At 64.1% G+C, this 43290-nt stretch carries 44 protein-coding genes; 13 read left to right on the top strand and 31 right to left on the bottom strand.

Annotated features, from left to right (window positions below):
* The first annotated feature begins 189 nt into the window (after positions 1-189).
* On the top strand, positions 190-2541 hold the full coding sequence (locus AC58EF_RS24760) for a putative bifunctional diguanylate cyclase/phosphodiesterase (RefSeq protein ID WP_497279137.1): 2352 nt from the start codon (positions 190-192) through the stop codon (positions 2539-2541).
* Between the two features lie 15 nt (positions 2542-2556).
* On the opposite strand, the gene AC58EF_RS24755 is transcribed toward AC58EF_RS24760, so the two are convergent.
* From AC58EF_RS24755 to AC58EF_RS24740, 4 genes are all read right to left on the bottom strand, one after another.
* Positions 2557-3405: an RcnB family protein gene (locus AC58EF_RS24755; RefSeq protein WP_497279134.1), complete on the bottom strand. Its 849-nt coding sequence runs from the start codon at positions 3403-3405 to the stop codon at positions 2557-2559.
* A 157-nt stretch (positions 3406-3562) separates the two neighbouring features.
* Positions 3563-4048 (bottom strand): GAF domain-containing protein, encoded by a 486-nt coding sequence (locus tag AC58EF_RS24750; RefSeq protein ID WP_497279133.1) that lies wholly within the window; start codon positions 4046-4048, stop codon positions 3563-3565.
* A gap of 46 nt (positions 4049-4094) precedes the next feature.
* Positions 4095-4499, bottom strand: a complete 405-nt coding sequence (gene arfB, locus AC58EF_RS24745; protein WP_497279131.1) for an alternative ribosome rescue aminoacyl-tRNA hydrolase ArfB — start codon at positions 4497-4499, stop codon at positions 4095-4097.
* Complete coding sequence (locus tag AC58EF_RS24740; RefSeq protein ID WP_497279130.1) at positions 4486-5163, bottom strand: RluA family pseudouridine synthase; 678 nt, start codon at positions 5161-5163, stop codon at positions 4486-4488. The genes arfB and AC58EF_RS24740 overlap by 14 nt, the downstream gene beginning before the upstream one ends.
* Positions 5164-5236: 73 nt before the next feature.
* Here AC58EF_RS24740 and AC58EF_RS24735 point away from each other — a divergent pair, with 73 nt between their 5' ends.
* Positions 5237-6187, top strand: coding sequence for an acyltransferase family protein (locus AC58EF_RS24735; protein WP_497279129.1), 951 nt, complete (start codon positions 5237-5239; stop codon positions 6185-6187).
* A 3-nt stretch (positions 6188-6190) separates the two neighbouring features.
* Here the strand turns inward: AC58EF_RS24735 and AC58EF_RS24730 are convergent, their stop codons facing one another.
* The 4 genes from AC58EF_RS24730 to AC58EF_RS24715 all read right to left on the bottom strand — a co-directional run bounded on the left by AC58EF_RS24730 (position 6191) and on the right by AC58EF_RS24715 (position 9185).
* Positions 6191-7051, bottom strand: coding sequence for a sigma-70 family RNA polymerase sigma factor (locus AC58EF_RS24730; protein WP_497279128.1), 861 nt, complete (start codon positions 7049-7051; stop codon positions 6191-6193).
* Entirely contained in the window at positions 7051-7506 is a 456-nt protein-coding gene (locus AC58EF_RS24725) for a carboxymuconolactone decarboxylase family protein (protein WP_497279127.1), read from the bottom strand. The genes AC58EF_RS24730 and AC58EF_RS24725 overlap by 1 nt, the downstream gene beginning before the upstream one ends.
* Before the next feature lie 241 nt (positions 7507-7747).
* Positions 7748-8347, bottom strand: coding sequence for an NAD(P)H:quinone oxidoreductase (wrbA, locus tag AC58EF_RS24720; RefSeq protein WP_497279125.1), 600 nt, complete (start codon positions 8345-8347; stop codon positions 7748-7750).
* Positions 8348-8465: 118 nt separating this feature from the next.
* Positions 8466-9185, bottom strand: a complete 720-nt coding sequence (locus AC58EF_RS24715; RefSeq protein WP_497279124.1) for a pirin family protein — start codon at positions 9183-9185, stop codon at positions 8466-8468.
* A 107-nt stretch (positions 9186-9292) separates the two neighbouring features.
* Between AC58EF_RS24715 and AC58EF_RS24710 the strand changes: the two genes are divergently transcribed.
* Complete coding sequence (locus AC58EF_RS24710; RefSeq protein ID WP_497279123.1) at positions 9293-10186, top strand: LysR family transcriptional regulator; 894 nt, start codon at positions 9293-9295, stop codon at positions 10184-10186.
* 274 nt (positions 10187-10460) lie between these two features.
* A complete protein-coding gene (ctrA, locus tag AC58EF_RS24705; RefSeq protein WP_179042650.1) occupies positions 10461-11168 on the top strand; it encodes a response regulator transcription factor CtrA in 708 nt (235 codons plus the stop codon).
* 108 nt (positions 11169-11276) lie between these two features.
* Here ctrA and AC58EF_RS24700 read toward each other — a convergent pair whose 3' ends face one another.
* The 6 genes from AC58EF_RS24700 to AC58EF_RS24675 all read right to left on the bottom strand — a co-directional run bounded on the left by AC58EF_RS24700 (position 11277) and on the right by AC58EF_RS24675 (position 17279).
* Positions 11277-14117 carry a TonB-dependent receptor plug domain-containing protein gene (locus AC58EF_RS24700; RefSeq protein ID WP_497279121.1) on the bottom strand — a complete coding sequence of 947 codons (2841 nt, stop codon included), beginning with the start codon at positions 14115-14117 and terminating at the stop codon, positions 11277-11279.
* A gap of 178 nt (positions 14118-14295) precedes the next feature.
* Positions 14296-15066 carry a metallophosphoesterase family protein gene (locus tag AC58EF_RS24695; RefSeq protein WP_497279119.1) on the bottom strand — a complete coding sequence of 257 codons (771 nt, stop codon included), beginning with the start codon at positions 15064-15066 and terminating at the stop codon, positions 14296-14298.
* A 14-nt stretch (positions 15067-15080) separates the two neighbouring features.
* Positions 15081-15635 (bottom strand): dCTP deaminase, encoded by a 555-nt coding sequence (dcd, locus tag AC58EF_RS24690; protein ID WP_497279117.1) that lies wholly within the window; start codon positions 15633-15635, stop codon positions 15081-15083.
* Positions 15636-15641: 6 nt separating this feature from the next.
* The gene (locus AC58EF_RS24685) at positions 15642-16100 is read right to left on the bottom strand and encodes a cytidine deaminase (RefSeq protein ID WP_497279116.1); all 459 of its coding nucleotides are present in this window, start codon (positions 16098-16100) and stop codon (positions 15642-15644) included.
* Positions 16100-16783 carry a GH25 family lysozyme gene (locus tag AC58EF_RS24680; RefSeq protein WP_497279115.1) on the bottom strand — a complete coding sequence of 228 codons (684 nt, stop codon included), beginning with the start codon at positions 16781-16783 and terminating at the stop codon, positions 16100-16102. Before AC58EF_RS24680 ends, AC58EF_RS24685 begins: the two co-directional genes overlap by 1 nt.
* Positions 16784-16796: 13 nt before the next feature.
* Positions 16797-17279: a UPF0262 family protein gene (locus tag AC58EF_RS24675; RefSeq protein ID WP_497279113.1), complete on the bottom strand. Its 483-nt coding sequence runs from the start codon at positions 17277-17279 to the stop codon at positions 16797-16799.
* Between the two features lie 114 nt (positions 17280-17393).
* On the opposite strand from AC58EF_RS24675, the gene AC58EF_RS24670 reads away from it, so the two are divergent.
* A complete protein-coding gene (locus AC58EF_RS24670; protein WP_497279112.1) occupies positions 17394-18878 on the top strand; it encodes a replicative DNA helicase in 1485 nt (494 codons plus the stop codon).
* A 96-nt stretch (positions 18879-18974) separates the two neighbouring features.
* Here the strand turns inward: AC58EF_RS24670 and AC58EF_RS24665 are convergent, their stop codons facing one another.
* The 4 genes from AC58EF_RS24665 to AC58EF_RS24650 form a co-directional block, all read right to left on the bottom strand.
* Positions 18975-20783, bottom strand: coding sequence for a DUF885 domain-containing protein (locus AC58EF_RS24665; RefSeq protein ID WP_497279110.1), 1809 nt, complete (start codon positions 20781-20783; stop codon positions 18975-18977).
* A gap of 89 nt (positions 20784-20872) precedes the next feature.
* Positions 20873-22183 carry a chromate efflux transporter gene (gene chrA, locus AC58EF_RS24660; RefSeq protein WP_497279109.1) on the bottom strand — a complete coding sequence of 437 codons (1311 nt, stop codon included), beginning with the start codon at positions 22181-22183 and terminating at the stop codon, positions 20873-20875.
* A 236-nt stretch (positions 22184-22419) separates the two neighbouring features.
* Positions 22420-23289, bottom strand: coding sequence for a glutathione-dependent disulfide-bond oxidoreductase (gene yghU / locus AC58EF_RS24655; RefSeq protein WP_497279108.1), 870 nt, complete (start codon positions 23287-23289; stop codon positions 22420-22422).
* Between the two features lie 82 nt (positions 23290-23371).
* Positions 23372-23806, bottom strand: coding sequence for a universal stress protein (locus AC58EF_RS24650; RefSeq protein WP_497279107.1), 435 nt, complete (start codon positions 23804-23806; stop codon positions 23372-23374).
* Positions 23807-24184: 378 nt separating this feature from the next.
* Here AC58EF_RS24650 and groES point away from each other — a divergent pair, with 378 nt between their 5' ends.
* Together groES and groL are read left to right on the top strand one after the other, a co-directional pair.
* Entirely contained in the window at positions 24185-24472 is a 288-nt protein-coding gene (gene groES / locus AC58EF_RS24645; RefSeq protein ID WP_497279106.1) for a co-chaperone GroES, read from the top strand.
* A 101-nt stretch (positions 24473-24573) separates the two neighbouring features.
* Positions 24574-26217: a chaperonin GroEL gene (groL, locus tag AC58EF_RS24640; protein WP_497279104.1), complete on the top strand. Its 1644-nt coding sequence runs from the start codon at positions 24574-24576 to the stop codon at positions 26215-26217.
* Positions 26218-26384: 167 nt separating this feature from the next.
* Here the strand turns inward: groL and AC58EF_RS24635 are convergent, their stop codons facing one another.
* On the bottom strand, positions 26385-27065 hold the full coding sequence (locus AC58EF_RS24635) for a GNAT family N-acetyltransferase (RefSeq protein WP_497279135.1): 681 nt from the start codon (positions 27063-27065) through the stop codon (positions 26385-26387).
* 338 nt (positions 27066-27403) lie between these two features.
* Between AC58EF_RS24635 and AC58EF_RS24630 the strand changes: the two genes are divergently transcribed.
* On the top strand, positions 27404-28447 hold the full coding sequence (locus AC58EF_RS24630) for an extracellular catalytic domain type 1 short-chain-length polyhydroxyalkanoate depolymerase (protein ID WP_497279102.1): 1044 nt from the start codon (positions 27404-27406) through the stop codon (positions 28445-28447).
* Between the two features lie 268 nt (positions 28448-28715).
* Here the strand turns inward: AC58EF_RS24630 and AC58EF_RS24625 are convergent, their stop codons facing one another.
* The 7 genes from AC58EF_RS24625 to cyoA are packed head-to-tail and all read right to left on the bottom strand — an operon-like array spanning position 28716 to position 35464.
* Positions 28716-29249 carry a response regulator transcription factor gene (locus tag AC58EF_RS24625; protein ID WP_497279101.1) on the bottom strand — a complete coding sequence of 178 codons (534 nt, stop codon included), beginning with the start codon at positions 29247-29249 and terminating at the stop codon, positions 28716-28718.
* A complete protein-coding gene (locus tag AC58EF_RS24620; RefSeq protein WP_497279100.1) occupies positions 29239-30564 on the bottom strand; it encodes an ATP-binding protein in 1326 nt (441 codons plus the stop codon). Before AC58EF_RS24620 ends, AC58EF_RS24625 begins: the two co-directional genes overlap by 11 nt.
* Entirely contained in the window at positions 30561-31283 is a 723-nt protein-coding gene (locus AC58EF_RS24615; protein ID WP_497279099.1) for an SURF1 family protein, read from the bottom strand. The genes AC58EF_RS24620 and AC58EF_RS24615 overlap by 4 nt, the downstream gene beginning before the upstream one ends.
* Complete coding sequence (cyoD, locus tag AC58EF_RS24610; RefSeq protein ID WP_497279098.1) at positions 31280-31732, bottom strand: cytochrome o ubiquinol oxidase subunit IV; 453 nt, start codon at positions 31730-31732, stop codon at positions 31280-31282. Before cyoD ends, AC58EF_RS24615 begins: the two co-directional genes overlap by 4 nt.
* The gene (gene cyoC, locus AC58EF_RS24605) at positions 31729-32352 is read right to left on the bottom strand and encodes a cytochrome o ubiquinol oxidase subunit III (protein ID WP_497279097.1); all 624 of its coding nucleotides are present in this window, start codon (positions 32350-32352) and stop codon (positions 31729-31731) included. The genes cyoD and cyoC overlap by 4 nt, the downstream gene beginning before the upstream one ends.
* Positions 32353-32357: 5 nt before the next feature.
* Positions 32358-34358, bottom strand: coding sequence for a cytochrome o ubiquinol oxidase subunit I (gene cyoB, locus AC58EF_RS24600; RefSeq protein WP_497279096.1), 2001 nt, complete (start codon positions 34356-34358; stop codon positions 32358-32360).
* A gap of 5 nt (positions 34359-34363) precedes the next feature.
* Positions 34364-35464, bottom strand: coding sequence for a ubiquinol oxidase subunit II (gene cyoA, locus AC58EF_RS24595; protein ID WP_497279094.1), 1101 nt, complete (start codon positions 35462-35464; stop codon positions 34364-34366).
* Positions 35465-35653: 189 nt separating this feature from the next.
* On the opposite strand from cyoA, the gene AC58EF_RS24590 reads away from it, so the two are divergent.
* On the top strand, positions 35654-36985 hold the full coding sequence (locus AC58EF_RS24590) for an MFS transporter (protein ID WP_497279093.1): 1332 nt from the start codon (positions 35654-35656) through the stop codon (positions 36983-36985).
* Between the two features lie 2 nt (positions 36986-36987).
* Here AC58EF_RS24590 and AC58EF_RS24585 read toward each other — a convergent pair whose 3' ends face one another.
* From AC58EF_RS24585 to AC58EF_RS24575, 3 genes are all read right to left on the bottom strand, one after another.
* Entirely contained in the window at positions 36988-37833 is an 846-nt protein-coding gene (locus tag AC58EF_RS24585) for a glycosyltransferase family 2 protein (RefSeq protein ID WP_497279091.1), read from the bottom strand.
* Between the two features lie 4 nt (positions 37834-37837).
* Complete coding sequence (locus AC58EF_RS24580) at positions 37838-39109, bottom strand: ammonium transporter (RefSeq protein WP_497279090.1); 1272 nt, start codon at positions 39107-39109, stop codon at positions 37838-37840.
* Positions 39110-39366: 257 nt separating this feature from the next.
* On the bottom strand, positions 39367-39807 hold the full coding sequence (locus AC58EF_RS24575; protein WP_497279089.1) for a hypothetical protein: 441 nt from the start codon (positions 39805-39807) through the stop codon (positions 39367-39369).
* A gap of 40 nt (positions 39808-39847) precedes the next feature.
* Between AC58EF_RS24575 and AC58EF_RS24570 the strand changes: the two genes are divergently transcribed.
* Together AC58EF_RS24570 and AC58EF_RS24565 are read left to right on the top strand one after the other, a co-directional pair.
* Complete coding sequence (locus AC58EF_RS24570; protein WP_497279087.1) at positions 39848-40606, top strand: hypothetical protein; 759 nt, start codon at positions 39848-39850, stop codon at positions 40604-40606.
* Entirely contained in the window at positions 40593-40721 is a 129-nt protein-coding gene (locus tag AC58EF_RS24565; protein WP_497279086.1) for a hypothetical protein, read from the top strand. Before AC58EF_RS24570 ends, AC58EF_RS24565 begins: the two co-directional genes overlap by 14 nt.
* A gap of 254 nt (positions 40722-40975) precedes the next feature.
* Here the strand turns inward: AC58EF_RS24565 and AC58EF_RS24560 are convergent, their stop codons facing one another.
* Together AC58EF_RS24560 and AC58EF_RS24555 are read right to left on the bottom strand one after the other, a co-directional pair.
* Positions 40976-41728, bottom strand: a complete 753-nt coding sequence (locus AC58EF_RS24560) for a Hint domain-containing protein (protein WP_497279084.1) — start codon at positions 41726-41728, stop codon at positions 40976-40978.
* Positions 41729-41997: 269 nt separating this feature from the next.
* Positions 41998-42198 carry a hypothetical protein gene (locus tag AC58EF_RS24555; RefSeq protein ID WP_497279083.1) on the bottom strand — a complete coding sequence of 67 codons (201 nt, stop codon included), beginning with the start codon at positions 42196-42198 and terminating at the stop codon, positions 41998-42000.
* 105 nt (positions 42199-42303) lie between these two features.
* Between AC58EF_RS24555 and AC58EF_RS24550 the strand changes: the two genes are divergently transcribed.
* Entirely contained in the window at positions 42304-42720 is a 417-nt protein-coding gene (locus tag AC58EF_RS24550; protein WP_497279082.1) for a hypothetical protein, read from the top strand.
* A gap of 79 nt (positions 42721-42799) precedes the next feature.
* The gene (locus tag AC58EF_RS24545) at positions 42800-43243 is read left to right on the top strand and encodes a hypothetical protein (RefSeq protein WP_497279081.1); all 444 of its coding nucleotides are present in this window, start codon (positions 42800-42802) and stop codon (positions 43241-43243) included.
* Positions 43244-43290: the final 47 nt, after the last annotated feature.

Here is a 43290-nt window from a genome sequence, read left to right as displayed (position 1 = left end):
CCGAACCCTACCAGAAGATCGACGGTGGCCACCCTCTCAGGGAAACCTTCCTACACCACCCCGTGGGACACGACCTGGGATCGGGGGTCGCGGTCTTTGCTTTCCTTTCGGGACAACCTGCTTTCCTCGCCGCTTTTCGATCCGCTTTCGCCGGCCTTGTTTCGTTGGATAGCCGACGATCGCGGCCATATGCTGGCATGGCGCGCCGAATCCGGTCGCGCGCCCTTGCGATTCGCCGGACAGCCTTGTGGCCTGTCCTGGCTGGCCGCCTTCGACCGGGCGGATTTGCGCATCCTGCTTGCGGCGGCGGCGCAGCATCGGCCCGATCCCCTGACGATGCGCCTGCGCTGCGCCGACGGCGGCCAGCGCTGGTGCCGCCTTCGCCTGCGTCGAACCAGCGCGGCCGATGGCCGCGTCTTTTTCTTCGGAACGGTTGAGGACGTCCAGGATTGTCATGACTCCGAAGCGCAGGCGCTGGAAGCCGCGCTGGCGGAAAGTCGCGAACATTATCGCTGGTCGGTCGATCTCAGCCCGCAGGTGCCCTGGACGGCCGCGCCGGACGGCAGCATCGAGGAGGTCGGGCCACGCTTCGAGGATCTGACCGGCATGTCCATGGAGCAGGCGCGCGGCACGGGCTGGATTGCTGCGCTGCATGAGGAGGATATCGAGCGGGTAGCCGCTCTATGGCGCGAGCGGCTCGCCACCGGAGAACCCGTCGATGTCGACTATCGCATCCGGTTGCGTAGCGGCGAATTTCGCTGGATGCGGGCGCGTGCGGCGGCTCGGCGCGATCCGCAGGGCAAAATCGTCCGCTGGTATGGGACGCTGGAGGATGTCCATGCGCGCCGCCTGGCGCAGCGCGACCTCGCCGACAGCGAGGAGCGGTTCCGTCTCGCGGTTCAGTCGGCGCGGCTGGGCATCTGGGATTTCGATGCCGCCACGGGCACGCGCAACTGGTCGCCCGAACTGCGCGCGATGCTGGGCGTGCCGAACGATGCGCCTGCAACCAGTGTCCTGGCGCTGTCCCTGGTGCATCCAGATGACCGCGACGAACTGCGCGCCATGCTGGACGCCGTCGCTGCCGGCACGGTGCCGCCGCATTTCGAGGCGACGCTGCGCATCCACCGCGCGGATGACGGCGTGCTGCGCTGGATCAAGAGCACCGGCTGGAGCACAAGATATGAGGCGGGCCGGCCGCAGCGGATCATCGTCACCTTCCTCGACGTCACCGAAGAACATGATGCCGAAGAGCGTATCCGTTGGGCGGCGACGCATGATCCGATGACATTATTGCCCAACCGGACGCTCTGGCAGGCGCGGCTGGAGGAGATGGCGGCCGATGCGACGGAACGCGGCAGCGGCTTCGGCATGTTGCTGCTCGACATTGACGATCTGAAGCGGACCAATGATTCGCTGGGCCATGATGCCGGCGACGCTCTGCTTCGCGCCTTCGCCGCGCGGCTGGCGACGGTGGCGCCGGCCGACGCGGTGATCGGGCGGCTGGGCGGCGACGAGTTCGGCCTGATCGCGCCATCGCTTGGCGAGGGGCCGGCGCTCGAACGTTGGGGCAATAAACTGTCCGAGCAGTTGCGCAAGCCGCATCTGCATGAAGGCCGCTCGCTCGACTGCGGCGTCAGCATGGGGGCGGCCCTGTTCGGACGGGACGGCGATGCGGCGGACGAACTGCTCAAGGCCGCCGATCTTGCGCTCTATGCGTCCAAAGCAGCGGGTCGGGGGCGGCTGACATTGTTCCATTCCAACCTGCGGGCCGAGGCGCAGCAGCGCGGATCAATGATCCGCATGGCCCGGCAGGTAATCGCCGACGATCTGGTCATGCCCTATTATCAGCCCAAGGTGGACCTGCGCAGTCGCACCGTGCTGGGTTATGAAGCCCTGCTGCGCTGGCGCCATCCTCGCCTCGGCGTGCAACTGCCCGGCAGCATCGCGGCGGCGTTCGACCATGGCGAGATCGCGGTGGCGCTGACCCAGAAGATGCTCGACGCCGTCCTGCGCGACGTGCGGCAATGGCTGGAGGACGGTCATGATCCGGGGCGGGTCGCGATCAACGCTTCGGCCGCCGACTTCACCCAGGCAGGCTTTGCCGAATCGGTTCTGGAACAGCTTGTCCGGTTCGCCATTCCCACCGCGCATATCGAGATAGAGGTGACGGAAACGGTGTTTCTGGGTCGTGGCGCGGATCAGGTGGAAAGCGCCTTGCGCCAGTTCGCGCGCGCGGGGGTCCGGGTGGCGCTGGACGATTTCGGCACGGGCTATGCGTCGCTCAGCCATCTGAAATATTATCCGGTGGACGTGCTGAAGATCGACCGGAGCTTCGTCAGCAATATCGTGCAGGATGAAGGCGATGCCGCCATCGTCGACGCCATCGTCCGGCTGGGCGGCAGCTTCGGCATGGAAGTGGTCGCCGAAGGGGTGGAAACGGAAGAACAGGCGCAACTGCTGCTCCGCCGGGGCTGCATCGTTGGCCAGGGCTTTCATCTCGGCCGGCCGCAGCCCATCGGCGCCATCGCCCCGAAACGCTGAAGGCCGGCCGCTCCGTCATTTGCAGCGGCAGGCGCGGCGCAGCTTTCGCGCGGGTTTTCGGTAAGCGACCTTCTCGGTGACATAGGTGGTGGTCGTCGTCGTCGTGGTGACGGCGGGCTGGACCGTCACCGTGGTCACGGTCGGCGCAGGATAATAATAGCCGCCCGATATATAGCCGCCGGCCGGGCCGGGCATCGGGCCATGGCCCCAGTGCGCGGCGCCATAGGGCGGCGCGTCATAGTCGACGCCCGCGCCGCGCACATCGCCCTCGAACCGGCCTTCATAGGTGCCGCTGACCTGGCGGCCGTCTTCGGTGGTCCAGGTGCCGGTCCAGCGGCCGTCATATGCGTTGCTGCCATATTCCCCCCCGCTGGTCACGACATCGTCGTCATAGCCATAGCCGTCATCATAGCCCGCGCCCGGCCGGCGGGGCGGCGGCGCATCGCGTGGCGCGTCCTCATAACCGCCTTCATAACGGCCCCAGTCGACATCGCTGCGATGATCATAGACCCGGCCATAGCGGTCGGTCATGACCGCATCATCATAATAGCGCGACCAGCCATAGCCATAGGCGGGAGCGGGCAGGCCATAGGCGCCATAATTGGCGATATAATAGCTTGGGCTGATCCAGTAGCGGGGCAGGATGAAGCCGCGGACCGGCCGCCGATAGCCGGCCCAGCCGCCCGGTGCGCGCCAGCCGGCAAACCAGCGGCCATTGTGACGCGGCCCCCAGCGATGCACGCCGTTCCAGTTTGCACCGGGGCGCGGCGTCTGCACGCCCGGCCTGTCGCCGGCCAGCGCCGGCGCTGCCGCGCCGGCCAGCACGAGGCTGGCGCCGATCAGGGTCAGAGTCGGCATCCGCATATCATGTCTCCCTGTTGTCCCGGCGCGCTCCGGCGGACGGACGCGGCCAAAATGCTAACGCGCCGTTTAGCATGATGATCCGCCTGCATCCACGAGTCCAGCCGCTTGGCCCTGTCCCGAAACGGGGCGGGCCGGCGTTCCGCCGGGGCGACGGGGGTCAGGCGATCCGGCCGGCGACCAGCGCGGCGAGCGTTTCCAGGCCCGTCGCATCTTCCGCATCGAAGCGGGCGACCCGCGGACTGTCGAGGTCCAGCACGCCGATGACCTGCCCGTCGAGCATCAGCGGCACGACGATCTCCGACGCGCTCGCCGCGTCGCAGGCGATGTGGCCGGGGAAGGCGTGGACATCGGGCACCAGCTGCGTCTCGCCGGTCTGCGCGGCCGTGCCGCACACGCCCCGGCCCAGCGGGATGCGGATGCAGGCCGCCTTGCCCTGGAACGGGCCGAGCACCAGTTCGCCGCCCACCATGCGATAGAAACCGGCCCAGTTGAGATCGGGCAGAAATTGCCAGATCAGCGCGGACAGGTTCGCCATATTGGCGACGCCATCGGGTTCGTCGCGGGTCAGCGCATCGGCGGCGGACAACAGATCGGCATAAAGGGTCGCCTTGTCGGCGTCGGCAGCGGGGGCAAAATCATACATGCGCCCGATGTAGGCGCTCGATGCGTCCCTGACCAGAGGATCGGCGTCAGTCGAAACGCACCTTGCCGCGCCCCTGCTTCACCGAAGCGCGCGCCTTCTTGGCGTCGACGCGGCGGGCCTTTGCGGCCTTGCCCGGCTTGGTCGCGATGCGGCGGGCGTCGCGCTCATGCGCCTTGGCGATCATCTCGGCCAGCCGCTCGCGCGCATCCTGCCGGTTGGCTTCCTGCGTGCGGAAGCGGTTCGCCTGGATCACGATCTCATTGGCGGAGGTCAGCCGCGATCCGGCCAGTTCCTTGATCTTGCGATAGGCATGGACCGGCAGGCCCAGCCGGAACAGGTTGACGCGCAGTTGCACCGCGGTCGCGACCTTGTTCACATTCTGCCCGCCGGGGCCACCCCCGGTGATGAAGCGCTCCTCCAGCGCGTCATCGGGAATATCAAAGTCCGGCATCGTCCAATATCTCCGGCCCGAAGCCGGCCGCGACGAAGGGGACGGGCAGGGGCGCCGTCGCTTCGGCGGGCGGCTTGTCGCCACGCGGCACGCTCAGGAAGCGGCTGTGCAGCAGCATGGCGCCGTTACCGTCGCCATAGACCGGATCGCCGACGATGCCGAAGCCGAGGCCATGCTGGGCATGGACGCGGATCTGGTGGGTGCGGCCGGTCTCGGGCGTGAAGGCGATCAGCGCGCGGCCGTCCTTCTCTGCCAGCTTGCGCCAATGGGTGACGGCGGGCTTGCCTGCCTTGGCCGCGATCATGCGCCAGCCCTGCGCGGCGGTGCTGACTTTCTTCAGCGACAATTCGATCGTGCCCTCATCCTCGGCCGGCACGCCTTCCAGCACCGCGACATAGCGTTTCGTGACCGTCCCGGCCTCGAACGCGGCGGCGAAGCGCTTGTGCGCCTTGGGATTGCGCGCGAGCAGCAGGCAGCCGCTGGTGTCGCGGTCCAGCCGGTGCACCGGCAGCGGCCAGCGCTGGAAACCGAAGGTCAGCGAGGCGAGATGGTTTTCCAGCGCGATCGACCCGTCGCGCGGTGCGTCCACCGGCAGGCCGGCGGGCTTGTCGAGGATCAGCGCCTCGCCGTCGAGGAACAGGACATGGTCGGTCAGCAGGGCCAAGTGGGAAAATCCGATCGAAGCAAAAGACAGGGGCGATTGACGCGCGCGCCGCATCCTATAGGGCTTGGGGCCGATGGATAAAAGGGGGCAGCCACAGGCGCATTATCGGCTCGACTGGGTCGATGTGGCGCGCGGCATCGGTATCGTCGCCGTCGTCATCGGCCATGTCTGGACGCGCGGGCCGCTGCGCGATGCCATGTATAGTTTCCACATGCCGCTCTTCTTCCTGCTGTCGGGGATGCTCTCGCGCCCGCATCCCGTGGCGGATTTCACCCGTCGCCAGCTTGTCGGCCAGATGCGGCCCTATGCCGCCTTCCTGATCCTGTTGATCGTCGCCGACCAGATCATCGAGCGGGCGAAGGGCCATCTGCCGATCTTCCATCAATGGCCGGAAGATATCGTGCCGATCCTGCTGGGCGGCTTCTGGCTGCGCGGGCCGTTCACCATCTTCTGGTTCGTGCCCTGCCTGATGGTAGCGCGCATCCTGTTCAACGTCGCGCTCCGCCGCTGGCCCGATCCGCTCGACCGGCGATGGGCGCTGATCCTGTTGCCGATGTTGCTCCTCGCCTATGCGCTCGGCCGCTGGACGCAGGCCTCGCCGCTGGGGCTGCTCAGCGTGCCGATGGCGTTCGTGCTGCTCTGGGCCGGGGCGATCGGCCCGCGCGTGCCCTGGCATAACGGCCTGATCCTGCCGCTGGGCGTGCTGGCGCTGCTCGGCCTGTCGGGCGTCACGCCGACCCTCAACATGAAGGTCGCCGACTATGGCTGGCCGCTGCTGTCGATCGGCGCGGCGATCGCGACGTCGCTGCTGCTCTTTCGCCTGTCAGCCCTGATCGCGCCCCTCGCCGGCCCGGTGGCGGCGATCGGGCGCGCGTCGCTGGTCCTCATGTATCTCCACGTCGCGGTGATCCACTATCTGACGCCCTATATGGGGAAGGCAGCGCTGCTGGCGGTGGCGTTGCTGCTGCCGTTTCTGGCTTTCCACCTGCTGCGGGTAACATCGCTACGGCATGTCTTCCTCTGATCCTCAATGCAGATGGCGCAGCTTGTCGGGGTTGCGCATGATGTAGATGGCCGTGACCTTGCCATCCTCGATATCCAGCGCGGTGGTCTGCACCTCGCCATCGGCCTCGCGCGTGACGAAGCCGGGCAAGCCGTTGATGAGGCATGTGCGCAGCAGGGTCGATCCATGTTTGAGAAAATTGACCGCCAGCGCCTTGTGCAATTGCAGGACCTGGCCATGGCCCAGCGCCGGTCGCACGGCAGCGGGGCGCTTGCCGCCGCCGTCGCTGTGCAGGCTCACATCGGCCGCGAGCATCGCGCCCAGCGCCGTCATGTCGCCGCTGCGCGACGCGGCGAAAAAGGCGGAGGCGATTTCCATCCCGCGCGTCTTTTCCACCTGGTAGCGGGGCCGCGCGTCGCGCACATGGGTGCGGGCGCGCGCGGCGAGCTGGCGGCAGGCGGCGGCATCGCGCCCCACCGTCGCCGCGACTTCCTCGAACCCCAAGCCGAAGACGTCGTGCAGCAGGAAGGCGGCCCGCTCCAGCGGCGACAGTCGTTCGAGGGCGAGCATCAGCGGCAGGGCGACATCATCCTGCTCCTCCTCTTCCTCGACCATCGGCTCGGGCAGCCAGGGGCCGACATAGGTTTCGCGCTGGACCCGCGCGGACTTGAGCTGGTCGAGACAGAGCCGCGTCACCGTGCGGCGGAGGAAGGCCTCCGGCTCCCGCACCTCTCTGCGATCCGTGCTCATCCAGCGGATGAAGGCCTCCTGCACCACATCCTCGGCATCGGCGACCGATCCGAGCATACGATAGGCGACACGGATGAGGCGGGGACGCAACGGGTCGAAGCTCGCCGCCGCGTCCGTCTGCGTCCCCCGCTCCATCAGGCCGCCGCCTTCATTGGCATGTCATACCAGAGGTTGAAGCCGACGGCGATGCGGTTCCAGCCGTTGATGATGTTGATCATCAGCGTCAGCTTCACCTGCTCCTCCTCGGTGAATTCCCAGTTCAGCGCTTCCTTCGCGGCTGCATGATCATGGCCCTGCGCGATCTGGGTCATCGCCTCGGTCCAGGCCAGCGCGGCGCGCTCGCGGTCGGTATAGCAGGGGGCTTCGCGCCAGGCGGACAGCAGGTAGATGCGCTGCTCCGTCTCGCCCTTCTCGCGCGCTTCGTAAGTGTGCATGTTGATGCAGTTGGCGCAGCCGTTGATCTGCGAGGAACGGATCTTTACAAGCTCGATCAGGCTCGGTTCCAGGCTGTCGGCGACGGCGGTGGACAGCGCGGTCCAGCTTTTCATCAACTGCGGGGCGGCGGCGTAGGGATTGATCTTGTCGGTCATGATGCAACTCCTTTGGTTGGCATTGCTGACATGACGAGACGGCTCGGCCGGATGTGACATGGACGGCGAATTTTTTTCGCGCGCCTAAAATTTACGTCGGCCGTTCTGGACGGAAGCCGTTGGAAAGCAATTGGGGCCGGCGCATGGTCCCCATGCACCGGCCCCGCAGCATGTCTTCAACCTTCATGCGACCCGAAGGCCGTCTCCATGCTGCTTAATGCGCAGACGCCGCGCCAAGCGATCAGCCGTGCAGCCTGATCGCGGTTTCGGCGATACGGCGGCCCTGGTATCGGGCACCGTCCAGTTCTTCCTCGCTCGGGCTGCGGCTGCCGTCGCCGTCGGCCATGGTGGTCGCTCCATAGGGCGATCCGCCGCGCACCTTGTCGACGCCCATCTGCCCGGCAAAGCCATAGTCCAGGCCCACGATCGTCATGCCGAAATGCAGCAGGTTGGTGATGATCGAGAAGAGCGTGACTTCCTGGCCGCCATGCTGCGACGCGGTCGAGGTGAAGGCGCCACCGACCTTGCCGTTCAATGCGCCGCGCATCCACAGGCCGCCCGCCTGGTCGAGGAAGGCCGCCATCTGGCTCGACATGCGGCCAAAGCGCGTCCCGGTGCCGACGATGATCGCGTCATAGTCCGCCAGTTCGGCGACGGTCGCGATCGGGGCGTCCTGATCCAGCTTGAAATGCGCGGCCTGCGCGACTTCCAGCGGCGCGGTTTCGGGCACGCGCTTGATGTCGACCTGCGCGCCGGCGGACGCGGCGCCTTCGGCCATGGCCTTGGCCATGGTTTCGATGTGGCCGTAGGACGAATAATAGAGAACCAGAACCCTAGCCATTGCGAAGTCTCCTTACCTGAAAGCTGAAGAAAAAGGGGTTGGCCGCCTGCATGAGGGAGGGGGATATGCAGGCGGCCCGGCCCGTCCGAGGGGGAGGGGGAAGGACGGGCCAATCGGGTCAGATACTGTCCACCAGGACGATTTCGGCATCCTCCAGGGCAGTGATGGTGATGGGCGCGCCGCCCAGGATCGCTGCGCCATCGCGGGCTTCGAAGGGCAGGCCGTCAATCTCGATCCGGCCCGTCGCCGGGACCAGATAGAGGTGGCGTCCTTCACCGCTCTCATAGGTCACGCTTGTCCCCGCCTTGATCGTGCCGCCCAGCAGGCGGGCGTCGGCGCGGATGCGCAGCGCTTCCCTGTCCTCGACATAGCCGCTGGCCAGAACCACCAGCTTGCCCGAGCGGTCGCCCCTGGGGAAAGGCTTGGCCCCCCAGCTGGGCTGTCCGCCGCGTGTCCGGGGCATGACCCAGATCTGGAACAGGGTGGTGGTTTCGTCCTCCAGATTATATTCGGCGTGGCGGATGCCGGTGCCGGCCGACATGACCTGAACATCGCCCGCTTGCGTGCGTCCCTTGTTGCCCAGGCTGTCCTGGTGGGTGATCGCGCCGGTGCGGACATAGGTGATGATTTCCATGTCGCTGTGCGGGTGTGGCGGAAAGCCCGAACGCGGGCCGATCTCGTCATCGTTCCACACCCGGATCGCACCCCAGTGCATCCGGTCTTCGTCATGATAGTCGGCGAAGGAAAAATGGTGGCGCGCATTCAGCCAGCCATGGTCGGCATGGCCGAGCGACGCGAACGGGCGGCGCTTGATGCGGCTCGCGATGGTCGTGCTCATGGGCATGTGCCTTTCGTTTCGGGGCCGGAGCTTCCGGCTTGCTTTCCGACAATGTAGCGACCAGGGTCGTTTCTTGAACAAGCAGCTTTGAAACGGATTGTTTCCCGATGCGACTACCTGATTTCGAGGCCTGGGCGATGTTCGCCGCCGTGGTGGAACATCGCAGCTTCACCGATGCGGCCAAGGCCTTGAGCGTGTCGAAAGCTACGGTTTCGAAAGCCGTGACGCGGCTGGAGGAGCATCTGGACACCAGCCTGTTCAACCGCACCAGCCGCCGCCTGGCCCTGACCGAAAGCGGCAAGCGGCTGGCCGACCATGCCCAGCGCATCCTGGTCGAAGGGCAGGCGGCGGAAGAGGCGGCGCGCGACGAGACGGCGGAACTGTCCGGCGTGGTGCGGCTGGGCGCGCCCATGACCTTCGGGCTGCTGCGCATCGCGCCGCTGGTGGCGCAATTTACGAAAGAACATCCGCTGGTCGATGTCGACCTGCATCTGTCCGACGCCAGGATCGATATCGTCGAAATGGGGCTGGATGCGACGATCCGCATCGCCGACATGCCGGACAGCAGTCTGCGCGCGCGGCGGCTGGCGGATGTGACGTTGCACGTCGTCGCCTCGCCCGCCTATCTTGATGCGCGGGGACGGCCGCAGCATCCCTCCGACCTCGGCACTCATGACTGTTTTTGCTATTCCAATGTCGCGACCCCGGACGTGTGGCGCTTTTCCGGGCCGGGGCAGCAGAATGTCGTGGTGCAGGTGCGCAGCCGCATCACAGTCAACAGCGGGGAAGCGATGCTGCCCGCGCTCAGGCTGGGCGTGGGCATTGCCCGGCTGCCCGACTTCATCGTTGGCGATGCGCTGAAAAGCGGCGAGCTGGAGGAGATATTGGTCGACTGGCGGCCCGCGCCCTTCGGCCTGCATCTGGTGACGCCGCCTTCCCGGCTGCGACCCGCGCGCGTCGACGCGCTGCTCGACTTCCTGACCCGCCATCACGGCTGTTAACCGCAGTCGTCCATCCGGCGAAAATAATCGTCCCGGCCTGCCCGACGCCTGCGGGGCGTTTCGCCGATGAAGCCCGCTTGACTCCGGGCAAGCCGTGCCGGCCTCAACCCTTTGTAAACAGATTCGTTTGCCACGACTCGTGGATTCCTGCCGGTTAGCGAAAAATTAACCTTTGTCCTTCAGAAGTTTTTTGGTTAATGATTTGGAGCGGAAGCCGTTCTGGTGGGGTGAACGGGACTGCGACACACCGGAAGGTGCTAACAAGGGGCTTCACATGCGCGTGCTGCTGATCGAGGACGAACCGACCACTGCCAAGGCGATCGAGCTTATGCTCACGACCGAGGGGTTCAATGTCTACACCACCGACCTGGGCGAGGAAGGCCTGGATCTGGGCAAGCTGTATGATTATGACATCATCTGCCTGGACCTGAACCTGCCCGACATGCACGGCTATGACGTGCTCAAGAAACTGCGCGCGGCCAAGGTGCAGACGCCCGTGTTGATCCTGTCGGGCATCAGCGAAATGGACAGCAAGGTCCGCTCGTTCGGCTTCGGCGCGGACGATTATGTGACCAAGCCTTTCCATCGCGAGGAACTGATCGCCCGCATCCACGCCGTGGTGCGCCGGTCGAAGGGCCATTCGCAGTCGGTCATCCGCACCGGCAAGCTGTCGGTCAACCTCGACGCCAAGACCGTGGAAGTGGACGGCAACCGCGTCCACCTGACCGGCAAGGAATATTCGATGCTGGAGCTGCTTTCGCTCCGCAAGGGCACGACGCTGACCAAGGAGATGTTCCTGAACCATCTCTATGGCGGCATGGACGAGCCGGAACTCAAGATCATCGACGTCTTCATCTGCAAGCTGCGCAAGAAGCTGGCGCTGGCCTGCGGCGGCGACAATTATATCGAGACGGTCTGGGGCCGCGGCTATGTGCTGCGCGATCCGGACGAAGTGCTGGAGGAACAGGCCAAGGTCGCCTGATCCGCGCGAAGGGTTAAAGGGGGTGGAAAGGCCGGGGTCCGCAAGGGTGCCGGCCTTTTCCGTTACCGCGTGGGGGTCGGGGAGGGGCTATGCCACCATCCCTTCCCGTCAGAACTCCAGATTGAACCGGCCATAATAGAAGCCGCCGCTGATGCCATAGGGCGCATAGGCATTGTAGAGACTGCCCGCCGTCCGGTTCACCGGCTTCAACTTGTCGGGATAGCTGTTGAGCAGATTGTTCGCGCCGACCGACAGCTTGACGCCCCCGGTCAGCTTGTAGCCGATTTCCAGGTCGAGGATCGTCTTGGGCGTCAGCACCTCGTCCACATAATCGAGCGTGCACCCCGCGCTGCCGGCCGTGCAGGCCACATAGTCACTGGTGTGATAGACCCGCGCGCTGGCCCGCTGGGTGATCTTGCCAAAGCGGGTGGCGCGCAGGTTCAGGTTGAAATCGCCCTTTTCCCACAGGATGTTGGCGATGAACTTGTTGCGCGGCGTGCCTTCGGACAGGTCGCCGATCTTGGCGCGGCCGATCAGCGCCAGCCCGGACGCGGCGATGACGTCGGGCACCGGGTCGATATGGGTGAAGATGGTCTTGTTGAAGTTCGCCGACAGGCTGACCGTCGCCGTCCCCATCTCGCCCAGCCCCGCGCGATAGGTGCTCACGATGTCCAGCCCGCGCGTGCGCGTGTCCGCGGCGTTGGAGAAGATCAGCCCGCCCGCGACGCCCTGAATGCCCGCCGCCGCCAGCGCGTTCATGACCACCGTGCCGCTCAGCGTCTCGCTCAGCAGGATGCGGTCCTTGATCTTCACCTGATAGGCGTCGACCGTGAGGTTGAGGTTCGGCGCGGGCGTGATGACGATGCCGGCCGAGAAATTGGTCGACTTTTCGGGCTTCAGCGACACCGCGCCCAGCGCGCGGGCAGCCACGCCATCCACCGGCAGCGCCTGCACCGGCAGCAGCTGGTTGACCCCGTTCACCGGCACGTTGATGGTTGAGGACGACGCATAATGCTGCTGTTGCAGCGTCGGCGCGCGGAAGCCGGTGCTGGCGGTGCCGCGAATGGCGAAGCCGCGCATCGGCTCGATCCGCAGGGATGCCTTGCCCGTATCGGTGGTGCCGAAGTCCGAATAATCCTCATGCCGCCCGGCCAAGCCGAACTCGACGCCGTCGATGATCGCGCCTTCCAGATTTACATAGGCGCTCCAATTGTCGCGGCTCCATTCGCCCGATCCTTCGGGCAGGAAGCCGGTAACGCCCTGCGATCCGACGCCGGTGCGCACCTGCCCCGCCAGCCAGGCGCCGGCCGGTGAGCGATAGCCGCCGTCGATATAGGATACCGGATCGCCGGCGCCGATCAGGAACCAGTTCTTCTTATATTCTGCGCCCACCGCCAGTGCGAGCGGTTCGCTCAGGCCGACGTCGAATTCCTTGCTGAAGTCCAGATTGCTGGTCCATTCGTCGAAGCGGATCTTGCCCAGATAGAAGCGCGTCGGGCTGGCGGTGCCCATGGAGGGGTTGAGCGAGGTCGTCTGCGAATATTTGACCTCATCCTGTGCATAAGTTGTGGATAAGTCGAACTTGACCCCGCCGCCAATCTCGCCGCGCAGGCCGCCCGCGATCTGGAAATCCTCGTCATAGACGTGGATACGCGGAATATAGCCCTCGGGATAGATTTCGTAGATATTGTTGAGCGCGGCCGGATTGCGATAGGTCAGCCAGCCGGCGGCGTGGCGCTTGGAATATGTGCCGAAGCTGTAAAGCTCCAGCCCGCCATTCCCGACCGGCAGCATGGCGTCATAGCCGAGGTTGCCGCCGATCACCTGCGGCTGGCCATATTTTGCGCGGATGCGGTCCGGGTCCGCATTGCGCGCGTCGCCCGTCGGGTAGAAGGGGTTGGTGGTGATCGGGCTGCTCTCCACGACGCTATTGTCCTGCAACACGCCGTCGCCCGACACATGGATATAGCCGCCGTCCGGTCCGATCGAAAAACCCTTGTCGACCTGCCAGCGCCCCTGCCAGCCGCCATTGTCGGCGGTGCTGCCCATGGTCAGCGCCGCGCTGCCGGACGTGTCATTCTTGAGGATGATGTTGACCACGCCCGCGATCGCGTCCGACCCATATTGCGCCGAAGCGCCATCGCGCAGCACCTCGATCCGCTGGATTGCATTGCCGGGGATCAGGTCCAGGTCCGGCGGCGACTGGCCGTTCTGGACCGATCCGTTGATGAAGAGGGTGGCGGTATTGTGCCGCCGCTTGCCGTTGACCAGCACCAGCAACTGATCGCCGCCCAGGCCACGGAGCGACAGGGTGCGCACCGCCCAGCTCGCGCCCGCGCCATTGTTGGACACGTTGATCGACGGGACAAGTGTGCCCAGCAGGTCGCGCACCGACTGTTTGCCGCTGCTTTCCAGATCCTTGGCGCCCAGCACGTCGATCGGCGCCAGGCTTTCGGCGACGGTGCGCGTGGTGGTGCGGGTGCCGGTGACGATGATCGGCGTGGCGTCCTCGACCGGTTCGGGTGCGGGGGCCATGGCCAGCGCCTCAGCGCCGACGCCCGGAACGTTGGCCTGGGCGTATTGCAGGGCCAAAGGGCCATGGCGCGCCGCGCTGCGGCTGGCGGGGGACGCCAGCGCGATCACGCCCGCGCCCGCGTCGGCGGATTTGAGGTCGGTGCCGGCCAGCAGGCGAGCCAGTGCCTCCTGGGTGGACATCCAGCCCTGGATGCGGCGGCTGCGGATCGCCGCGACCTCGTCATAGGGGAAGAGAATGCGCACGCCCGACTGGGCCGACAATTGGCGGAGCGCACCGCTGAGCGACTGGACATGAATATCGAACTTGTGCCGCTGGACCAGAGTGGCGTCCGTCGTTGCGGCTGCGAGAAGATGGGTGGGCGACACAAGGCATATGGCGAGGGCGGCCCCCGCCATGGCATGGCGAATACGCATTGTCTGTTCCCCTGATCGGCGGCGTTCGCACCGCTTCATTGCCCCGAACGAAGCTATGCCGACATTCCGCTACCCAAGATGACAGTATCGCGACATAAAATGTTGCTGATAGGATTATGAGAATTAGGAAGCCCGGGTCGCTCTGTGACGGTGAATCGTCATGCTGCGGCGCGGCGGATCAGCCGCCGGTTTGCAGGAGCCAGCGGGCCGTGCCCTCTAATCCGAGCGCGGTCAGCCGGCCGGAAAAATAGGCGCCGGTATCAATGCCGATGCGATTGAACCGCTCATCCACCTCGGGTGTGATGCTGTGGCCGTGCACGACCATTTTCGGATGGGCGCGGCGATGCTCCAGAAAGTCGCGGCGGATCCAGCGCAGATCGGCGGGCTGCTGGTCGGCGATGGCCATGCCGGGGCGGATGCCGGCATGGACGAACAGATAGTCGCCCTTTTCGACATAGTCGGGCAGATCGTCCAGAAAATCGACATGGGGCCGGGGGATGTGGGTCAGCATCCACGCGACGACGGCGGCGTCGTCCATCGCCTCGAACAGGCGCGGCGCCAGCCCGTAGCTCGCCAGCGTCTGCGCGCCGCCGGCCTTGCGGAACGTGGGTATCACCCGCTCGTCGCCATAGGCGGCATGGAGGAACAATTCCTCATGATTGCCCTTGAGGCAGAGCGCGCCCTCTTCCGCGACCAGCGCCATGACCCGCTCGATCACCTGGCGCGATGCGGGGCCGCGATCGACCAGATCGCCCAGGAAGATGAGTTGCGACCGCCTCGGCACGCGTGAATCCCGGTCGCGGGCGATCAGCGCCAGCAACTGATCGAGCAGGTCCAGCCGCCCATGGATGTCGCCAATGGCATAGAGGCGCGCATCCTCGCCCGCGCTGGGTGGCGGGCGGTCATCCGGCTCGGCCTCCAGCCATCTGCCAATGCGCCAGAAACTCATGCCGCCAGTGTCGCCTAGAGGCGGGGCAGAGTCACCCCCTGCTGCCCCATATATTTGCCCGCGCGATCGGCATAGCTGACCTCGCACGGCTCATTGCCCTGAAGGAACAGGAACTGGCACGCGCCCTCATTGGCGTAGATCTTGGCGGGCAGCGGTGTGGTGTTGGAAAATTCCAGCGTCACATGCCCCTCCCAGCCCGGCTCCAGCGGGGTGACGTTCACGATGATGCCGCAGCGCGCATAGGTGGATTTGCCAAGGCAAATGACCAGCACGTCGCGCGGCACGCGGAAATATTCGACCGTGCGGGCCAGCGCAAAGCTGTTGGGCGGGATGATGCAGCAATCGGTCTTGCGGTCGACGAAGCTGTTGGCGGCGAAATCCTTGGGGTCCACCACCGCGCTGTCGACATTGGTGAAGATCTTGAACTCGTCCGCCACCCGCGCGTCATAGCCGTAGGAGGACAGGCCGTAGCTGATGCAGCCTTCGCGCTTCTGGCTCTCCACGAACGGCTCGATCATGCCGGTCTTGAGCGCCTGTTCGCGAATCCATTTGTCGGAAAGAATGGCCATGGGTGTTCAGCTCTTTTTGATGGGGCCGATGCCCAGGTCCGCCGGACCGAAGGCATGGGGGAGGAGGTCGGCGACGCACAGGTCCAGCACCCGGTCGCCGCTGGGCGTTGCGCAATAGATGGCCAGCGTGCGGCCCGCCATCTGTTCGGCTTCGTTCATGATCTGGCGGCACCGGCCGCAGGGGGTGACGAGCGCCTCTTCCGCTGCATCCATCGCGCCGCCGACGACGGCGATCTCGGCGACATCGGCAAAGCGGCCTTGCGCATTGGCGTTCGCCAGCGCCACCGTTTCGGCGCAGAGCGACAGGCCGTAGCTGGCATTCTCGAAATTGCAGCCGATGATGATGCTGCCGTCGGTCAGGCGCACCGCCGCGCCCACGGCGAAGCGGCTATAGGGCGCATGGGCATGGGCCATCGCTCCGCGCGCGGCGGCGATCAGCGTCTGGACGTCTTTTTCTTCACGCATCAGGGCGCCACCACATTCCATCGGACCGGACCATCGACGCCGTCGATATGCCGCATGTCGCTGGCTGTCCACATCACCCAGGGGCGGCCGGCATGATCGGGGGGGAAGAAATTGCGGTCCAGCCACAGCGTCCGGTTGATGCCCGACCCGATATCATAGGCCTTGTCGAAATCCTCGCTCAGGTTCAGCAGCGCGGGCTTGCCGGCCTGACCTTCGACCAGATTGATCAGGGTGTTGAGGTCGGACAGCAGTCGGTCGCGCCCCGGCCGCGCCTTGCAGCCCGGCTCGAAGGCCAGGCGGATCACCGGGGGCAGGGCGGCATTGTCGCGCGGCACCGTGGTCATGAAGCCGGTCGCCTGGTCGCTCGGCCGGTGGCACAGGCTGAAATCGATCAGCGCGCCATAGCGCATTCCCGCCGTCCGCACGCCGCGCCAGTTGGCGGCGAAGGCCGGGTCGCGCCGTCCCGCGCCATCGACCGCGCGGATATAGGCGAAGTCCGCCCCCTGCGCCGCCAGCGTGCCCCATTCGACCGTGCCGTTGCCGGAATCGATGGCGACGCCCTGCACCGGATATTGCTCGCGGTCCGGCGCCCAGGCGCGCGCATAGAGCCACAGCGCCAGGGCAAGCGCCGCAATCACCGCCAGTCCCGCCCCGATACGGAACAGCAGGCCCCCCAAAGTCACAACCCTGATCGTCTTACCCCTTGATATGCAGCACGCAGATGAGCGTGAAAAGTCGCCGCGCCGTGTCGAAATCGACGTCGATCTTGCCCTCCAGCCGTTCCTTCAGCACCTCGGCCGCGTCATTGTGGATGGCGCGGCGGGCCATGTCGACCGTCTCGATCTGCTGGGGCGACGCATTGCTGATCGCCTGATAGTAACTGTCGCAGATCGCGAAATAGTCGCGGATCGGGCGGCGGAACCGGCCCAGGCCCAGGATGATCGCCTCCAGCGGGCTGTCATCCTCCCGGTTGATCTCGATCACCAGCCGGCCTTCCTCGACCCGCAGCAGCACCTTGTAGGGACCGGCATAGCCGTCGCCATGCTCGCGCTGCGGGGCGAAGTGATTATCCTCCAGCAGGTCGAAGATCGCGATGCGCCGTTCCTGCTCCACGTCGGCATTGCGCCACAATATCGTGCGCTGGTCGAGCTGTATGTCTATGATGCGCGGATCGGCCATGGTGAAGCGGATAGTCAGTGCGGCGGCGCGCGCCGAAATGCAAGCGGGACTTATCCACAGATGCTTTCCGATTGGCCCCTTGCGTGGAACGGTGCGGGAGAGGAAAGAGGGCGCATGGTCGAACTGCTGAAAATCAATGCCGCCGAAAACGCCGGCACCGAACTGCCGCGCAATGTCGAAGCCGAAGCCGCGCTGCTGGGCGCGATCATGATCGACAACCGCATTGCCGAGGATGTGCAGCTCAAGCTCAAGGCCGAACATTATTTCGAGCCGCTCCACGGCCGCATCTACGACGCGATCATGCGCCTGCTGGACAAGGACATGGTCGCCAACCCGGTGACGCTGAAACCCATGCTGGAACAGGACCCCGCGCTCAAGGAACTGGGCGGCGCGGCCTATCTGGCGCAGCTCACCGGCAATGGCGCGGCGCTGATCGGCGCGCGCGACTTCGCCAGCCAGATCTACGACCTTGCATTGCTGAGGCAGCTTGTCAGCGTTGGCCGTGAACTTGTTGAAAATGCGATGGATACCAGTGAGGATGTCAATCCCCGCGAACAGATAGAGGCGGCCGAAGTCGCGCTCTACAAAGTGTCCGAGGGGGAGGGCGAGACGGGCTCCGTCAAGAGCTTCCTCTCCGCCTCCACGATGGCGGTGCAGGTCGCCGAGCGCGCTCTGAACAGCGGCGGCCATGTCTCGGGCATCACCACCGGCATCAACAGCCTCAACGCCAAGATCGGCGGTCTGCACAATTCGGACCTAATGATCCTTGCCGGGCGTCCGGGCATGGGCAAGACGTCGCTCGCCACCAACATCGCCTATAATGCCGCGTCGCGCTGGCTGCGCGACAATGCCGACGGCATCCCGCCGGAAAAGAATATGGGCGCGAAGACCGCTTTTTTCAGCCTCGAAATGTCGGCGGACCAGCTCGCCACGCGCGTCCTGGCCGAACAGTCGGGCATTTCGGGCGAAGCGCTGCGTATGGGCAAGATCAGCCGCGCCGACTTTCAGAACCTGTCCCGCGCCGCGCGCGACCTTCAGGAACTGCCGCTGTTCATCGACGATACGCCCGGCCTCACCATCGCCGCGCTGCGCACCCGCGCGCGTCGCCTCAAGCGCCGCCATGATATCGGCTTCATCGTCGTCGACTATCTCCAACTGCTCCAGGGCACCGGCCGCGGCAACGAGAATCGCGTCAACGAGATTTCAGAAATTTCCCGTGGTCTGAAGACCTTGGCGAAGGAACTTCATGTTCCGGTTCTGGCCCTGTCGCAGCTCAGCCGTGCAGTCGAACAGCGCGAGGACAAGCGGCCCCAGCTCTCCGACCTGCGCGAATCCGGCTCGATCGAGCAGGACGCCGACATGGTCTGGTTCGTGTTCCGCGAGGATTATTACGAGGCCGCCAGGGAGCCAAAGCCCGACGACGAGGCCGCTTATGCCGCATGGAAGGAAAATATGGAGCGCATCTACGGCCTGGCCGAAGTGATCGTCGCCAAGCAGCGCCACGGCTCCACCGGCCGCATCCGCATGAAGTTCGACGCCAAGATCACCCGCTTCTCCGACCTTGCCGACGACAGCTATCAGGATCTGGATTACGAATAATCCGGCAAACCAACCTCCGTTCGTTTCGAGCGAAGTCGAGAAACACGATGTGCTGCGCTTCCCGTTTCTCGACACGCTCGAAACGAACGGCGGCTGTTAGCCCTTCGCCGCCTTCGCCCGCGCCGCGACCCGCTTCTCCAGCATCGACAGCGGCATCGCGCCTTCCTCAAGAATGGCATGGAACTGCTTGATATCGAAGGCATCGCCCAGCTCCGCCTGCGCCGACGCGCGGGCCTTGCTCCACACCCCATGGCCGACCTTGTAGCTGGTCGCCTGCCCCGGCTGGGTGCAGTAGCGCTCGACTTCGCGCTGGCAGCGGGGGCGGGCGAAGCCGGTCTTCTCGACCATATAGTCGGTCGCCTGCTCGCGGCTCCATTTCTTGGCGTGGAGGCCGGTGTCGACCACCAGCCGCGCCGCGCGGAACAGGAAGGACTGGAGATAACCCGCCCGGTCGATCGGCGTGGCATAGCCGCCCAGCTCGTCGGCCAGTTGCTCGGCGTAGAGCGCCCAGCCCTCGGTATAGGCGCTCATGAAGGCGGTCTTGCGCAGCATCGGCACGTCGCCCGCATTCTGCGCGGTCGAGATTTGCAGATGATGCCCCGGCACGCCCTCATGATAGGTCAGCGCGGGCAGGCCATATTTCGGCCAGTCGCCCACGTCCTTCAGGTTGATGAAGTAGATGGCCGGCCGCGATCCGTCCAGCGCCGCCCGGTTATAATAGCCGTTCGACGCGCCATCCTGAATCTCCACCGGCACCGCGCGGATTTCCAGCGGCGTATCGGGAATGGTCATGAAGGCATTGGGAAGTTTCGCTTTCATCGCGTCCAGATCGCGATTGAGCTGGGCAATGAGCGCCGTGCGCCCTTCCGGGCTGTCGGCATAAAGCTGCGCCGGATCGACATTGAGCGCCGCCAGCCGCTCGCCGATCGTCCCGTTCGCGCGCCCCGCGCCCTTCAGGATGACGTCCAGCTGTGCGCTGATGTCGGCGACCTGCTCCAGCCCCATGGCGTGGATCTGTTCGGCGCTGAGATCGGTGGTGGTCGCCTGGCTGAGGGCCGCGGCGTAGATTTCATCGCCGCGCGGCGTCCGCCACACGCCGTCGCCGGCTGCGGTCCTTCCCTTCAACGCCTCGATCGCGGCAATCTGTTCGTCCAGCGCGGGGTAGATGGCCTTCTCGACGATCGCCGTCGCCTGACCCTGCCAGTCGCCCGTGATGCCCTTGGCGGTGGCGCGCCTGACCAGCGACTGGACGATCGAACTGTCCGCCGCCGGCTGCCCGCGCAGCTTCTTCAATTGCCCCAGCGTCAGGTCCAGCGACCAGCCCGGCGCCAGATAGCCGCGCGCCGCCTCGTCCCGCTGGAGGGCGGTGTCGGTCCGCAGATTATGCGCAAAGGCGTCGAGCCGCGCGACATAGGCGTCGCAATCGGCGGCCACATTGATCGTGTGCGCGGTATTCAGGAAATCGGGCGTCTGGAAATAGCTGCCGCCCTGCTGGAAGATGCGATAGGGCCGCTGCACGCTGTTGAGGCCGAATTTCGCCGGCGCCACCGTCTGCTGGTCCAGTGAATAGAGCACGACATCCAGGTTCAGTTTCTGCGCATCGGACAGGCTGGTCGACCTGTAGCCTTCCAGTTCCTTGATCGCCACCTGGGTCGCGGCCAGCTTCTTCATCATGCCCGACTTGCTGTTGTCGTCGAGCAGGCTCTTCGCCCCGGCGCGTCCGCCTTTGTCCAGGCCCAGGCTGGTGACGAAGCTGGGCGACAGGTCGAGCGCCCGCTCGAAGATCGCGGCGAAGGCGGCGGACAGCCGCGCATCGTCATTGCCCGCGACCTGCGCCAGCGCGCGCGGCGCTGCGCTGGCCAGCGCGGTGGCCCCTGCGGTGGAAAGAAACTGACGACGATCCATGGCGGCGACTCCCTGACTGTTTTTCAAGCCCTTGTCTTAACCCGCCTTCGCCATCCGTCCAGTGGCTTGTAACAATGTTGCGTCATCATCTATCCGCCGACATAGGAGAGCACCAGCCCGGCCAGCGCCGACACGGCCAAAGTCGTCATCACGCCCTGCTTCAACCGGAAGATCATCACGCCCGCGCCGACGGCGATCAAGGCGATCCGCCAGTCCAGGCTCGCCGGATCGGGCAGCAGCAGGCGCATTCCGGCGGCATCCCTATGCTCCAGCCGCATGAAGAGGACATGCAGCGCGAACCAGAGCGTCAGATTGGCGATCACGCCGACGATCGCGGCGGTCAGTGCCGCCAGCGCCCCCTGCAGGCGCGGCGCGTGCTCCAGCCGTTCCATCCAGGGCGCGAAGCTGAAAATCCACAGGAAGCAGGGCGCGAACGTGACCCACAATGTGACGAGCGTGCCCAATATCCCGGCGATCAGGGGCGGGAACGGCTCCGGCGCCCGGAACGCGCCCAGAAATCCGACGAACTGCGTCACCAGGATCAGCGGCCCCGGCGTCGTCTCCGCCAGCCCCAGCCCGTCGGTCATCTCGCCCGCCGACAGCCAGTGCATCGACTGCACCGCTTCCTGCGCCATATAGGCCAGCACCGCATAAGCCCCGCCAAAGGTGACGATCGCCAGTTGCGAGAAAAAGGCGCCGATCTTCCAGAGCACATGGTCCGGGCCGAGCAGCAGCAATATGGCGGCCATCGGCGCGGCCCAGACCAGCAGCCAGAGCAGGATCGTCCGCACCGTCTGCGCCCAGGGCAGCGGCCCGCCCGGCGCGCCGCCCGCCGCCGCCGTGCCATGCGCCTTGAGCCATGCGGGCCTGATCCGCGCCAGCAGAAATCCCAGCGCACCCGCCCCCAGCACCACAAGCGGGAAGGGCAGGGCGAACAGGAAGAGCGCAAGGAAAGCGGCGACCGCCAGCGCCCGCTTGAAACCGGTATCGAGCGCGCGCCGGCCGATGCGGATCAGCGCCTGCGTCACGATCGCCAGCACCGCCGCCTTGATGCCCAGGAACAGCGCGGCGACGGGCCGCAGGTCGGCGGCATAGGCGTAGAGGATCGACAGGCCCAGCATCACCGCCGCGCCCGGCAGGACGAACAGCAGCCCGGCGGCTAGGCCCCCCTTCGCCCCGTGCAGCCGCCAGCCGACCCAGGTCGCAAGCTGCTGCGCCTCCGGCCCCGGCAGCAGGTGGCAGACATTGAGCGCGCGCAGGAATGGCCCTTCCTCGACCCAGCGCCGTTCCTCCACCAACTCGCGGTGCATCAGCGCGATCTGCCCGGCCGGCCCGCCGAAGCTCAAAAAGCCGATCTTGCCGAAAAGGCGGACCAGTTCCGAAAAGCCTGGATGCGACATGCACGTTCCCCCAGGGCCTTGAAGCCCGAAAATGCCGCAATGCTTGGGCGGGGAACGCCTGAACGGGGGATTGCCTTGCCCCGTCCCGCCATCATGCGATGGTCGCGCGGCGCGATCAAGCGGTTTCAGGCGGCGCGTGTGGCGGCGGCATGATGCGCGCGCCGTGAAGCGCAACCTGATACCCGGCCCAGCGAACGATCCGATATCCCGTCAGCGGCGAGGACAGTGCGTGGCCGTCAGGCCGCGCCCTCCAATCTGTCCTGCGTCCGCGTCTCGAAATCGCTGGCGTCATGCCGCTCGTGCAGCTGTTCCTCCAGCGGCCCGTTCGCCTTGTTGACCATGCGTCCGCGCTTCACCGCCGGGCGCGCGTCGATCTGGTTGGCCCAGCGCAGCACATTCTTGTAGCTCTGCGCGTCCAGAAACTCCGCCGCATCATAGGCGCGGCCCAGCACGACGCCGCCATACCAGGGCCAGATCGCGATATCGGCGATCGAATATTCGTCACCGGCCATATAGTCATTTTCCGCCAGATGCCGGTCGAGCACGTCCAGCTGCCGCTTCACTTCCATCGTGTAGCGGTTGATCGGATACTCATATTTCTCCGGCGCATAGGCGAAGAAATGGCCGAAGCCCCCGCCCAGCAGTGGGCCGGCGCCCATCTGCCAGAACAGCCAGCTCAGCGCGGCGGTGCGCCCGGCCGGATCGGTGGGCAGGAACTTGCCGAACTTTTCGGCGAGATAGAGCAGGATCGCGCCCGATTCGAACACGCGCTGCGGCGGCGATACGCTGTGGTCCATCAGCGCGGGGATCTTGCTGTTGGGATTGACCTCCACAAAGCCGCTGGAAAACTGGTCGCCATCGCCGATGCGGATCAGCCAGGCATCATATTCCGCTTCCGCGACGCCGGCCGCCAGCAATTCCTCCAGCAGGATCGTCACCTTCTGCCCATTGGGCGTAGCGAGCGAATAGAGCTGGAGCGGGTGCTTGCCCACCGGCAATATCTTCTCATGGGTCGGCCCGGCGATCGGCCGGTTGATATTGGCGAAGGCGCCGCCACTCTCCTTGTCCCAGGTCCAGACTTTTGGCGGGGTGTAGCTGTCGGTCATGCGGGCTGGCTCCGATGTTGAAATCTCGCCCGCAGGTAGGAAGCGGCTCCGCCGCCCGCAACCGCCGTTTCGCGACCGATGATTATTTCTCGCCCACGCGCACCACCAGCACGCTGACCGGCGACTGGTGCACGATGGCCGATGCGTTGGAGCCGAGCAGCCGCGATGCGAGCGAGGGCTGGTGCGACGCCAGGATGATGAGGTCGGCCTGGCATTTTTCCGCTTCGTTCAGCACTTCGTCCCGCACGCGCCCGCGATGGGTGACGAAATGGGTCCGCGCCGGATCGAGTCCGGCCTCGTCCGCCCATGCCTTCATCTGGGCGCGCGCATCGCTTCCTTCGCGCTCGTCGAAATCGCTGGCGAGCAGGGCGGAATAGCGCGTCGGCAGATGATGGCGGACGTAGAGGATATGAACCTGTCCCTGTGTGCGGGCCACATCCGCCGCGCTCGCTATGGCGGCGTGCGCCAGGACGGGGCTGTCCACGTCCACGGCCACGAGGATTCTCGCGTAGCTCATCATCCTCTCCCAAAGGCGTGGCGCATGGGCGTCGCGCCCATGATCCTTTATCGCCTGTCATCAAGAATACGCCAATTTGGGGAAATGAGGAACAGCCGCAATATCCGCCCATCCCGTCGCGCGGCCCATGACCCGCGCCGCATCAGGGGCTATGGAACGGCCGTTTCGCCAAAAGGGCAGGCGGAGAAAATTTTTCCATGTTTCTGCTCTTGACCAGCGGAGCGACTTTTCCATATTCAAGCCGCTGGCACTCTCCGATGGCGAGTGCTAGCAAGCAAGAGTTCATCGGGAGAAGGACGGGCGGACAGGGCATTTGGGGCAGGATCCCGGTTCCCGTGCGCTCACTCTGATCCCAAACGCCAGGGAAAGGCAATCAACATGGCATTTCGTCCGTTGCACGACCGTGTTCTCGTCCGCCGCGTGGAGGCTGAAGAGAAGACCGCCGGTGGCATCATCATCCCCGACACCGCCAAGGAAAAGCCGCAGGAAGGCGAAGTCGTCTCCGTCGGCACCGGCGCGAAGGCCGAAGACGGCAAGGTGACGCCGCTGGACGTCAAGGCCGGCGATCGCGTCCTGTTCGGCAAATGGTCGGGCACCGAGGTCAAGGTCGACGGTGAAGACCTGCTGATCATGAAGGAAAGCGATATCCTCGGTATTGTCGGCTAAGTCTGCGAACCGGATAGTCATTCCAGTTTTTGGCGGAATTCCGACACCTGCAACGGTGTGAATTTCGCAAATTTTGCAATTCTCAAAGAAGGTGAAAGATCATGGCAGCGAAGGACGTAAAGTTTTCGCGTGACGCTCGTGAGCGCATCCTGCGCGGCGTCGACATCCTGGCCGACGCGGTCAAGGTGACTCTGGGGCCGAAGGGCCGCAACGTCGTCATCGACAAGAGCTTCGGCGCGCCCCGCATCACCAAGGACGGTGTTTCGGTCGCCAAGGAAATCGAACTGAAGGACAAGTTCGAGAATATGGGCGCCCAGATGGTCCGCGAAGTCGCTTCGAAGACCAACGACATCGCCGGTGACGGCACCACCACCGCGACCGTCCTGGCCCAGGCCATCGTGCGTGAAGGCATGAAGTCGGTCGCCGCCGGCATGAACCCGATGGACCTGAAGCGCGGCATCGACCTCGCCGTCGCCAAGGTCGTCGATGACATCAAGACCCGTTCGAAGCCGGTTTCGGGTTCGAACGAAGTCGCCCAGGTCGGCATCATTTCGGCCAATGGCGACGTGGAAGTCGGTGAGAAGATCGCCGAAGCCATGGAAAAGGTCGGCAAGGAAGGCGTCATCACCGTCGAGGAAGCCAAGGGCCTCGAATTCGAGCTGGACGTCGTCGAAGGTATGCAGTTCGACCGCGGCTATCTGTCGCCCTACTTCATCACCAACCCGGAAAAGATGGCCGTCGAGCTGGCTGATCCGTATATCCTGATCCACGAGAAGAAGCTGTCGAACCTGCAGTCGATCCTGCCGATCCTCGAAGCCGTGGTTCAGTCGGGCCGTCCGCTGCTGATCATCGCGGAAGATATCGAAGGCGAAGCGCTGGCGACCCTGGTCGTCAACAAGCTGCGTGGTGGCCTGAAGGTCGCGGCTGTCAAGGCGCCCGGCTTCGGCGACCGTCGCAAGGCCATGCTGGAAGACATCGCCGTCCTGACCAAGGGCGAAGTCATCTCCGAAGACCTCGGCATCAAGCTCGAAAGCGTCACGCTCGGTATGCTGGGCACCGCCAAGCGCGTCACCATCGACAAGGACAACACCACCATCGTCGATGGCGCCGGTGAGCATGACGCGATCAAGGGCCGCACCGAGCAGATCCGCGCTCAGATCGAGACCACCACGTCCGACTATGACCGTGAAAAGCTGCAGGAGCGCCTCGCCAAGCTGGCCGGTGGCGTCGCCGTCATCAAGGTTGGCGGTGCGACCGAAGTGGAAGTCAAGGAGCGCAAGGACCGCGTCGACGACGCGCTGCACGCGACCCGCGCGGCTGTCGAGGAAGGCATCGTCCCCGGTGGCGGTACGGCCCTGCTCTACGCGACCAAGGCGATCGACGGCCTGACCGGCGCCAATGACGACCAGACCCGCGGCGTGGACATCGTCCGCAAGTCGCTGACCTCGCTGGTGCGCCAGATCGCTCAGAATGCGGGCCAGGACGGCGCCGTCGTCTCGGGCAAGCTGCTGGACCAGAACGACACCTCGTTCGGCTTCAACGCGGCCACCGACACCTATGAAAACCTGGTTTCGGCCGGCGTCATCGACCCGACCAAGGTCGTGCGCACCGCGCTCCAGAACGCCGCCTCGGTCGCTGGTCTGCTGATCACCACCGAAGCCACCATCGCCGAGCTGCCGGAAGACAAGTCGGCTGCTCCCGCGATGCCGGGCGGCATGGGCGGCATGGGCGGCATGGACTTCTAAAGCGATCGTAGCGGGCCGGGCCTGCCCGGCCTGCGGTTCGATCGCGACCGAAAATGGTCTCGAAGTTTATCGCTCACGCGAACAGGAAAAGGCCGGCGGGGCGATCCGCCGGCCTTTTTATTCTGTCCAACAGCCATGGATGTCCTGAACGACGGCGAAAGGTGGAATTACGCTGCGGGCGGGTGCGTCACCACCATCATCGGCAATTCGGCGCGGACCTCGAATCCCAGCGTCCGGTAGAGCGCAATCGTCTTGTCATGCGCGGCATAGGCGTGAAGGAAGGGGGTTTCGCCCCGGTCCAGCATCGCCTGCATCACGATCCGCATCAGCGCCCCCGCCAGGCCGCGTCCGCGCCAGTCAGGATGGGTGCATACACCGCTGACTTCGGCAAAACCGGGCATCCGCATCCGCTCGCCCGCCATCGCGACCAGCCGCCCGCCTTCGCGCACCCCGATGAAGCGGCCGAGCCGGTGGGTGAGGGGACGAAAGGGACCGGGCTTGGTCAGCAGCGCGAGTTCCAGCATCTCCGCCGCGTCCTCCTCTCCCAGCAGCACCCAGCCGGGCGGCATGTCCTGGGCGGGGAGCAGCCGCGGCGCGACCATCTGGGCCAGCGGAGCGGTGCGCGCAACGTGCAGGACCGGCGGCGGCGGGCGCTCCGCATCCCGCCCGACCAGCCACAATTCGCCATCCTCCGGGATCAGGGCGTGCAGCGCTTCCAGCTTGCCATCGGCCGTCGCGCCGAACGGGCCATAGCGGGGATCGAGGCGCATGGCCTGGTCGTTGCCTTGCGCCAGCGCCGACCAGCCGGATTGAAGGGCGTGCCAGACGGGATGGTCGAGCGGATGGATAAAGGCCTCTCATCGGGAAAGGATCGACGCAAGGCGCATAAACCGGACACGGCCGGACATGCAATTCCCGATATGGGCGGCGAGCCGATCCCCGATGATAAGAGGGGCGGGAGCGATGTGGAATCCACCGCCACGACATGATGCTGTCATGATGCGCGGCGACGTTCGGGCAAGGACCGTGGAGCGAGAGCGCCCGTTGGTGGGGCGGACGATGCCCGTCCAGCCGAAACCAGCCCTCCGGGGGCCGACGGCTTGGTTCGGCCCGGCCGGTCTTCCGGGATCGATCCTGTCCGCCTGTCGTTGATGGTGGATGGCGTCGGCTGGACGATGGAGCGTGAATGGCTGATCTGTTCGGGGCGATTATCAAGGCCGGCCGATTGGTCAAAAAACGGCGCCCCCTGTCGGCCGCGCTGGCCTTTCAGAAAGCGCTGATGCCCCCTCCGGCGACGAAAAAGACGAAGCGGCCGAAGCCGGTGAGTGCGCCCGGCTCCGCCAAGGCGCCGAAAAAAATGCTGCCAAGGCCCGCGCCGGGCACATTTCTGAGCGAGGACTATAGCTGTCGTCACGGGACGCTCAGCTACAGATTCTATACGCCAAAGGGGTCGGCGCGCCGCCGGATGCCGCTGGTGGTGATGCTCCATGGCTGTTCCCAGACCGCGACCGACTTCGCCGCGGGCACCGGCATGAACCGGCTGGCCGACGAACTGGGCGTCCTGATACTCTATCCGCAACAATCAGCCTCGGCGAATTTCGGACTCTGCTGGAATTGGCACGATCCCGCCAATCAGGAACGGGGCCGGGGCGAACCGGCGCTCATCGCCGCCCTGACCCGCCATGCCATTGCGCTCGGCCGGGCAAATCCGGCGCGCGTTTATATAGCGGGCATTTCCGCCGGCGGCGCGGCGGCGGCGATCATCGGCGCCGCCTATCCCGATCTCTATGTGGCGGTCGGCGTCCATTCCGGTGTCCCGCGGGGCAATGTCCGCTCGCTTGGCGGCGCCATCGCCGCGATGCGGGGCAGAAACGGCGCCGGTCCCACCGGAAAACTGCCGCGTCAGTTGCCCACGATCGTCTTTCATGGCGACAATGACCGGGTCGTCCACCCGTCCAATGCCAACGGCTTCCTGACCAATTTGGAACGCTCGACCGCCGGCCCGCTGATATCGCGCGCGCATAGCGGCCTGTCGAATGGAGGCCGCCATTATACGCGCCGCGTTTACCGGAGCTATATGGGAGAAAGCCTGCTGGAAGACTGGATCATCCACGGCAGCGGCCATAGCTGGTCGGGCGGCAGCGCCGCCGGATCGCATACCGACCCCGCGGGGCCGGATGCGTCGCGGGAAATGCTGCGCTTCTTTCTGTCGCGCAAGCGATCGGCATAGGGTCCGTTTGNGATCGCATACCGACCCCGCGGGGCCGGATGCGTCGCGGGAAATGCTGCGCTTCTTTCTGTCGCGCAAGCGATCGGCATAGGGTCCGTTTGGAAATCCGGCTGAAGCCGGATTTGCCGCACCAGCCCGCTCCCCCACCCGGCCACCCATATGATACTGCCGTTGGGTGGCCGGGTGGGGGAGCGGGCCGGCGCCGCGCCGAAAATGCGCTTTTGCGCATTTTCCAAACAGACTCTCAGGGCGCCCAACGATCAGACGATCAACCGACCTGCCGTTTCGCCAGCTTGCGGGCAAGGGTGCGGCGATGCATCCCCAGGCGTCGCGCCGCTTCGGAGATGTTGAAGTCGCTGTCTTTCAGCACTTCATGGATATGTTCCCATTCCAGCGTCTTGATCGATGTCGGGCGCGGCGCCAGAGGGGTCGCGGGGTCGCCGCCGGAACGGGCGAAGGCGGCCTCGATATCGTCGCTGTTGGATGGCTTGGCGAGGTAATTGGTGGCGCCGAGCTTGATCGCCTCCACCGCGGTCGCAATGCTGGCGAAGCCTGTCAGCACGACGATCAGCATGGCAGAATCATGGGCGTGAAGCGCCTGGACACAGGCAAGACCTGATTGCGGCCCGAGTTTCAGGTCGACCACGGCGAAACCGGGCTGGTGTTCGGCCAGCAGGGCATCCACCGATTCGAGACTGTCGGCGAGCAGCACATCATAGCCGCGTCGTTCGAAGGAGCGTTTCAGCGTCTTGGCGAAGGCTTCGTCATCCTCGACGATCAAAAGCTTCTTTTCACTCGCCATCGGTCATGTCCTCCAGCGCCAGCGTCGCGAAGGGCAGGCGCAACTGGATCATCGCGCCGCCTTCCGCACCATTACTGGCGTCCACCCGTCCGCCCAGCTTGCGGACCACATTGACGACCAGGAACAGGCCCAAGCCGCCGCCCTGCTTGCCCTTGCTCGACCGATAGGGCTTGCCGAAGTCGGTCAGCATGTCCGTGCTGAAGCCCTTGCCATTGTCGCGCACCGCGATATGCAGCCACTGATTGTCGCGGCTGACCATCAAGTTGATATAGGTCGCGCCCGCTTCGCGGGCATTGTCGAGCAGGTTGGTCACGGCCTGGCGGATGACCGGATCGGCGATGATGCGCGGATAATCATGCGGGCCAAAGTCGCTCCTTAACGGCATGCCGGGATTGGCGGCGCGCCATTGCTGGGCGATCTGTTCGATGAAGGCGCGGACGTCGGTCACTTCGGGCGCTTCGCCGCGCGCTTCGCCAGCGGACATCAGTATGCCGGTCAGGATCGATTTGCAGCGTTTGACCGCCGTTTCCATTTCCTCGACTTCCTCGACCAGCGAAGGATGCCTGATGATCTGGGGCATATGCCGCCAATCGCCCAGCACGACGGCCAGTTGGGCGAGGGGGGTGCCCAGTTCATGCGCGGCGCCCGATGCGAGCAGCCCCATGCGCACGATATGCTCCTCTTCCACCGCTTGCTGCCGCAAGCGTGCGAGATAGGATTCGCGCAGCTGTAGATTATGGGTCATCCGGGTCATGAACAGCACCAGCAGCACCGCGATCATGGTGACGCAGATCCATGTGCCGACGATGTGCAGGTCGAACAAATGCCCTTCCAGCGGTTCGCTGAGGTCGAGCGGCCGATAGGCGAAGGACAGCATCGCCACGCAGAGCGAGGAGATGACGACGACGCCCCAGACGCTCCAGCGATGGAGCAGGACTGCGCCCAGCGCGACCTGCACCAGATAGAGCGAGACGAAGGGGTTGGTCGCGCCGCCGCTGAGATAGAGCTGGGTGGTGAGCGCCAGCACGTCGAACAGCAACGCCAGGAACAGTTCGGCATGGGTGATGTCCGCGCGTCGGCGCAGGATCATCAGGCTACCGATATTCATCAGCACCGCGATGCAGGGCACCACCAGCATGGTGCTCAACGGCAGGCGGATGCCCATGCCGTAATGAACGATCAGGATCGTCGCGATCTGCCCGGCAATGGCGATCCAGCGCAACTGGACCAGCAGCGCCATGTTCCGTCGGCCGGCTGCATCGGCGGGCCACTGGCTGGGCAGCCAGCGGATGCGCTTGGCGGACGGCTCGGTCATTCCCGGCGATCTTTTCCTGTCTGGCGCATCACCAGGATATAGGCGCCCAGGGTCATCGCCGCCAGCACGAACCAGGTGATGGCATATTGGAGATGATTGTTGGGAAAGCTGACCACGGTCAGGCCGCCGACGGGCAGGCTGGTGGGGGAGGCGCCAGCGCCTTCATCGATGAAATAGGGGCGGACGACGCCACCCAACTGGCGCGTTTTGGCGATGGCTTCGACATCGCGCGAATACCAGCGGTCGGCGGCGAGGTCATTGTCGCGAAGAAAGCCGCCGCCCGGCTCCGTCAGGCGAAGGAGGCCAACGACCTGCACTGCGCCCTGGGGACGGTCATAGCGGGCCTTGCGGTTGGGCACGAACCCCCGGTTGATGAGCGTGATCGCACCATCGTCCTGCCGCAGGGGCGTCAAAACCCAAAAGCCGGGGCCGCGAATAGTGGAGGCCTGCACCAGGGCGGCCTTGTCGTGGAGGAAGACGCCGCTCACGGTGACGCAGCGATATTCATCGTCCTTGGTGGCGCTGGTCAGGGCAGGGATCGGCGCTGCGTGAATGCGGCCATCGACACGGGCGATCAGGTCGCGCTTCCAGGCGAGGCGGTGGATCTGCCACCCGCCGAGCGCGCAAAAACCGGAAAAGAGAAGAAGGGCGATCAGCGTCAGGCCGATCGTAAAGATCGGGGAGCGCGTGGAGCGCCCCCCGTTCTCGGCCGTTGTCACGGCATTTCGCTCATGTTCGCCATGGCGTTCATGTCGTGCGACGCGCTCATCTCCGCGCTCATTTCCATGTCCGCGTGCGGCATCATGTTGGTGTTGAGATGATACATGACCCACATGGAGCCGGACAGGGTGATGACGACCAGAACGATCGTCAGCATCATCGCCATGAACGACCAGCCGCCTTCGACGCGGGTGTTCATGTGCAGGAAGTAAATCATATGGACGATCACCTGCACCGCGGCGAAGGCCATGATGATGAAGCCGGTCAACTGCGGATCGCCGAGCGTGCCCGACATCACCAGCCAGAAGGGGATGGCCGTCAGGATCACCGACAGGCCGAAACCGATCATGTAGCTGCCATAGCTGCCATGGCTGTGGCCATCATGATGCCCATGCGCATGGTCGTCGTGGTGGTCATGGCCACCATGGGGATGGACAGCGTCGCTCACCGCAGGACTCCCATCAGATAGACAAAGGTGAAGACGCCGATCCAGATGACGTCGAGGAAGTGCCAGAACAGGCTGAGGCACATCAGGCGGCGCTTGTTGGCCGGGATCAGTCCCTTGTTGGCGACCTGCACCATCAGCGTGATCAGCCAGATCGAACCGAAGGTGACGTGCAGGCCGTGGGTGCCGACCAGGGTGAAGAAGGCCGACAGGAAGGCGCTGCGCCACGGACCCGCGCCCTCATGGATGAGGTGCGAGAATTCGTACAGTTCGATGAACAGAAAGGTCCCGCCGAACAGCAGGGTGACGAACAGCCAGCCCTGGGTGGCGCTGATCTTGTTCTTTTCCATCGCCAGCATGGCGAAGCCATAGGTGATCGACGAGAAGAGCAGCATCGCGGTGTTGAGCGCGATGAGGTTCAGGTCGAACAGGTCCTTGGGGCCGGGACCGCCGGCGAAATTGCCGCCGAGCACGGCATAGGTGGCGAAGAGGATGGCGAAGATGAGGCAGTCGCTCATCAGGTACATCCAGAAGCCCAGCATGGTGCTGTGGCCTTCGTGGAGGTGGGGTTCCTCGGGCAAATGATAGGCCCGAGGTTCCAGGTTCGCAGTTGCGCTGCTCATGAGTGTCAGACTCCCGCCGCGAGGATGCGCGTGCGCTCTTCCTCGGTGCGCGTCACATCCTCGACAGGGATGTAGAAGTCGCGCTTGTAGTTGAAGGTGTGGCCGATGGCGAACGCGATCATGCCGACAAAGCTGAAGCCCGCGAGCCACCAGATATACCAGATGAGCGCGAAGCCGCACAGCGTGGCGAGGGCGGCCAGGATGACGCCTGTGCCGGTGCTGCTGGGCATGTGGATCGCCTGATAGCCGGTCAGCGGACGCTGATAGCCGTTCTTCTTCATGTCGGCCCAGCTGTCGGCGTCGTAGACGACCGGGGTGAAGGCGAAATTATACTCCGGCGGGGGCGAGCTGGTCGCCCATTCCAGCGTGCGGCCATCCCAGGGATCGCCTTCCACCTTCAGTTCGTCGCGCTTCCAGATGGAAACGGCGAACTGGACCAGCATGGCGCCGATGCCGGCCGCGACGATGGCGGCGCCGATCGCGGCGATGACGAACCATATCTGGAGCGATGGATCGTCGAACACGCGCATCCGGCGGGTCACGCCCATCAGGCCCATGATGTAGAGCGGGGTGAAGGCCATCCAGAAGCCGACCTGCCAGCACCAGAACGACACCTTGCCCCAGAAGACGTTCAGCTTGAAGCCGAAGGCCTTGGGCCACCAATAGTTGATCGCCGCGAACAGGCCGAACAGCACGCCGCCGATGATCACATTATGGAAGTGCGCGATCAGGAACAGCGAGTTGTGGAGCACGAAGTCCGCGGGCGGGACCGCCAGCAGAACGCCCGTCATGCCGCCGATCGTGAAGGTCAGCATGAAGGCGACGGTCCACATCATCGGCAGTTCGAAACGGATCTTGCCGCGATACATGGTGAACAGCCAGTTGAACAGCTTCGCGCCCGTCGGGATCGAGATGATCATCGTCGTGATGCCGAAGAAGCTGTTGACGCTGGCGCCCGAACCCATGGTGAAGAAGTGGTGCAGCCACACGAGATAGGACAGCACCATGATCGTGCAGGTCGCATAGACCATCGAGGTGTAGCCGAACAGGCGCTTGCCGCAGAAGGTCGACACGACTTCGGAGAAGACGCCGAACAGCGGCAGGATGAGGATATAGACTTCCGGGTGGCCCCAGATCCAGATCAGGTTCACGTACATCATCGGGTTGCCGCCGAAGTCGTTCGTGAAGAAGTTGGTGCCCGCATAGCGGTCGAGCGACAGCAGGACCAGGGTAGCGGTCAGGATCGGGAAGGAGGCGACGATCAGCACGTTGGCGCAGAGTGAGGTCCAGGTGAAAACCGGCATCTTCATGAGGCTCATGCCCGGCGCGCGCATCTTCACGATGGTCGCGATCAGGTTGATGCCCGACAATGTCGTGCCGACACCCGCTACCTGCAACGCCCAGATATAATAGTCGACACCTGTGGCCGGGCTATAGTCGATCCCCGAAAGCGGCGGATAGGCGAGCCAGCCGGTCTGCGCGAATTCGCCCAGGAACAGCGAGGCCATCACCAGCACCGCGCCGCCCGTGGTCATCCAGAAGCTGAAATTGTTCAGGAAGGGGAAGGACACGTCGCGCGCGCCGATCTGGAGCGGGACGATATAGTTCATAAGACCGGTGATGAACGGCATCGCCACGAAGAAGATCATGATCACGCCATGGGCGGTGAACACCTGGTCATAATGATGGGCGTTGAGATAGCCCTCCGACCCGTTGAAGGCGAGCGCCTGCTGCAACCGCATCATGACCGCGTCGGCAAAGCCGCGCAGGAACATGATGAGGCCCAGCACCATATACATGATGCCGATCTTCTTGTGGTCGACGCTGGTGAACCATTCCTTCCAGAGATAGCCCCAGAGCTTGAAATAGGTCAGCGCCGCGACCACCGCCGCGCCGCCCAGCACCACCGCGACGAAGGTCGCGACGACGATGGGCTCATGCCATGGGAACGCATCCCATGTCAGACGACCGAAGATCATCTGTGTCGTTGTGAGTGTGCCAGTCATGGGCCTTACCGATGCTGCGCGTGCGCGTCAGCGCCGCTGTGAGAGGAGTGATCGGCGGTAGGGGCGTCGGGGGCGGTCTGCTGGCCCTCGTTGCGCTCGGCCTGGTCGATCACATGGCTGTTGGGGAAATCATATTGAAGGCCCTGCGTCTCCTTCGCCGATTCCTTGCCCGCGCCGCCCATCATGTCGACGTGCATCAACTCGCCCATGCAGCGCTGGCCGGGCTTGGGGCAAAGATTGACGACCGCGTCGAACAGCATGGGATCGGCGGCGGAGAAATAGGCGACGGGAGTCTTCTCGCTCGGCTTGGCGAGGGTCAGATAGAGGTTGCGGTCGAGCGCTGCGCTGCTCGCCTTCACCTTGGCGGCCCAGGCGTCGAAACCGGCCCGGTCCAGCGCCTTGTAGCCAAAGCGCATGTGGCTGAAGCCCGCGCCCGAATAGTTGGCGGAAAAGCCGGTGCCGGTGACGGGCTTGTTGGCCACGGCGTGGAGCTGCGTCTTCATGCCCGGCATGGCGTAGATCTGGCCGGCGAGTTCGGGGACGTAGAAGCTGTTCATCACCGTCGACGCGGTGATGTCGAAGCGAACCGGGACGTTGATCGGTAGCGCCAGTTCATTGACGGTGGCGATGCCCTGTTCGGGATAGATGAACAGCCACTTCCAGTCGAGCGCCACGACCTGCACCACCAGCGGCTTGACCTTCGGGTCGATCGCGGTCTTCGCGTCGATCCGGTCGAGCGGACGATAGGGGTCGAGCTTGTGCGTGCTCACCCAGGTCAGCGCGCCGAGGCAGATGATGATGAGGAGCGGCGCCGACCAGATCAGCAGTTCCAGCTTGGTGCTATGATCCCAATCGGGGTCATAGTCCTTCTCGACCGCCTTGTTCGCGGCGCGATAGCGCCACGCGAACCAGACAACCATGGCCATGACGGGCACGACGATGAGGAGCATCAGCGCGGTCGAGATCAGGATCAGATCGCGCTGCTGCACCGCAATATCGCCCGACGGGTTCATCACGACCCAGTTGCAGCCTGCCAGGGGCGCCGCAAGGATCGGAGCGGACCAGCGCAAGAGTCTGATCCATTTGGGTGAGTGTGGGTGTGACATGGGCGCGCGCCTAACCTTTCCACGGGGAGTCGGATAGTGGGCAATTTGTCCAATTGTGTGCGGACGCAAAAAATGTTTGGAGATGTGGGATACTGCTTAGACTCTGCGGGTTTTCTGTTATGTTGCCATTCTCTGGCCGTCGGAAGACCCAAAACAGGCGCCGTCGGCCCACCAAGGGAGCGGATGCCTATGAATTCACAGGCCATTGCCTTCACCTCCACGCCACTTGAGGATGATGCGCGCCGGATCAATGCGCGCGACCACAGGATTGCGCCGGGTGATATTTCCATCGGTGTGATCATTGGTCGCACCTCCGAATTTTTCGATTTCTTCGTTTACGCCATTGCTTCGGTGATCGTGTTCCCGAGCCTGGTCTTCCCCTATGTGGATGCGCTGACCGGCACCCTCTATTCCTTCGCCATCTTCGCCGTGGCCTTCATTACGCGGCCGATCGGCTCGCTGATCTTCATGGCGATCGACCGGCGCTACGGGCGCGGCACGAAACTGACCGTCGCCCTCTTCCTGCTGGGTGGGTCTACCGCGTCGATTGCCTTCATGCCCGGTTACGCCACGATTGGCCACTATGCTGCGGTCGTCCTGGTCATTTTGCGCGCCGCGCAGGGCATTGCGCTTGGTGGAACCTGGGATGGCCTGGCCTCGCTGCTGTCGCTGAACGCGCCGCAGCATCAGCGCGGCTGGTATGCGATGGTGCCGCAGCTTGGCGCACCGCTGGCGCTGATCGTGGCCAGCGGACTGTTCGCCTTCTTCCTGCTCAACTTGACCGAGGCTGACTTTCTCGACTGGGGTTGGCGTTATCCCTTCTTCGTCGCCTTCGCGATCAACGTCGTGGCGCTGTTCGCCCGTCTGCGCATCGTGGTGACGCATGAGTTCGAACGCCTGTTCGAACAGAAGGATCTGCAACCGTCACCTGTCCTGCCGACCGTCAAGGCGGAAGGGCGCAACATCATCATCGGCGCCTTCGCTCCGTTGGCCAGCTTCGCGCTGTTCCATATGGTGACGGTGTTCCCATTGTCATGGGTGGCGCTGTTCACCGATCAACCGCTCGACCGCTTCCTCATCATCGAAATGATCGGCGCGTCGGTCGGCCTGCTCGCCATCGTCGTGTCGGGCTTCGTCGCCGACCAGATCGGCCGTCGCTCGCTGCTGGGCTGGTCGGCGCTGGGAATCGCCATCTTCGCATTGATGGCGCCGTTGATGCTGAACGGCGGGGAATTGGGCGAGGTCGCCTTCATGATCCTGGGCTTCATGCTGCTGGGTCTGGCGTTCGGCCAGTCGTCGGGCGTGGTCGCGTCCAATTTCGCGACCGAGGCGCGCTATACCAGTTCGGCGTTGACCTCCGACCTTGCCTGGCTGGTCGGGGCGGGCTTTGCGCCGCTCGTGGCGCTGCTGCTGTCGGTGAAGTTCGGCCTCGCCGCATCGGGCATCTACCTGTTGTCGGGCGCGATCGCGACGATCGTCGCGCTCTATGTCAACAAGGAGCTGGCCGGCCGGGACCGTTAAAACTAAAGCGCGGTCCGCATCCGTCGAAGCGCCTTGCGGTCGAACCATCCGGTGAGGCCGGGGCGCGGGCGGAAGCGGGGGAGCCATAGAGGATAAAGGCTCGCAAGACGCGCGGGGAGGCCGTCCGGTCCCTCGCGCGTCATGATATCCGACACGATCCGGTTCTGGAAGAAACGGATCGAATAATTCGTCATCCGCTTATATTGCATCCGCCACGTCAAGGGCCGGAAGAGGCTCACCTGTTCGGCCAGAAAGCCTGCTCCCTCGCAGGCCAGAATCCGCTCGAGCACCCATTCGCTGTCCGGCTTCAGGTCGGTATGCGCCCAGGACGCCACCAGCCCGTCATCGCCGATCAGGTCATCGGGCAGGCGCAGGCCGCGAGCACGGATCGCGCCCAGAAACCGACCCGACAAGGCATAGAGATCCCCGAACATGCCCCGTTCGACGCGCAGATCCTCGCGATAGGCCGGGGCCATCCGCCCGTTCATCGGCATTCCCGCGGCGGCGTTGGCGCCGGGATGGGCGGCCAGATCGGCCACCAGCGCGTCGAACGATCCGGCCGTGATTTCCGCGTCGCCATCCATGAAGATCACGACATCCTCCTCGCCCGTCAGCAGGTCATGGACCATATGGTTCCAGGTGCGCGACTTGCCGCCCTGTTTGAGGTCATGGATGATGACATTCGCTCGTCCGGCGGCAACGGTGCTCGCCCGCTCGACGGTCGCATCGGTGGTGCCGTTCACCAGCACATGGAAAAGCGTTTCCGGCCGGTCGAGCGGCAATGAGGCGAGACAGGCGGCGATCCGGCGCTCTTCCTGATGCGCGAATATGGCGACGGCAATCGTCATGGGATCAGCGGAAATCCCAGGCCTGCTGGCCATGCTGTCCCGCGTCCAGTCCTTCGGCCTCGGTCTGCGAACTGATGCGCATCGGGATGATGACGGAGACGACCAATGCCGCGATCGCGCTGCCGACCATCGCCCAGAGCGCGACGATGACAAGGCCGGCCGCCTGACTGACCAAGGCGCCGGTGAGGGTAATGCTGGGATCGAAACCGACGCCGCCAAGCAGGGGCAGGGCGAAGACGGGGAGCAGGAGCGCGCCCGTCGTTCCGCCCAGGCCATGAATGACGAAGATGTTCGCGCCGTCGTCGACCCGGCGACCGATCATGCTCGCTCCCAGGCGGGATATGGTTGCGGCGATCATGCCGATCAGCATGGCGCCGCCGGTCCCTACCAGGGCGGCGGAGGCGGAAATGGCCGCGATCCCCGCCAGCGCGCCCGACAACAGGCCGGTCGCGCTGCTCCTCCCGCCCAGAATCCGATCCAGCAGGGCCCAGCTCAGTGCAGCTGCGCATCCCGCGAAATGATGGTTGAGAAGGGCGGTGGCGGCATCGTCCGTGGCGCCCAGCGCCCAGCCGCCGACCAGCCCCGACAGGCCGATCCAGACCAGCGCCCCGCCTGCGATGCCCAGGACGGGGCTATGGCCGGGACCGGCAGGTCCGCGCCGCGCGCCGGCGATCAAGGCGAGCGCAAGGGCGGAAAAACCCGCTACCGTGTGGACGACCAGGCCGCCCGCGAAATCCATGACGCCCAGGCTTGCGAGCCAGCCGCCGGCCCATATGGCATGGGCGACAGGAACATAGACGATCAGCAGCCAGAGCAGGGCGAAAGGCAGGAACCAGCCGATCCGGCTCCGTTCCGCCACCGCGCCGACGAGCAGGCACGCGGCGATCAGCGCCGGTCCCATCTGGAACAGGACGAAAGCGGATTCCGGCACGGTGAGTCCGTCGCGCAACTGCCCCAGATTGGCGAGCAGCAGGTTCGCGCCGCCGCCCAGCCAATCGCTGCCCGGTGCATAGACCAGGCTGTAGCCCGCTATCGCCCAACCGAGCGATACCACCGCGGCCACGCCCGCGCCCTGGGCCATGACGGACAGGGCGTTGCGGACATTGACCTGCCCGGCGTGGCGCAGCGTCAGTCCCGGCAGGGCGGCAAAGAGCAGCAGCAGCGCACAGAGGACCATCCAGGCCGTATCGCCGCTGTCGGCCGCGGCAACCTGCGCGAAAGCGAGTTGCGGAGCGGTGAGCAGGATCGCGAAGAAAAGGGCGGCAGGAAGGCGCATCGAAAGGTCCGGGAAATCGACGATGGCTCCTCATAGCCTCAACAGCGTGAAAAAATCGATAAGCCTGTGTCGCCGGCGACACGCGCCCCGGATTTGTGGAGGCCGTAGCCGAAAATGATGGAGAAAAGACCCCGGCGGCAACATCGCACCATGCGATTTCGGGGGGCACGCCGCCGGGGTGGTTCCGCCGCGTGGGTATCAGCGGAACCAAGCTCGAAGAACAGGGAATCGGTCTGGTATAATCATGCGATCGGCCATCATGACGACCAGGGCAGAACATCGTCGCGGTGACAGGCGATCAGGTCGGGCACATAGAGAGCGGACACGTCGCTCAATGCGAAGGAGTCGAAATAGCGGTCGATCATGTCATCGAAATCGCGGGTCAGTCCGGCGGATATTCGCATCCGGCCGACATGATCGGCGGGAATGAAGATATAGTCGCGCGGGATGATGCGGCTCTTCTGACCGGACAGGGAGGGACTTATCGTCCAATCCTGAACATGCCCCTTGATCTGCTCGGGCGTCAGGTCGTGATAGACGCTGCCGAAGCGCGAATGGGTCGAGCGCAGCGACAGAGCCGGCAGGCGGGGGGCGACGACCGGCTTGCCGTAGTTGGCTGCGAGCATGAGGTTGCCTGAGGTCAGAACGTCGCGATAGGGCAGGGCCACGACATCCGCGGCGCCGAAAAGCAACGGCACTTTCGTGTCCGGAATGAAGCCGTCGAGAATATGCGAGAATATGGATGCGCGGATTATTTTCCTCCATCAGCCGTGCATGGCCGGGCGAAAAGCCGCCCAGAGGCTTGCCGACGATCAACAGATGAACCTGGTCCCGGTCCGCGCGGCCGCTAATGTCGTGAAATGCGTGGATCAGCTCGTCCAGCCCCTTGTAAGGCCGGATCTGACCGAAAAAGAGGATCAGCGAATCCACATCGCTGAGACCGAGCAACTGCCGGCTCTGATATTTGTTGAACGCCGGACCGTAGCAACCTTCATAACTGCCGTGCGGCACGATGATGCATTTGCGCTCATCGACGGCATAGAGTTGCCGGATGTCGGCCAGCGCGGAGGCGCTGTGGATGTGGATGTGGATGAGGTTGGCGGCCTCCGCCAGCTGGCGGTGAAACGCCATGGCCAGAGTCCCGAAGCGCGCATCGTGCGGCAGGCGATTGTGCACGGTCCACAGGAAAATGCCGCCGGTCGCCTTGAAAGCCTGCACCGCCTGGAGAAAATTGCTGGCCCGGACCTGATAGTCGAACCCGTCGGTCACATCGGCAAAGAGCGGATCGGGCAAATGGAGATGGAAAATCGTGCGCCGGTTGGCGGCGGCGGCGCAGGATCGGTCCAGCGCCTGCTGAATCGTGCCGAACTCGACACGCCCCTTCGCGCGGAAGGCTCCATACAGGCCATTCTGATAGGGGTTGGACGCCCTATAATCCGGATAGGCGATGATCGTGGCGCCTTCCAGGGGATCGGGTGTGTCAATGACGGCCGGTAGCGAAGCGGCGGCGGTCGCAACGGCTTCGATGACGGTCACATCCACCGCGCCGGGGAAACCGGCGGGATCGCTGGCTGCTATCGGCTGGGAACTGGCGAAAGATGTGACGTGCTGATCCATTGCCATCCTCTTCCCGGTCGCTTGCTAGTGGATTGATTTTGACATTTGCATCCCCTGGCGGTTGGGATGGGTCTGCAAATGTCAAAATCGTAAAATCCACTAGAATCAAATATTTCTAGTGGTCCGAATAGATTCTGACATTCGTGTGGGACATGGCCTCAAGCGGTGTCGAATGTCAGAATCGGACCACTAGATCTGCAAAATCATCGGTGAATCCGCGCCGACCCGAAAGCTGGCGCGGGTACAGGATCAGGCCGTGCGCTTGAGCGGCAGCGTTTCGCTGTCGAGCAGCGCCGCCCGGTCGGCCAACCGCTTGTGCATTACGTCGATCGTCTGCTGATCGCGGACGGCGTGGAAGCCGGGGCGGCTACCTTCGCGACGGGTGCGGCTTTTGGGCGTCAGGCTGGTGACTTCGACGTTTTGGAAGAAGTCCCGGTTGCCGCCATCGGTATAGGATTCCGAATAGATGCCATGGGCGCGGATCACGTCGAACTGGTCAAGTTCGATATGATAATAGGAGATGCGCTTCAGGCTTTTGTCGGCAACGATGGTGGAGCCGTTCACTAGTTCCTTCGCGCGGATGAGCAGACCGTCGACATAGAGATGGTGCCAGGGCGATACGCGAATATCCTTGCTGGGCACATTGTCGCTCACCGCATCTTTTTTGACGAGGATCGGCCAGAAATCCTCGAGCTTCGTCTGGGGGATATGGTGCACCCAGTCATGGCGATAGCCGACCCAGCGCACTTCGCGCATGCCGCTGCGGCCTCGGACCATGTCGCCGACCTGGATGTCTTCGATGGCGACTTCGCCCTTTTCGGTTTCGATCATCGTGCCGCGTAGGAAGCAGACCGGCGCGACGAATTCGCCGTTGACGAAGAAGCTGTCCGGGTCGGCCTGGATCATTGTCGCCAGTTGGGGGTTGATGCCGTTGAGGTTGAAGGTGAACTTGTCCGCACCCAGGAGGCCGCGTTCAAGAACCAGCGACGCGCTTCCCGCCACCGAATCATAGGTGAATTCGTCAAACGTATAGCCATTGGCCGCCAGGCTGTCGCCCCAGCTGAAGCCGTTGACGTTGAACGAACTGACGGTGTCGATCAGACCCTTTTCGTAGGAGAAGGAGCCGGAGCCACTACCAGAAAAATTGACCGTTTGGGTGCCGATGGTGAGGCCAAGCAGATCCGGGCCGGAGACCGAGACGTTCGATATGTCACCGACATTATAGGTTACGGCGGTGAGCGCCGATGCGCCCAGAAGGCCATAGTCGACGGTCAGATCGCCGCCATTGATGGCGGAAAAGTGGGCGCCGCCGCAGCGGTGATGCCGGCAATCGAGCTCAGGACGGCGCTGACGCCATCCACGGTAAGGGTTTGCGACCCCAAGGCGGTAAGGTTGACGGTATTGGTCGAGTCGGCGTTGCTACTGTCGATTGTGTAGTCGCTGGTGCCAAGATCGAGATTTAGTACAGCCATGTCAATCTCCTCGCTTCAGGATTTGTCTTCTTATCTACTCCACGGATTGATATAGTTTCATGTCTCATCGTGGAATAAATTCCATATATACATAATCCGTAATGAATGAAATTTTTCAAGATATATTTCAACTATCATTTTATTTATTATTATATCATGAATTTTCATCGGATTTGGAGAAAGATTTCTTGTAATAAGCTGACGAACGGCAATGTTTTATTTTTAGGCAGCCGCGCTCTGATCCGTTCTGGAGCAAAGCCGATGTCGGGATTGAATGTGGCGGTCCGCCGCGTCGCGCGGCCGCCGGCCGCGAAATCATCGCTTGCGGCCCGGTGTCCCAACGTCCGCGTTTCAGCGATGAACTCTGCCATTCACGGCTATGATGATGGCGGCGCGGCTTCGGCGTTGTTGATGATGATCCGTGGAGCAGGATTACCGTCATGCGTGCGTGATCGCGCACTTCCGGCCAGAATCCGTTTCTGCCGCTGTCGTGGAAAGACGTGCTTTGGCTTGAGCGGCTGACGGCAGGGCGGGCCGGCGGAATCGTTCCGAGTTGGTGCAGAAAAATGAAGCGCATTGTCGCGACGCCATCGCAAGGCGCTTGAGCAGCATCCTCTCCAGCCGGCTCGCTCAAAACCAGAACAAGGCCACCGTTACGAAAACGGTCGATCCTGCGCTTTGTGTCACTGGTCCTCGTGCTGGCCATGTCACCCCCCAGACCGCCCTATCGAGTGACAGAATAGTCAATTCTGTATCAACGATGTCTGGTAGACGCTTTGATAACCTTGAAAATGGCAACGTTCATAAAATCAAAGAAAGTAAGGAGGAGGCTTATGTGCCCTGGTCAATGTATGATCGTAGAGGACAGAGAAAATACCTCACAAACAGTGAAACGGTATCATTTTTGTCTGTTGCAAAAAATGAAAGTATAGAAGTTTATAGTTTTTGCTGGTTTCTAGCCGTAACTGGATGCAGAATATCGGAAGCGCTATCGATAGGACCGGATAATATCGATTTTTCGGTCGTGTCCCACGGGGTGGTGTAGGTTCGCCGGCGTAGCCATGGCGATCTCCGGCTAGAGCCGGGTTGATC

It is taken from the genome of Sphingobium sp. WR1 (assembly GCF_059693745.1).
The sequence above is the reverse complement of the archived record's forward strand: the minus strand, read 5'-3'. Positions and strand labels throughout refer to the sequence as shown.

Excerpts from the sequence above, each read along its gene's own strand:
- AC58EF_RS24760 (WP_497279137.1), top strand. The coding sequence starts at position 190 with ATGCTGGCATGGCGCGCCGAATCCGGTCGCGCGCCCTTGCGATTCGCC.
- AC58EF_RS24755 (WP_497279134.1), bottom strand. The coding sequence starts at position 3,405 with ATGCGGATGCCGACTCTGACCCTGATCGGCGCCAGCCTCGTGCTGGCC.
- AC58EF_RS24750 (WP_497279133.1), bottom strand. The coding sequence starts at position 4,048 with ATGTATGATTTTGCCCCCGCTGCCGACGCCGACAAGGCGACCCTTTAT.
- arfB (WP_497279131.1), bottom strand. The coding sequence starts at position 4,499 with ATGCCGGACTTTGATATTCCCGATGACGCGCTGGAGGAGCGCTTCATC.
- AC58EF_RS24735 (WP_497279129.1), top strand. The coding sequence starts at position 5,237 with ATGGATAAAAGGGGGCAGCCACAGGCGCATTATCGGCTCGACTGGGTC.
- AC58EF_RS24730 (WP_497279128.1), bottom strand. The coding sequence starts at position 7,051 with ATGGAGCGGGGGACGCAGACGGACGCGGCGGCGAGCTTCGACCCGTTG.
- AC58EF_RS24725 (WP_497279127.1), bottom strand. The coding sequence starts at position 7,506 with ATGACCGACAAGATCAATCCCTACGCCGCCGCCCCGCAGTTGATGAAA.
- wrbA (WP_497279125.1), bottom strand. The coding sequence starts at position 8,347 with ATGGCTAGGGTTCTGGTTCTCTATTATTCGTCCTACGGCCACATCGAA.
- AC58EF_RS24715 (WP_497279124.1), bottom strand. The coding sequence starts at position 9,185 with ATGAGCACGACCATCGCGAGCCGCATCAAGCGCCGCCCGTTCGCGTCG.
- AC58EF_RS24710 (WP_497279123.1), top strand. The coding sequence starts at position 9,293 with ATGCGACTACCTGATTTCGAGGCCTGGGCGATGTTCGCCGCCGTGGTG.
- ctrA (WP_179042650.1), top strand. The coding sequence starts at position 10,461 with ATGCGCGTGCTGCTGATCGAGGACGAACCGACCACTGCCAAGGCGATC.
- AC58EF_RS24700 (WP_497279121.1), bottom strand. The coding sequence starts at position 14,117 with ATGCGTATTCGCCATGCCATGGCGGGGGCCGCCCTCGCCATATGCCTT.
- AC58EF_RS24695 (WP_497279119.1), bottom strand. The coding sequence starts at position 15,066 with ATGAGTTTCTGGCGCATTGGCAGATGGCTGGAGGCCGAGCCGGATGAC.
- dcd (WP_497279117.1), bottom strand. The coding sequence starts at position 15,635 with ATGGCCATTCTTTCCGACAAATGGATTCGCGAACAGGCGCTCAAGACC.
- AC58EF_RS24685 (WP_497279116.1), bottom strand. The coding sequence starts at position 16,100 with ATGCGTGAAGAAAAAGACGTCCAGACGCTGATCGCCGCCGCGCGCGGA.
- AC58EF_RS24675 (WP_497279113.1), bottom strand. The coding sequence starts at position 17,279 with ATGGCCGATCCGCGCATCATAGACATACAGCTCGACCAGCGCACGATA.
- AC58EF_RS24670 (WP_497279112.1), top strand. The coding sequence starts at position 17,394 with ATGGTCGAACTGCTGAAAATCAATGCCGCCGAAAACGCCGGCACCGAA.
- AC58EF_RS24665 (WP_497279110.1), bottom strand. The coding sequence starts at position 20,783 with ATGGATCGTCGTCAGTTTCTTTCCACCGCAGGGGCCACCGCGCTGGCC.
- chrA (WP_497279109.1), bottom strand. The coding sequence starts at position 22,183 with ATGTCGCATCCAGGCTTTTCGGAACTGGTCCGCCTTTTCGGCAAGATC.
- yghU (WP_497279108.1), bottom strand. The coding sequence starts at position 23,289 with ATGACCGACAGCTACACCCCGCCAAAAGTCTGGACCTGGGACAAGGAG.
- AC58EF_RS24650 (WP_497279107.1), bottom strand. The coding sequence starts at position 23,806 with ATGAGCTACGCGAGAATCCTCGTGGCCGTGGACGTGGACAGCCCCGTC.
- groES (WP_497279106.1), top strand. The coding sequence starts at position 24,185 with ATGGCATTTCGTCCGTTGCACGACCGTGTTCTCGTCCGCCGCGTGGAG.
- groL (WP_497279104.1), top strand. The coding sequence starts at position 24,574 with ATGGCAGCGAAGGACGTAAAGTTTTCGCGTGACGCTCGTGAGCGCATC.
- AC58EF_RS24630 (WP_497279102.1), top strand. The coding sequence starts at position 27,404 with ATGGCTGATCTGTTCGGGGCGATTATCAAGGCCGGCCGATTGGTCAAA.
- AC58EF_RS24625 (WP_497279101.1), bottom strand. The coding sequence starts at position 29,249 with ATGGCGAGTGAAAAGAAGCTTTTGATCGTCGAGGATGACGAAGCCTTC.
- AC58EF_RS24620 (WP_497279100.1), bottom strand. The coding sequence starts at position 30,564 with ATGACCGAGCCGTCCGCCAAGCGCATCCGCTGGCTGCCCAGCCAGTGG.
- cyoC (WP_497279097.1), bottom strand. The coding sequence starts at position 32,352 with ATGAGCAGCGCAACTGCGAACCTGGAACCTCGGGCCTATCATTTGCCC.
- cyoB (WP_497279096.1), bottom strand. The coding sequence starts at position 34,358 with ATGACTGGCACACTCACAACGACACAGATGATCTTCGGTCGTCTGACA.
- cyoA (WP_497279094.1), bottom strand. The coding sequence starts at position 35,464 with ATGTCACACCCACACTCACCCAAATGGATCAGACTCTTGCGCTGGTCC.
- AC58EF_RS24590 (WP_497279093.1), top strand. The coding sequence starts at position 35,654 with ATGAATTCACAGGCCATTGCCTTCACCTCCACGCCACTTGAGGATGAT.
- AC58EF_RS24585 (WP_497279091.1), bottom strand. The coding sequence starts at position 37,833 with ATGACGATTGCCGTCGCCATATTCGCGCATCAGGAAGAGCGCCGGATC.
- AC58EF_RS24580 (WP_497279090.1), bottom strand. The coding sequence starts at position 39,109 with ATGCGCCTTCCTGCCGCCCTTTTCTTCGCGATCCTGCTCACCGCTCCG.
- AC58EF_RS24570 (WP_497279087.1), top strand. The coding sequence starts at position 39,848 with ATGGATGCGCGGATTATTTTCCTCCATCAGCCGTGCATGGCCGGGCGA.
- AC58EF_RS24565 (WP_497279086.1), top strand. The coding sequence starts at position 40,593 with ATGACGGCCGGTAGCGAAGCGGCGGCGGTCGCAACGGCTTCGATGACG.
- AC58EF_RS24555 (WP_497279083.1), bottom strand. The coding sequence starts at position 42,198 with ATGGCTGTACTAAATCTCGATCTTGGCACCAGCGACTACACAATCGAC.
- AC58EF_RS24550 (WP_497279082.1), top strand. The coding sequence starts at position 42,304 with ATGAAATTTTTCAAGATATATTTCAACTATCATTTTATTTATTATTAT.